Source organism: Bacillus sp. FJAT-29814 (assembly GCF_001510715.1).
Lineage (GTDB): Bacteria > Bacillota > Bacilli > Bacillales > Cytobacillaceae > Neobacillus.
Map to the genome: position 1 here is coordinate 1 of NZ_LMTJ01000013.1, position 57,671 is coordinate 57,671.

The 57,671-nt window shown below is 44.7% G+C and carries 46 protein-coding genes, 1 pseudogene and 1 riboswitch (1 of these 48 running past the window's edge); of the genes and pseudogenes, 37 read left to right on the plus strand and 10 right to left on the minus strand.

What is annotated here, in order from left to right:
• Nucleotides 1-422: 422 nt before the first annotated feature.
• The gene (locus tag AR334_RS30700) at nt 423-2,027 is read left to right on the plus strand and encodes a flagellin (RefSeq protein ID WP_066321042.1); all 1,605 of its coding nucleotides are present in this window, start codon (nt 423-425) and stop codon (nt 2,025-2,027) included.
• 87 nt (nt 2,028-2,114) lie between these two features.
• Complete coding sequence (locus AR334_RS26070) at nt 2,115-6,047, plus strand: hypothetical protein (protein ID WP_066321044.1); 3,933 nt, start codon at nt 2,115-2,117, stop codon at nt 6,045-6,047.
• A gap of 136 nt (nt 6,048-6,183) precedes the next feature.
• On the opposite strand, the gene AR334_RS26075 is transcribed toward AR334_RS26070, so the two are convergent.
• Nucleotides 6,184-6,855, minus strand: a complete 672-nt coding sequence (locus tag AR334_RS26075; protein ID WP_253701372.1) for a glucosaminidase domain-containing protein — start codon at nt 6,853-6,855, stop codon at nt 6,184-6,186.
• Between the two features lie 126 nt (nt 6,856-6,981).
• Between AR334_RS26075 and AR334_RS26080 the strand changes: the two genes are divergently transcribed.
• The 27 genes from AR334_RS26080 (at nt 6,982) to AR334_RS26210 (ending at nt 29,297) form a co-directional block, all read left to right on the plus strand.
• Nucleotides 6,982-8,088 (plus strand): flagellar hook-length control protein FliK, encoded by a 1,107-nt coding sequence (locus AR334_RS26080; RefSeq protein WP_066321048.1) that lies wholly within the window; start codon nt 6,982-6,984, stop codon nt 8,086-8,088.
• 15 nt (nt 8,089-8,103) lie between these two features.
• Nucleotides 8,104-8,547 (plus strand): flagellar hook capping FlgD N-terminal domain-containing protein, encoded by a 444-nt coding sequence (locus AR334_RS26085; RefSeq protein WP_066321053.1) that lies wholly within the window; start codon nt 8,104-8,106, stop codon nt 8,545-8,547.
• A gap of 72 nt (nt 8,548-8,619) precedes the next feature.
• Nucleotides 8,620-9,450: a flagellar hook-basal body complex protein gene (locus tag AR334_RS26090; RefSeq protein WP_066321054.1), complete on the plus strand. Its 831-nt coding sequence runs from the start codon at nt 8,620-8,622 to the stop codon at nt 9,448-9,450.
• 62 nt (nt 9,451-9,512) lie between these two features.
• Complete coding sequence (fliM, locus tag AR334_RS26095) at nt 9,513-10,439, plus strand: flagellar motor switch protein FliM (protein ID WP_082693117.1); 927 nt, start codon at nt 9,513-9,515, stop codon at nt 10,437-10,439.
• Nucleotides 10,432-10,800 (plus strand): flagellar motor switch protein FliN, encoded by a 369-nt coding sequence (gene fliN, locus AR334_RS26100; RefSeq protein ID WP_066321062.1) that lies wholly within the window; start codon nt 10,432-10,434, stop codon nt 10,798-10,800. Before fliM ends, fliN (AR334_RS26100) begins: the two co-directional genes overlap by 8 nt.
• Before the next feature lie 105 nt (nt 10,801-10,905).
• The gene (gene fliD / locus AR334_RS26105) at nt 10,906-12,465 is read left to right on the plus strand and encodes a flagellar filament capping protein FliD (protein WP_066321063.1); all 1,560 of its coding nucleotides are present in this window, start codon (nt 10,906-10,908) and stop codon (nt 12,463-12,465) included.
• Nucleotides 12,466-12,467: 2 nt separating this feature from the next.
• Entirely contained in the window at nt 12,468-12,818 is a 351-nt protein-coding gene (locus AR334_RS26110; RefSeq protein ID WP_066321068.1) for a hypothetical protein, read from the plus strand.
• Between the two features lie 12 nt (nt 12,819-12,830).
• Complete coding sequence (gene fliS, locus AR334_RS26115) at nt 12,831-13,211, plus strand: flagellar export chaperone FliS (RefSeq protein WP_367576378.1); 381 nt, start codon at nt 12,831-12,833, stop codon at nt 13,209-13,211.
• A 173-nt stretch (nt 13,212-13,384) separates the two neighbouring features.
• A riboswitch (cyclic di-GMP riboswitch) is annotated at nt 13,385-13,472 on the plus strand.
• Between the two features lie 99 nt (nt 13,473-13,571).
• Nucleotides 13,572-13,958 carry a flagellar basal body rod protein FlgB gene (gene flgB, locus AR334_RS26120; protein WP_253701373.1) on the plus strand — a complete coding sequence of 129 codons (387 nt, stop codon included), beginning with the start codon at nt 13,572-13,574 and terminating at the stop codon, nt 13,956-13,958.
• Between the two features lie 16 nt (nt 13,959-13,974).
• Complete coding sequence (flgC, locus tag AR334_RS26125; RefSeq protein WP_066321073.1) at nt 13,975-14,415, plus strand: flagellar basal body rod protein FlgC; 441 nt, start codon at nt 13,975-13,977, stop codon at nt 14,413-14,415.
• 12 nt (nt 14,416-14,427) lie between these two features.
• A complete protein-coding gene (gene fliE / locus AR334_RS26130) occupies nt 14,428-14,718 on the plus strand; it encodes a flagellar hook-basal body complex protein FliE (protein ID WP_066321075.1) in 291 nt (96 codons plus the stop codon).
• A gap of 4 nt (nt 14,719-14,722) precedes the next feature.
• Entirely contained in the window at nt 14,723-16,330 is a 1,608-nt protein-coding gene (gene fliF, locus AR334_RS26135; protein ID WP_066321076.1) for a flagellar basal-body MS-ring/collar protein FliF, read from the plus strand.
• 1 nt (nt 16,331) lies between these two features.
• Nucleotides 16,332-17,333 (plus strand): flagellar motor switch protein FliG, encoded by a 1,002-nt coding sequence (fliG, locus tag AR334_RS26140; RefSeq protein WP_066321078.1) that lies wholly within the window; start codon nt 16,332-16,334, stop codon nt 17,331-17,333.
• A complete protein-coding gene (locus AR334_RS26145) occupies nt 17,323-18,096 on the plus strand; it encodes a FliH/SctL family protein (RefSeq protein WP_066321080.1) in 774 nt (257 codons plus the stop codon). Before fliG ends, AR334_RS26145 begins: the two co-directional genes overlap by 11 nt.
• A 25-nt stretch (nt 18,097-18,121) precedes the next feature.
• Entirely contained in the window at nt 18,122-19,450 is a 1,329-nt protein-coding gene (gene fliI, locus AR334_RS26150) for a flagellar protein export ATPase FliI (protein ID WP_066321082.1), read from the plus strand.
• Nucleotides 19,447-19,890 (plus strand): flagellar export protein FliJ, encoded by a 444-nt coding sequence (gene fliJ / locus AR334_RS26155; protein WP_066321084.1) that lies wholly within the window; start codon nt 19,447-19,449, stop codon nt 19,888-19,890. Before fliI ends, fliJ begins: the two co-directional genes overlap by 4 nt.
• 32 nt (nt 19,891-19,922) lie before the next feature.
• The gene (gene fliN, locus AR334_RS26160) at nt 19,923-20,264 is read left to right on the plus strand and encodes a flagellar motor switch protein FliN (RefSeq protein WP_066321088.1); all 342 of its coding nucleotides are present in this window, start codon (nt 19,923-19,925) and stop codon (nt 20,262-20,264) included.
• Nucleotides 20,194-20,880 (plus strand): hypothetical protein, encoded by a 687-nt coding sequence (locus tag AR334_RS26165; RefSeq protein ID WP_156431402.1) that lies wholly within the window; start codon nt 20,194-20,196, stop codon nt 20,878-20,880. Before fliN (AR334_RS26160) ends, AR334_RS26165 begins: the two co-directional genes overlap by 71 nt.
• A gap of 59 nt (nt 20,881-20,939) precedes the next feature.
• The gene (gene fliP / locus AR334_RS26170) at nt 20,940-21,635 is read left to right on the plus strand and encodes a flagellar type III secretion system pore protein FliP (protein ID WP_066321191.1); all 696 of its coding nucleotides are present in this window, start codon (nt 20,940-20,942) and stop codon (nt 21,633-21,635) included.
• Nucleotides 21,636-21,713: 78 nt separating this feature from the next.
• Nucleotides 21,714-21,983, plus strand: a complete 270-nt coding sequence (gene fliQ, locus AR334_RS26175) for a flagellar biosynthesis protein FliQ (protein WP_066321090.1) — start codon at nt 21,714-21,716, stop codon at nt 21,981-21,983.
• A 9-nt stretch (nt 21,984-21,992) separates the two neighbouring features.
• The gene (gene fliR, locus AR334_RS26180) at nt 21,993-22,769 is read left to right on the plus strand and encodes a flagellar biosynthetic protein FliR (protein ID WP_066321091.1); all 777 of its coding nucleotides are present in this window, start codon (nt 21,993-21,995) and stop codon (nt 22,767-22,769) included.
• A complete protein-coding gene (gene flhB, locus AR334_RS26185) occupies nt 22,769-23,821 on the plus strand; it encodes a flagellar biosynthesis protein FlhB (protein ID WP_066321093.1) in 1,053 nt (350 codons plus the stop codon). Before fliR ends, flhB begins: the two co-directional genes overlap by 1 nt.
• Before the next feature lie 67 nt (nt 23,822-23,888).
• Nucleotides 23,889-25,937, plus strand: a complete 2,049-nt coding sequence (gene flhA / locus AR334_RS26190) for a flagellar biosynthesis protein FlhA (protein ID WP_066321094.1) — start codon at nt 23,889-23,891, stop codon at nt 25,935-25,937.
• A complete protein-coding gene (locus tag AR334_RS26195; protein ID WP_066321095.1) occupies nt 25,938-27,056 on the plus strand; it encodes a hypothetical protein in 1,119 nt (372 codons plus the stop codon). It begins immediately after the preceding gene.
• The gene (locus AR334_RS26200) at nt 27,010-27,960 is read left to right on the plus strand and encodes a MinD/ParA family protein (RefSeq protein WP_082693120.1); all 951 of its coding nucleotides are present in this window, start codon (nt 27,010-27,012) and stop codon (nt 27,958-27,960) included. Before AR334_RS26195 ends, AR334_RS26200 begins: the two co-directional genes overlap by 47 nt.
• Nucleotides 27,961-27,973: 13 nt before the next feature.
• Nucleotides 27,974-28,696: a FliA/WhiG family RNA polymerase sigma factor gene (locus tag AR334_RS26205; RefSeq protein ID WP_066321096.1), complete on the plus strand. Its 723-nt coding sequence runs from the start codon at nt 27,974-27,976 to the stop codon at nt 28,694-28,696.
• A gap of 160 nt (nt 28,697-28,856) precedes the next feature.
• On the plus strand, nt 28,857-29,297 hold the full coding sequence (locus tag AR334_RS26210) for a PilZ domain-containing protein (protein ID WP_066321098.1): 441 nt from the start codon (nt 28,857-28,859) through the stop codon (nt 29,295-29,297).
• A 50-nt stretch (nt 29,298-29,347) separates the two neighbouring features.
• Here the strand turns inward: AR334_RS26210 and AR334_RS26215 are convergent, their stop codons facing one another.
• Nucleotides 29,348-29,659 carry an LPXTG cell wall anchor domain-containing protein gene (locus AR334_RS26215; RefSeq protein WP_066321100.1) on the minus strand — a complete coding sequence of 104 codons (312 nt, stop codon included), beginning with the start codon at nt 29,657-29,659 and terminating at the stop codon, nt 29,348-29,350.
• Nucleotides 29,660-30,144: 485 nt separating this feature from the next.
• Here AR334_RS26215 and AR334_RS26220 point away from each other — a divergent pair, with 485 nt between their 5' ends.
• Nucleotides 30,145-31,389, plus strand: coding sequence for a C40 family peptidase (locus AR334_RS26220; RefSeq protein ID WP_066321102.1), 1,245 nt, complete (start codon nt 30,145-30,147; stop codon nt 31,387-31,389).
• Between the two features lie 403 nt (nt 31,390-31,792).
• Here the strand turns inward: AR334_RS26220 and AR334_RS26225 are convergent, their stop codons facing one another.
• From AR334_RS26225 to AR334_RS26235, 3 genes are all read right to left on the minus strand, one after another.
• Entirely contained in the window at nt 31,793-32,989 is a 1,197-nt protein-coding gene (locus AR334_RS26225; protein ID WP_066321104.1) for an aminotransferase, read from the minus strand.
• Entirely contained in the window at nt 32,986-33,489 is a 504-nt protein-coding gene (locus AR334_RS26230) for an Lrp/AsnC family transcriptional regulator (protein ID WP_066321106.1), read from the minus strand. The genes AR334_RS26225 and AR334_RS26230 overlap by 4 nt, the downstream gene beginning before the upstream one ends.
• Before the next feature lie 124 nt (nt 33,490-33,613).
• On the minus strand, nt 33,614-34,537 hold the full coding sequence (locus tag AR334_RS26235; RefSeq protein WP_066321108.1) for a LytR family transcriptional regulator: 924 nt from the start codon (nt 34,535-34,537) through the stop codon (nt 33,614-33,616).
• Between the two features lie 227 nt (nt 34,538-34,764).
• On the opposite strand from AR334_RS26235, the gene AR334_RS26240 reads away from it, so the two are divergent.
• Nucleotides 34,765-35,757, plus strand: a complete 993-nt coding sequence (locus AR334_RS26240; RefSeq protein WP_066321111.1) for a zinc-binding dehydrogenase — start codon at nt 34,765-34,767, stop codon at nt 35,755-35,757.
• Between the two features lie 299 nt (nt 35,758-36,056).
• On the opposite strand, the gene AR334_RS30485 is transcribed toward AR334_RS26240, so the two are convergent.
• On the minus strand, nt 36,057-37,691 hold the full coding sequence (locus tag AR334_RS30485) for an N-acetylmuramoyl-L-alanine amidase (protein WP_066321113.1): 1,635 nt from the start codon (nt 37,689-37,691) through the stop codon (nt 36,057-36,059).
• Between the two features lie 366 nt (nt 37,692-38,057).
• Here AR334_RS30485 and galE point away from each other — a divergent pair, with 366 nt between their 5' ends.
• On the plus strand, nt 38,058-39,029 hold the full coding sequence (gene galE, locus AR334_RS26250) for a UDP-glucose 4-epimerase GalE (RefSeq protein ID WP_066321115.1): 972 nt from the start codon (nt 38,058-38,060) through the stop codon (nt 39,027-39,029).
• 47 nt (nt 39,030-39,076) lie between these two features.
• Here the strand turns inward: galE and AR334_RS26255 are convergent, their stop codons facing one another.
• The gene (locus tag AR334_RS26255) at nt 39,077-40,378 is read right to left on the minus strand and encodes an NCS2 family permease (RefSeq protein ID WP_066321118.1); all 1,302 of its coding nucleotides are present in this window, start codon (nt 40,376-40,378) and stop codon (nt 39,077-39,079) included.
• Between the two features lie 277 nt (nt 40,379-40,655).
• On the opposite strand from AR334_RS26255, the gene AR334_RS26260 reads away from it, so the two are divergent.
• Nucleotides 40,656-41,120, plus strand: coding sequence for a hypothetical protein (locus AR334_RS26260; RefSeq protein WP_066321121.1), 465 nt, complete (start codon nt 40,656-40,658; stop codon nt 41,118-41,120).
• Between the two features lie 142 nt (nt 41,121-41,262).
• Here the strand turns inward: AR334_RS26260 and AR334_RS26265 are convergent, their stop codons facing one another.
• Entirely contained in the window at nt 41,263-42,456 is a 1,194-nt protein-coding gene (locus AR334_RS26265; RefSeq protein WP_066321124.1) for a HupE/UreJ family protein, read from the minus strand.
• Between the two features lie 236 nt (nt 42,457-42,692).
• On the opposite strand from AR334_RS26265, the gene AR334_RS26270 reads away from it, so the two are divergent.
• Entirely contained in the window at nt 42,693-48,800 is a 6,108-nt protein-coding gene (locus AR334_RS26270) for a DUF4350 domain-containing protein (RefSeq protein ID WP_066321125.1), read from the plus strand.
• A gap of 115 nt (nt 48,801-48,915) precedes the next feature.
• Here the strand turns inward: AR334_RS26270 and AR334_RS26275 are convergent, their stop codons facing one another.
• Nucleotides 48,916-49,332, minus strand: coding sequence for a VanZ family protein (locus AR334_RS26275; protein WP_066321126.1), 417 nt, complete (start codon nt 49,330-49,332; stop codon nt 48,916-48,918).
• A gap of 369 nt (nt 49,333-49,701) precedes the next feature.
• Here AR334_RS26275 and AR334_RS26280 point away from each other — a divergent pair, with 369 nt between their 5' ends.
• On the plus strand, nt 49,702-51,108 hold the full coding sequence (locus AR334_RS26280; RefSeq protein ID WP_066321129.1) for a M28 family peptidase: 1,407 nt from the start codon (nt 49,702-49,704) through the stop codon (nt 51,106-51,108).
• 192 nt (nt 51,109-51,300) lie between these two features.
• Nucleotides 51,301-53,160: pseudogene (locus AR334_RS26285) on the plus strand (bifunctional 2',3'-cyclic-nucleotide 2'-phosphodiesterase/3'-nucleotidase); the annotation flags it as partial.
• A gap of 49 nt (nt 53,161-53,209) precedes the next feature.
• Here AR334_RS26285 and AR334_RS26290 read toward each other — a convergent pair.
• Nucleotides 53,210-56,749, minus strand: coding sequence for a bifunctional 2',3'-cyclic-nucleotide 2'-phosphodiesterase/3'-nucleotidase (locus AR334_RS26290; RefSeq protein WP_066321193.1), 3,540 nt, complete (start codon nt 56,747-56,749; stop codon nt 53,210-53,212).
• Between the two features lie 312 nt (nt 56,750-57,061).
• Here AR334_RS26290 and AR334_RS26295 point away from each other — a divergent pair, with 312 nt between their 5' ends.
• Nucleotides 57,062-57,671, plus strand: the 5' portion of a protein-coding gene (locus AR334_RS26295) for a YitT family protein (protein WP_066321135.1). 224 nt of this gene lie beyond the right edge of the window; only the first 610 of its 834 coding nucleotides appear in the window; it begins with the start codon at nt 57,062-57,064; its stop codon lies beyond the right edge, outside the window.

The window sequence follows — 57,671 nt, forward strand, 5'->3', positions numbered from 1 at the left end:
ACTAACACCATTTATTAATAAATTTATTAATTGGTTGAAAAACATTATTGACACTTTTACACAAAAGAATGGACTTGACTCCAATAGAGGTTATATGCGACCGAGATGGAAGAAGGGAATCGGACCGGGTAGCCAATAGAGGTTATTGGCGACCAAGATGGAAGAAAGGAAGCCAAACGGGTAGTCAATAGGTACCATTGGATACCAAAATGGGAGAATAGCAGTGAAGTAAGTAGCTAATCAATTTTATTTGGGTTGAGTGACTCCTCCTGTTCCTTCTAGGCATACTAGTAGAAAATTCCTCCAAAGAAAAAATAATAAAAAATCCCTCACCACCCACTCTCCACTCCGCAAATAATGTCGTTACTTATTAGTAGCAAGGTAATAACAAAACTTTTGAAAAACTAGGAGGAAAGAAAGAGATGAGAATTAATCATAACATTTCCGCACTAAATGCTTACCACCAATTAAGTGCAAACTCAAATGCGGCATCAAAGAACTTAGAAAAATTATCTTCAGGTTTACGTATCAACCGAGCAGCTGACGATGCGACAGGTCTAGCAATCTCTGAAAAAATGAGAGCACAAATCCGCGGACTGGATCAGGCATCTCGCAACGCTCAAGACGGTATTTCCTTAATTCAAACAGCAGAGGGCGCAATGAACGAAACACACAGCATTCTTCAACGTGTTCGTGAGCTTGCTAACCAAGCTGCCAACGGAACTTCGACAACTCAAGACAAACAAAACATCCAGACAGAAGTGAACCAACTCATCGATGAAATCGACCGCGTTGCTAACGATACAGAATTCAACAGCTTCAAGATCCTAAACGGCGATATCTCTAAAACTGCTAAATTTGCTCAATCTACAGGAGGAGCAGTTGCAAATGTTGTTGCTTCTTCCACAGCAGCAGCTGGAACTACAACTGTAACGACTACTGGGCCTTTAGCTGCAGCGACTGCATCCATTTGGCAGACTGGCACATTAATGGATCACAATGGTACGACTCCGGCAGCTGTAAGCGGTACAACAAAACTAACTAATCTGGGCGATGGCACTAGCAACTATGGTCTTCAAGTAGGAGATGAAATTTCGCTATCCGCAGTTGTTGGCGGCGAGGTAAAGAATTCAGTTTATGTAGTAACAGCTGAAAGTACGCTAGATGACTTTATGGCATCGGTTAAAAACACATTAGGTGCAGCAGATGTTTCAGTAGATACAGCTGGCGGTGCTGCTACAGGAGACGTAGATGCATTGGGTCTTGATCAGCCAGCATCAGCGGCAAACTCCTTGGTAATTACCGGACAATCAGGGGCTGCAAATGATATTAGTACAATCACGATCACAGCATCTTCGTCAGAAGGTATTGCTCGTTCTTCATTCAATCAAGAAATGAACGGCGGAACGAATGAGGGGCTTGAACAAATCCAAGTAGCCGCTAACAAGGGTGACTTTATTGCTTCAGTTGATATCAATGGGGACGGTGCAGCAGGAAAAGGCGATGGCAAAATCGCAGTTCGTTCCAACTCTGTTGTTCAAGTTTCTAACCTGCAATTATCCTTTAACGACACTATTAATGCAGGCGATGTCTCTACGATAACAGTAGGTTCAGCCAACAACACAGTTTCCATCCATGTAGGTGCCAACTCCGGACAGACATTAGAAATCGGTATCAACTCAATGGATTCAGTGGCTCTTGGTCTTAAAAAAGATGGTGTAAATATCTCGCTAATGAGTGAAGTTGGAGCTGAAAAAGCTTTAAATGTTTTGGATAAAGCGATCAGCACTGTTTCGTCTGAGCGTTCTAAACTAGGGGCTATCCAAAACCGGTTGGAGCATACCATCAACAGCCTTGGAACTTCATCTGAAAACTTAACGGCTGCTGAATCCCGTTTAAGAGATGTTGATATGGCAAATGAAATGATGCAATTTACGAAAAATAACATTCTTTCTCAAGCAGCTCAATCAATGCTTGCGCAAGCTAACCAACAGCCTCAAGGTGTGTTACAGCTTCTTCGTGGTTAAGAACTAGTTTTTTAAAATTGAAAAGAAGTCTCTTGAAAGAAGGGACTTCTTTTTAGGCTATCTATGAAAGATCAAGGAGGATAGGGTATGCAAAAATTAAAGAAGAAGCTTTCTTGGTTGGTCCTGGCTGTTTTACTATTGCAGTTATTTTCGCCGATTACTTCCGCATTAGCCGCCAGTATCCCGACTGCACCAACAAATGTGCGCTTTACTCTCGATGGGATCGATAATGTGATTTTAAGATGGGACGCTGTTAGTGGAGCATCTGTTTATCGAGTATATGAGATAAAAGGTGAAGAAAAAGTTCAATTAAGTCAAACTTCGAATCTAAATCGCTATTTTCCAAGTGTTGCAGCAGGGACTCATACCTATGCTGTGACAGCAGTTAATAGTACAGGAGAATCCCAGTTATCCGCAACAATAGACTTTGTGATTAAATATCCTGAAATGCAGCCGCCTAATGGAATAACATCAACTATTTATAACGGGAATGATGTTTCGTTAAAATGGAATGCTGTTGAGTATGCGAATGGCTATAAAATTTACGAAGTGAAAAATGGACAAAGGGAACTACTTAGTACTTCGACCACGTTAAGCAAAACATTTTCCAATGTTTCAGAGGGGCAGCATGTATATGAATTAACCTCTTATAACGATAAGTATGGTGAATCAAATACAAGCTCACTTGTGGTAAATGTGGTATATCCGATTATGTACGGACCTGAAGGCTTAACGTCTTTTATTTATGACATTAATAATACTACGCTAAGCTGGAAAGAGGTTCCTTTTGCCGCATCCTATAATATTTATAAAATAGTTAATGGTGAAAGGACATTTGTTGCCACTACGGTTAATATAAGACAATATATTTCGAACCTTACTGAGGGAGAAAATGTTTTTGAAGTTACTTCCTATAGCTCCAAATTTGGAGAATCGAAGGAAGGCAGCAAAATCAGTGTGCAAGTCGATTATCCAGAGATCCTTCCACCAGATCAGATCAATTCCTATTTCTATAATGGAAATGATTTATTTCTGTCATGGTCTTCCGTAAAATACGCAACAAATTATAAGATTTATCAAATTAACGGTGATCAAAAGGAGCTCATTGCTACGACAACTAGTCGTTCCTACTATTTAAGTAATCTTCCTGAAGGGGATTATACGTATGAAATTGTTACAGTAAGCGACCGTTTTGGTGAATCGGCACCAAAGGCATATGATGTAACGGTTGATTTCCCTGAAATGCAGGCTCCTAGAGCTATCCTAAATATGGATACAGCAAATAGTGCGATTATTAGCTGGTCTTCTGTACCATATGCTTCTGAATACGAGATTTATAAATTATTAGATGGCGAACCAATATTAATTGGCACTACTACTAAAACTGGTTATTCCGTTAAAGATCTAGAACAGGGCAAACATGAGTATACAGTGGTAGCAAAATCCGACCGTTTCGGAAAATCATCCTACTCAAATGTTGTTGTGGCGGAGGTCGTGCCAGTATTACCAGCACCAGAAGCAAGTAAACCACAAGTAAAAGGCGACAAGATAAACCTCTCCTGGGAACCGGTGGAAAAAGCTGCTTCCTATAATGTCTATAAAGAAGTTAATGGCGAGCGAGTCCTTGTCGGAACAACAAAAGATCCAAACTACACAGTACCGACTCCAGAAGAAGAAGGCACTCACGAATATCTGATCGTCCCAGTCACTGAAGATGGCATCGAATCGATCGACTATGCAACTGTTACGGTTGATATCGAAAAAGCTTTCGATGTTACACCGCCTGTTACCGCTGCTGAGACCAACCTAGAATGGTCAAAAGATGACGTGACTGTTACTCTTTCAGCAACTGACGACTTAAGCGGCGTCAAGAGTACCTATCATTCTATTAACGGAAACGATTTTGTTGAAGGGACAAGTGTCACTCTTGATAAACAAGGCGTGCACACGGTTTCCTTCTACAGCGTGGATAACGCCGGAAACGTCGAAGAAGTGAAATCAGTCGATGTAAAGGTCGATAAGGAAGCACCGAAAACCGTTATTAATGCAAGTGCTTATTGGTATAACAAAGATGTGAATGTTGAATTAACCGCAACGGATAACCTGTCCGGAGTGAAAACAACCTATTATTCTGTAAATGGTTCAGGATTTATAGAAGGTACAAGCTTTGCTCTTGAAGAAGAAGGCGTGCACAGCGTTTCATTTTATAGCGTTGACAATGTTGGCAACGTAGAAGAAGTGAGAACGGTTGAAGTTAAAATCGACAAGGAAGCACCGAAAACGACTGCCAATACAACCGGTGACTGGTACAACCAGGATGTAGTTTTAGAACTTACTGCGGTAGATAATCTTTCTGGTGTCCATAGCACTTACTATTCAGTAAACGGTTCTGACTTCCAGGAAGGCACCAGCATTGTGCTTGATAAAAAAGGCGTCAACACGATTACTTTTTATAGTATTGACAATGCCGGAAATATTGAGGAAAAACAAACTGTTGAGTTTAAGGTTGATAAAACAGCCCCAACCACAGTTAGCAATGTTGAGGAAAAATGGTATAGTGATGCTGTAAATATCGAACTTACAGCAACTGACGATTTGAGCGGCGTCAAAGCCACTTATTACTCTATAAATGGCTCTGAGTTTGCCGAAGGCACCAGCTTTGTGCTCGATCAAGAAGGCGTAAATCAAGTTACTTATTATAGTGTCGACAATGCCGGAAATATTGAAGAAAAACAAACGGTTGAGGTAAAGGTGGACAAAACAGCTCCAACAACTGTTAGTAATATCGAGGAAAAATGGTATACGGATATAGTAAATGTCGAGCTTACTGCCACTGATGATTTAAGCGGCGTGAAAGCAACCTACTACTCTATCAATGGCTCTGAGTTTGCCGAAGGCACTGGCTTTGTGCTCGATCAAGAAGGTGTAAATCAAGTTGCTTTTTATAGTGTCGACAACGCAGGAAATATAGAGGAAAAGCAAACCGTTGAGGTTAAAGTTGATAAAACCGCTCCAACAACAGTAACCAATGTCGAGGGAGCAAATGTTGAGCTTACAGCAACTGATGAGCTAAGCGGTGTTAAGGCAACTTACTACTCGATTAATGGATCCGAGTTTGCCGAAGGTACAAGCATTGTGCTCGATAGCGAGGGTGTCAACACGATTACTTTCTATAGTGTCGATAATGCTGGAAACATTGAAGAAAAACATACAATTGAAGTGAAAACAGATAAAACTGCCCCAACAACCGTAAGCAATGTCGAGGACAAATGGTATACCGAAAAAGTGAATGTAGAGCTAACCGCAACCGATGATTTAAGCAACGTAGAAGCAACCTACTACTCTTTCAACGGTTCTGAGTTTGTCGAAGGCACAAGCTTTGTTGTTGAAACAGAAGGCATCCATACGGTTTCCTTCTACAGCGTTGATACAGCAGGTAATGTTGAAGAGACCAAAACTGTAACAGTTAAAATCGATAAAACTGCGCCGAAAATTACAGCTGATTTTGCAAAGGATTATGCCCTTGGAACTGTTTTGGACTTAAACTACCAAGCTTCTGACAATCTATCAGGCATCAAAGAGTCTTTTGTGGAAGTCAATGGCGTCGTTAACACTACTGGCAAAGTGACGCTTGATAAACCAGGCGTTTATACGATTAAAATAACTGCTATCGACAACGCTGGCTTAAAAACGACAATAACCAAAACGGTTTCCGTTTATATCAAAGCGACCATTGAAGTTTTACCAAAAGTAATCAATGGCAACAAAGGCGTGTTCACCGTTCAGGTATCGCTGCCTAAGTCAATTAGCTTTGCCAATGTCGATTTGTCAACAGCGGAAATAAATGGTGTTCAAGCGAACAACGATAGCAAAGGCTTAGAGAACCAAGCGAAAAAAGGCCAATTCAAATTCAACCGCGAAGATTTTGTTTGGGATGAGAAAGAAGAATATCTAGAGTTCCGCGCTATCGTTGACGGTTATCTTGTCGTCGGAAGCACGACTGTGAAAGTGATTAAGTAAAACTAATTCTTGAGGACAGATCCAGCCAAAGAGCTAAGAAACCTGTCCTCAACCCAGATAGAAACCTGTTTCACTAGAAAAAAATAAAGAGGTTGCCCCCAAGACGATGTCTTCAGAGGGGCAGCCTCTTCATAGATTATGACCTTAACGTATAGAAAAAGTTGTTTACGCCTTTCACCCAGTTGTTGTTCAATCCGGTTGGGTCGTTGGCAGCGCGTACGGGAGCATACTTGCCGCCAATTTTGGCGATGGTATCAAAGCCTTTGTCCAGGTAATTTTTTCGCAGATTCCTGGCCATATCAAAAATACTTTCGGCAACAGAATCATAGTTTCGCAGGCCATTTTTGCCCATCATCCCGGCGATATTATTTTTCTCATGAGCCGCTCGTGACGAGCCGTTTCCGGTCTCGTGCATCGCGATGGAGGCAAGCAGGTTCGGATTGATGTTATATTGCCGGCCGGCTTCGAGGAAACTCGCGCCCATGCCAGACAATTTACCTTTAAGAGTTGGGCCTAACTTATCAATCGAAACTTCGGAGAAATTCAAGGTCGCAGAAGTATTGCCATCCAGTAAATGCGTATAATCTTTTATCACGTTGGAAATCGTACTGTTTTTATCAACTAAATTTCCACTTCCGGAAGTCTCGGAAAAATTCATAGACTGCTGATCTAATATAGCCTGCAGCATACTCGTAAACATATCACCTGTTGGAATTTGAGAGGTATTAATGCCGGTCAGGCTCTTTGAAATCGAAAACAAGGCCATATTTCTAAACCAATCTGTAGAAATCGGATTATAAGTCATCATTCATACTCCTGTTAATTGAAATTATTCTTATATTACTTTATATCGGCTAAAATGAAAATTTGATTAGTTACTAGACTATTTTTATTTTGAAAAATAGGTACCTTTTGCTAGAAGGGAGCATCATTTGTGATTCCAGCTGCATCTATGAGCACGACCAACCAAAAACTATCGGAGACAAGCAGCGACAAAAAAACGGAACAACCCAATGCCGGTGCGTTTTTCGAGTTGTTGAATCAGTTGAAAAATGAGACAGGAACGAACACAGCCCAAGAGCTTTTATCAAACATAATGGCTGCTGAGCCGGACGCGAACATAGTAGACCAGGAAACCCTTCAGGAAGATGAACAGCAAACGCGAGAAGACCTGCTGGGTTTTATCTTCAGCCAACCTGATAACCTGACAGAGCTTCAAACCAAAGCAGCGGCAGCTGAGGGCCAAGTTACATTCATGCAAAAAGAAGACCCGAAAGTGGCTATGGAGGTTTTCAAGGTAAACGAAAAAATGGCACCGGAACAAGAAGCCCCGAATCAACAACCGGCCGTGGAAAGGTCCGGCGCCACCCATAAAGCTGTGACGGAACTTATAAAACCGGGGATGGAGACGCTAAACACGCAACCGCCAATCCAGGCGACGGAGTCGTTAAACGCACAGCAGCTAGACCCGAAAACCGAGCCAGAATTTGATTTTCAGAGGCAGTTCAACGGAAAAGAGGTTATTTTTCAATCATTACATACGCCCGGACAGGAACCGGAGCTAACTTCCACTTCCCAATCATCGAAAATTACAAGGGAACAGTTTGTTACAGAGGTCATCGGGCTGTTGAAACATCATACAAAGTCCACCGAGTTGATGGAGGCGAAATTCTCTCTCACCCCGGAACACCTCGGCGAAATTGACGTAAAAATCACGATTCAAAAAGGGCAGGTCTTCGCTCAAATCACAGCCGAAACGGCCCATGGGAAAGAGATGCTCGAGTCGCAGGTGTCATTATTAAGAACCGCGTTGCAGCAGCAAGGGCTCCAGGTCGATAAAATCGAGATTGCCCAAAGCCAAAGCAGCGGACAAATGCTTCAAAGCAGTTTTTCCCAGCCGGAAGGAAGGTCAGGACAAGAGCAGCACCAGCAGCGTTTTACCAAAAAGAAGCCCAGTCGTGACGAGTTTTATCATAGCCATACCACAATTGATACGTACCTTCACAAAGGGTCCGAGACCAGCATCAACATTCTTGCATAAAAGGAGATTAGCAACGTGCCAACCATCGATACTCAAACCCGCATGCAGACAGCTGCCGGCATGACAAGCAAACAAACGAAGCCAACGAGCGATCCGTTAGGCAAGGATGTGTTTCTTAAGCTCCTTACCACCCAATTGAAAAATCAGGATCCAACTCAGCCGATGGAGGACCGGGAATTTATTGTCCAGTTAGCGCAATTCAGTATGCTTGAACAAATGTCCAATCTGAATCAAGCCTTTAATCAATTCGCCCATTCGCAAACTGCCGACATCAGCCAGTATTCCCATATGATCAACAAGGAAGTGTCCTGGCTGAATTCCGATACCGGCCTGACAGAGGGTGGCCAGGTGAACGGGGTGATCAAGAAGGGGACTCAATTTTTCTACCAAATAAAAGACCAAGAGATTCCTGTAGAAACAATCGTTTCCGCAAAAGACACATCTTCGCAAAATGGATAAAGATAAAATATCGTTCCTGCAAAAAACAAAACAAAACTACTACCATAAAAATTTTACTCGGAGGTATGACAAATGCTGCGTTCATTAAATTCAAGTGTATCAGGAATGAAGGCGTTCCAAAATAAATTAGATGTGATTGGTAACAATATCGCCAACGTGAATACAGTCGGCTATAAGAAAAGCCGAATCATGTTTCAGGACGTGTTAAGCCAAACGGTCCGGGGCAGTTCTTCGCCGGTTGCCGGCGGTTCAGGCGGAACCAACCCGGTGCAAATTGGGCTCGGCGTGAAAACAGCGGCCATTGATACGATGCACACGCCTGGAAGCCCAATGACGACCAACCTTTCTTCCGATTTATATATTGATGGGGATGGATTTTTCGTTGTTCAAAACGACAGCAATGCGAAATACATGACGAGAGCAGGAAACTTCACTCTTGACGGAGCAGGCAACCTCGTCAATCCGCAAGGCTATAAAGTGCTCAACTTCGAAGGAAATCCAATCCAAATCGATACGGATGTTTATGTTTCTTACACAATTGATTATAATGGGGTTATCAAAGGGGTCACTCCTGCAGGCACTTCCGATGAGATTACAACTCTAGGCACGGTGGTTGTCTCTAATCCTGGCGGGTTGAAAAAAGTGGGCGGTTCCTTGTATGAATTAACAGGCAATGCGCAAATGAACAATGATTTTACCGCACCACTCATTGATGACCTGATTGACAAGAGAGAATTTAACCATGCCGGGCAAATCGTTTCAGGCCAATTGGAAATGTCGAATGTCGACCTTTCTGAAGAAATCACCGAAATGATTACCGCGCAACGCGGTTTTCAGGCAAATGCCAAAGTGATTACCGTATCCGATTCAATTTTAGAAGAACTAGTGAATTTAAAACGATAGAGTGTGAGGGAAGATAGCTATGCTTTCCCATTGCAGCTCTTTACGGCGGTGGAATCTATTCGATGAAAGAAAGAATTGTACAGAACAGCAATGATGTGAAAGTCTATGATTTTAAAAAGGCGCTGCGCTTATCGATGGAACAGGTGCGGGTATTAACGAGAATTCACGATAATTTCGCTTACCAGCTTGCGTCTGCGATTTCCACGCAATTACGGACCATTGTCCAGGTGGAAGTGGTGTCGGTCAATCAAATGCTTTATGAGGAATTCATCAAGCAATTGCCGGCTTACACGATTTTAAACGTGTTTGAAACCTCCGAAAAGGGCAGGATGATCATGGAATTAAAGTCGAAAATGGCTTTTGCGATTATCAATCGTCTTTTAGGAGGCCGGGAGCTCGCAGTTTCCTCTGAGGAAAAAGCCTCGTTAACACAAATTGAACAAAACATTCTTCATAAGCTCTTCGAAGGGTTTGTGGAAAATTTAAAGAAATCGTGGAAAGATCTCATGAATGTCGACATGAAGGTGATTGACATTGAAACCAATCCGCAGTTTTTGCAGGTTGCGATTCCCAATGAAACCGTGATTGTCATTGCGTTTACGATAAAAATCGGCGATATGACCGAGCAGATGCATATTTGCATTCCTTACATTATTCTCGAGCCGTTTTTGCCGAAGCTATCATCCTATCAATTGTTTTCACCCCGCAGTCATGCCAAGAACAAGCAGGAATCAAAGTTGTTAAAGTCTAAAATTGAAGGGCTTGAGATCCCGTTAAGCGTGGAATTGGGGCGCTCGAAGATTTCGATTGAGGAATTTTTATCGTTAAATGTCGGCGATGTCATCCAGCTCAACCAGCTTTATGATGAACCGTTAAAGGCGATGGTCGGAAAAGAAGTGAAATTCTTGGTCAAGCCAGGGGTTAAAAAGACGCGGCTGGCAGCGGAAATTGAAACTGTTGTAGAAAAAGAGGGAAAAAAACATGAGTAACGATGGGAAAATTTCACGAGAAGAGCTTGACGCTTTATTAGGAGAAAATCAATCGAAGACCAAGCCGTTTGTTTTTCAAGATTTGCCCGATGAACCCGAAAAGCGGGAAGAAGAATCGGTCAATTTGAATATGCTCATGGATATTTCATTAGAGCTAGTGGTGGAGCTTGGTCGGACGAAAAAGAAAATTAACGAAGTGCTCGAGCTTTCGCAGGGTTCGATTATCGAGCTGGACCGCGTATCCGGCGAGCCGGTCGACGTCCTGATTAACGGCAAAATTGTCGCCAAAGGCGAAGTCGTCGTCATCGACGATTATTTCGGCATCCGCGTGACCGAAATTTTAAATAAAACGATTAATTAACCGAAAAAAGGCCGATATAAGGCCTTTTTTTATTCCAAAAAAACTAAACACTACTGTCGAAAATGCCGTTAACCAATATAGATAAACGATCGGAGGCTTCGCTTTATGATTAGTAACGATCTGCGGTTTTCCGGATTGGCATCTGGAATGGATACCGAATCGCTCGTGGCCAAATTAATGAACGCGGAAAGAATCCCGTTAAATAAAGTCATCCAAAATAAGACGGTAACTCAGTGGAAAATGGATGCCTATCGCGATGTGAATACAAAATTCCTTGATTTGCGCTCCTCAATGGAGGCGCTCAGATTACAATCTACCTTTCAGCAGAGCAAGCTTACTTCATCGGATGGTAATAAGCTGGAGGTTTCTTTATCCGGTCAGCCGAGCAGAAGTGAGTACGTGATTTCCGCTGCCAAACCCTATCAGCCGGGAACTCCTTCCTCCGTTAAATTTGCCGCTGCTGGAGTGGAGAATGATAAAACTGAATTGGGAACTGGCAAGGGCTTCAGTTTTACCCTAAATAACGAAACGATTGAACTGACCGGCACGGACACGATTCAAAGTTCACTGACGAAAATCAATGCCCTGTCCGCAAAAACAGGAGTCACCGCCAGCTATTCTAGCGGCGACAACGCGATTATTTTTACGTCGAAGGATGCTGCAACGGCAATCAGCATCGCCAATCTGTCTAATGGGGCAAACCCATTAAACATCGCAGCCGGCACCATCAGCGGGTCACAGAATGATTTCGCAGCCGGAAACCCATTAGGCGCCATCGGGAACCTAGGCGTCAACGCCACACCCGGCGAGGTCGTTATTAACGGAACCCCGCTCACCATTACCAGCAACAAGTTTACGTACGATGGGATAACCTTTAACCTAAAGACGGAAATTCCAGCCGGGAGCACGGTGACAATCACGAAACAAGCCGATGTCGATTCTATTTTTGATAGCATTAAAGGCTTTGTCGATAAATACAACGACACGATTAAAGCGCTGCGCGACAAAACGACTGAAAAACGCGAAAAGGGTTTTGCCCCCTTGTTAGATGAGCAGAAGAAGGATATGAAGGATAAGGAAATCGAAATGTGGGAAGAGAAGGCCAAGAGCGGGATATTGGCTAGTGACCGGATCATCGCTTCCGCCCTTGATAAAATTCGGCAAACCTTATATGCCAAGGTTAGCGATAAAGACACTGCCATGATGAACAGCCAGTTTGATACGTTAGCGGAAATCGGTATCACCCCAAGCACCAATTACCGCGACAATGGCAAGTTGGTCATTGATGAAAAAAAATTAAAAGCTGCTCTTGAAAACAATATTGAGGATGTTGCTCGACTTTTTTCGAAAAAGCACGATACCGGCCCAGCTGCCAATAATACCGTGAACAACACAGAAGAGTATCAAAATAGCGGAGTTGCCTGGCGAATGTATGACCAGTTGAACGAGACGATGAAGGATATCACCAAGGCCGCTGGTTTTTCAAGTGATTCCTATTTATCAAAGGCCCTCAACCGGCTCGATCAGCAAATCGATTCCTGGGAGAAGCGGCTGCAAACGAAAGAAAGTTATTATTGGAAGCAGTTCACAGCAATGGAGCAGGCGATCCAAAAAGCGAATACCCAAAGCAGCTGGTTAATGCAGCAAATGGGCGGAGGAATGTAATCTTGCATCAACAAAAGCAGGCAGTGTTGACTAAGTACCATCAGCTGACATTAGGACTATTGGCGGAGGTAACAGCTGAACAGATTACACAGCTGCTGACAGAACGCCAACAATGCATCGAAACAATAAATGAACTTGACCAGTGCCATGGGAGCATTCTGATGAACGGCAACATCCAAGAAATGCTCCGGCAAATCAAGCCTTTAGAGCAAAAGCTCTTGGAGAAATTAACCAAAGAACAGCAAATTGCACTTTCGGCGATTCAGGCGGTCAAAAAAGAGAAAAACATCAAACAGCAGTACGGGGAGCTGGCGGTTGCTCCAAGTGGAGTGTTTTATGACAAAAGAAAATAAAAGGGTGAAAAGATGATGGCAGTAAACAATCCATATCAATCCTACGAAAACAATCAGGTGTTATTTGCCAAAAAGGAAGAGCTGCCGCTATTACTGTATACCGGGGCCATTAAATTTATCCTTCAGGCAAGAATGGCAATGGAGAAAAAGGATTGGGAAAGAACCAATGACCGGATTATCCGGGCGCAGAAGATTGTCAGTGAACTGATGGTGACGCTCGACATGGATATAGAAGTATCCAAGTCATTAATTCTCCTCTATGATTACATGAAGCAAAGATTGATAGAGGCAAACACCAAAAAGGATGAGCAGCTGTTGGGAGAGGTGCAGAATATGTTGACAGAATTGCAGGAAACATGGAAGGAAGCGATGAAAATAGTAAGACCTACCTAACAATTTATTTGTTAAGTAGGTCTTTTTGATTATTTTTCAAAATCAAATGTGTAAATTTTTTGTGAAGTAGTTCTTTTTGGTTATTTTCCATTGTAATAAAAGTTAAATCATTGTAATATTAATTTCATAGGCAAAATTCGACATTTTTTATGCATTCCAAAGCGACAAACACAATCCGATAAAGGCAAACCTGGGGAAATCCAGCGACGCAAAGCTATAGGGGCTACAATCAATTATTGATCACGCCAGCCAGCTACCGAAGAAGTCATAATCTACCCTATTAGACTATTCTTCGGAGTGGTCTTTTTTTTGTCGGTCAAATGAGTAGAAAAATATTCCAGTGACGAAAAGGGGGAACACATGATGTTGCAAAACATTGATATCCTGAAGCGTGCTTTAGATGCTAGTGCCTTACGAAACAATGCGATTTCTAACAATCTCGCAAATGTAAACACTCCTAACTACAAACCTCAACAAGTCATCTTTGAAGAAATTTTAAAACAGGAGCTTTCGGGTTCTGGATTTGCCGGAACTAGAACGAACCAAAAGCATATTCCAATCGGTACATCTGTACTTAGTCAGCCTATGATTACCACCCAGCCGTACATTATGCAAAATAGCGGCAATGGAGTGGATGTTGATAGCGAAATGACGGAATTAACCAAAAACTCCATCTGGTACCAAACCTTATCAACCCAAGCATCAGAACAATTAAATTTACTTAAAACAGCCATTAGAAGCAGGTAGGTGAGTCGTCGTGTCAATGTTTCAATCGTTAAACAATAGTGCCTCTGCCTTAACGACGCAGCGTTTGAAAATGGATACCATTTCCTCTAACATCGCCAATGCCACAACAACGAGAGGGCAGTTGGTGGATGGGGTATGGACACCTTATCGCAGAAAGATGGTCGAGGTGCAGGCAAACGGGACTGGGGGATCCCCGTTCAGTCAATTTTTAAAGGATGAAATGAATGCGGGTGGTGTCAAGGTTTCAAAAATCGTAGATGACAAGACTCCGTTCCGTCCAGTCTATGACCCGACCCACCCGGATGCCGGTGAAGACGGCTATGTGCTGATGCCAAATGTCGATATCACAAAGGAAATGGTCGACATGATGAGTGCAACGCGCGCCTATGAAGCAAACATCACGGCCTTTAATGTAGGAAAAAATATGGCATTGAAGGCTTTAGAGATTGGTAAATAAGGAGATTAACCAATGAGAATTGATCAGCTGTTTTCGAATCCAACTGCATTTATAGGAAAAAATCAACCGACACAGACTGCTTCGGCCTCTTTTTCTGCGACCTTGAGTGAGGCACTCCAGAAAGCTAATGAAACGATTGTCCAGTCGGAGAACATGTCGGAAAAAGTGGCCACAGGGGAAATTAAAAATATACATGATGTCACGATTGCTGCGCAAAAAGCACAAATCGCGCTGCAGATGACTACTCAGGTAAGGGACAAAGTCGTTGAAGCCTATCAGGAAATCATGAGAATGCAGGTATAGGCTAATGAATCAAAAAATCATCGATTCCAAGGAAAAATTCTCGCAGTTTTGGAAGAATGCGAGTAAAAAAAATAAAACATTGTATATTGGGACGTTTATCCTGTTGGTCGCCATCCTAAGTTTAACGATTTTCTTTATGGCCAAACCCAACCTGGTGCCACTTTATGCCAATCCTTTAACCCAAAAGGAAATCGGCGAAATTAAGGGAGTTTTGGAGAAGCAAGGCGTCACCGATTACAAAATCACAAACAATGGCACGCAAATCCTCGTGCCAAGTGAGGTAGCAACCGACTTGGTGGTCAATCTGGCTGCTGCGGGTTATCCGAAAGGCGGCCCGATCAGTTTTTCCGAGCAGACGAAGGATTTGAAGTTCGGAGTCACCGACCGTGAACTAGACGCCATTGAGCGGGAAGTCATTCAAGGGCAATTAGCCAATTTAATGACGAAAATAAGCGGCGTGAAACATGCCGAGGTGATGATTACTCTTCCAAAGGAAAGTGTATTTATCAGGCCGGCGGAGGAAGGAAAGGCGAGCGCCTCCATTATCGTCGACCTCGAACCAGGCTATGAATTGGAAAAAAAACAAATTAAGGCACTCTACCATTTGGCGTCAAAGAGTATTCCCGATTTGCCGGAAGAAAATATCGTGATTACTGACCAAAACGGCCAGCTCCTAGGTTTGACCAATTCCGAGGATGCTGCCCTTGAAGGCGTGGAAAGCTATGAAACCCAGCGGGATATCAAGCAGAAGATCGAAGCGGATATTCAGCGTAGCATCCAACAATTGCTTGGCACCATGCTTGGACAAGATAAGGTGCTGGTTCAAACATTTGTGAAGCTGAACTTCGATAAAGTGAAGACCCAGCAAAACTTGGTAGAACCGTTAAATGAGGATAAAGGGATTGCCGTCAGTGTCGAAGAGGTAACAAAAAGCTATAGCGGCGAGGGTGCCGTCCCAGGGGGGGTTGGTGAAACCGGGGAAGGAGATGTTCCGGCTTACGCCGCTAGCGGCAGCACCGGTAAGAATGATTATGAGGAAAAAGTAAACCGTGTCAATTATGAGGTGAACCGGATTACAAAGGAAATGGTTGAAAGCCCGTATTCCATCGAGGATTTGACCATTAACGTCGGCGTCGAGCCGCCGAATCCGAAAAATCCAGCGTCCTTAACACCGGAAACTGAGGAAAATATCCGGAACATCCTTGCGAATGTGGTTCGAACGGCTATCAAAGACAATAATAACTTAACAGAAGCCGACCTTAATAACCGAATCACCGTGTTTCCTCGCGAGTTTGCCGGTAAGAAGGATTTGGTACCTGCTCAAGCGGACGAGCCAACAATCGATTCTTATCTCAATTATATATGGATTGGCGCAGCGGCCCTGGCGTTGCTGTTAGGGGGCCTTGTGACCGCGGCATTAGTAAGACGGAAAAAGAAAAATGAGCTTGAACTGGCATCGGAATTTTTAGAAGTGAAAAAGCTTGAGGAATTCGAGTCCGGTTCAAATAAAAAAGAATCAGTCAAAAAGGAATTAACCGAGCTTGCCGGAAAAAATACCGAGGAATTCGTGGACCTTTTGCGGTACTGGTTAAAGGAAGAAAAGGAGGGATAACATGCGAAAGTTAACGGGAATTCAAAAAGTCGCCATTCTATTGGTTGCTTTAGGAAAAGCGGAGTCCTCCGCGATTTTGAAACAGTTAAATGAGGATGAAGTGGAATTAATTACAAAGGAGATTGCCCATCTCCAATGGATTGACACTAAGGTCAAGGAAGATGTGTTAAATGAATTTTTCAATCTTGCCTCGGAACGGCAGGTGGTTTCCACCGGCGGTGAACATTTTGCCAAGGATGTGCTCGCTCTTTCCTTTGGCGAGGAGAAGGCCAAGGAGATGCTGGACCGATCTTCGGAACGAAATCAAAAGAAGCCATTTTCCTTTGCGCAACGGGCTGAGCCCGTACAGATTTTAAACCTGCTGCAATATGAAAATTCCCAAACAATCGCTCTTGTCCTTTCTTATTTGGAACCGAAAAAGGCTTCAGCTATCCTTGCCGCCTTTTCACCGGAAAAACAAGCGGAAATCGCCACCAAAATTGCCTTGATGGATACCGTTTCCCCTGAGGTGGTACGGCAGGTTGAGGAGGTGCTACGGGAAAAGCTGTCGACGACAACGTCTCAGGATTATTCCGTGAACAACGGCATCGACAATATAGTCAATATCCTTACCGGCGTCGACCGCAGCACCGAAAAGCATATTTTAGAGGCTTTATCGCAGCGGAATTCCAGTCTTGCTGAAGAAATCAAAGGAAAAATGTTTGTGTTTGAGGACATTGCCTTTCTTGATAACCATTCGATTCAGCGGATCTTGCGCGATGTTGACGGGGAGGACTTGTACCTAGCGTTGAAAATGGCCAGCGATGACCTCAAGGATGCAATATTTAAAAATATCTCGAAACGCCGCGTGGAAATGCTTGAGGAGCAAAGTCAATTCGATCGTCCTGTCCGCATAAAGGAAGTAGAAGAAGCACAAGGCCGGATTGTTAGAATCATCCGCAGGCTTGAAGAGGAAGGCTCGATCATTATCGAACGGCGAGGGGTAGAAGAAGTTGTCATCTAATCTTTTTAAAGCAACGTCGATATCGCCGGTTGTCGAAACAAAGTACTTGGCAATAAAAAAAGAAATTGAATCATTAAACTCCGGCCCTTTTGCAGAGGAACTTTTACAAGATGCAGAAGAACGGGCAGCTGAAATCATCCATGAGGCGCAAGAATTAGCTGCCGCGGAAAAAGCAAAAACCGAACAGGAGCTGGCAGCATGGAAGCTTCTTGAACAGGAAAAGGTCATGCAGGAGCTTGAGGAAATCAAACGCCAGGGCTTCAATGAGGGGTATGCCGAAGGGCTGCAGCGATCCCAACTCGACTATGCCGGCCGAATCGGGCTGGCGCAGGAAGTATTGGACAAAGCGTATGAAGAGAAAAAGAGCATTATTAAAGAATCCGAACCGTTTGTCATTGAATTGGCGGTAAACATGGCGTCAAAGGTGATTCAAAAGGAATTGGCAGCGAATCCGGAAACCCTCATTCACCTCATTAAGCAAAGCTTACTGTACTCCAATGAACGGAGCATGATTTCGATTTGCGTCAGCCCGGAGGATTACGAGTTCGTGCAAAATCAGCGCCAGCAATTGCTGGAATCGGTCGAAGGCCAGGTCGAGGTGAAAATCTTACCGGAGCATTCGATTGAGCAAGGAGGCTGCGTGATTCGAACCTCCTACGGCAGCATCGACGCCAGAATCGATGTCCAGTTGAAAGAAATCAAGCAGGCGTTATTGAAAACATTACGGGATGATGCCTATGAACAAGCTGTTGAAAGCGAATAGTCAAATGCGAGTGGGATGATTTTGGATGAACAAGTTATTAAAAATTGAGCGATACTTACAAACGCTTCAGACGATCAACCCGATTAAGTTTAACGGGAAGGTCACGCAGGTTATCGGCCTTACAATCGAATCGCAGGGGCCTGACGTAAAGCTTGGGGATGTTTGCCTTATCTATCCCTCCTCCTCGGAACAGCCGTTAGAGGCAGAGGTGGTCGGCTTTAAGGGGAATCGGGTGTTATTGATGCCGTTAGGTGAGCTAGTTTCGATTGGTCCGGGCTGTGAGGTAGTGTCAACCGGAAAGCCGCTGACCGTCAAGGTAGGCATGGAATTATTGGGCAAGGTACTCGATGGCTTAGGTAAACCGATGGATGACAGTCCCTTGCCGTCAGGGTTAATCGAAGTGGACACCAACAACTACCCGCCCAACCCATTGAAGCGGCCGAGAATCCGTACTCCTTTGAGTGTCGGGGTGCGAGCTCTGGATGGGCTGCTCACCATCGGAAAAGGACAGCGGGTTGGCATTTTCGCTGGGAGCGGTGTGGGAAAAAGCACGCTGCTAGGCATGATTGCCAGAAACACCAGCGCCGATGTCAATGTCATCGGTCTCATCGGCGAACGTGGCCGCGAGGTGCTGGACTTTATCGAGCGTGACCTAGGTAAAGAAGGCTTGGAACGCTCAGTCGTTGTTGTGGCTACGAGCGATCAACCGGCATTAGTCCGGATTAAGGGTGCCATCATTGCGACGACCATCGCGGAATTTTTCCGCGATCAGGGCTTAAGCGTGAACCTGATGCTTGATTCGGTTACCCGCTACGCGATGGCACAGCGAGAGATTGGCCTGGCGATTGGCGAGCCTCCGACAACGAAAGGCTATACGCCGTCCGTATTCGCGATGCTGCCGAAGCTGTTAGAACGGGCCGGAACCGGACCAAAGGGGGAAATTACCGCTTTTTATACCGTTTTGGTCGACGGCGATGATATGAATGAGCCGATTGCTGACACCGCAAGAGGCATTTTGGATGGACATATCGTGTTGGACCGCAAGCTGGCACAGCTCGGGCATTTCCCGTCCATCAACGTGCTAAACAGCGTAAGCCGGGTGATGAAGGATATCGGAACTCCAGAGCATCTTCACGCCGCAGAAAAAATAAAACAGTATATGGCCGTTTACCAGGAGGCAGAAGATTTAATAAAAATCGGTGCCTATAAACAAGGAACGAATGCCGAAATTGATTTGTCCATTAAGTACAAAATTTGGATAGACCGATTTTTAAAGCAAGGGGTCAATGAAACGTCCAATTTAGATGACGCAATAATGACAATGATTCAACAATTTGGAGTGATGGCTGAATGAGTTTCCAATTTCGATTTGAAAAAATTTTAACGATGAAGGAAAAAGAAAAGGAATCGGCTTTAAACGAGATGAATGTGGCGAGGAAAACGAAGGAACTTGCCGAACAACAGCTGCTGCAGCTTGTGAATAGAAAAGAGAGTTATTTGCGAGATTACCAGACTTCTATGCGAACGTCGTTGACGGTCACGGAAATTCAGGAACGCGAACAATATCTGCTTTTTCTTAACAAGCAAATCGAGAGGGAGCGAACAAAGGTCGAAAATTTGACGCGAGAGCTTGCTTTGAAGAATCAATTGCTGCTGGCAAAAAATCAAGAGGAAAAAATGTGGTCGACGTGGCGGGACAAATCCTATGATGCCTACGCCGAGAATCTTAAGCGTGAAGAGCAAAGCGTGTTGGATGAGATGGCGGTCATTCGGTATTTTCATAATAAAAACTAGTTTACAAGAAAGCAGAGAGGGAGTACATGTTTATGAGTGAAAAACAAATAAAACAAATTAAAGCGGTCCAATTTGCCCCTCTATTTGAAGAAACGAAATCAACAACCAGCGGAAATGAACTGCATTCGATTGAAGATGTAAACCTTCAATTAATTGTCGAGCTAGGTAAGACCCAGCTGCGGGTGAAGGAGATTTTAAAAATGAAGCCAGGTGTGATTATTCCAGTCGACAAGCTTGCCGGCGAACACGTCGATGTCGTCATCAACGGTTCCGGGATTGCCGAGGCCGAGGTGGTCGTCGTCGATGAAAAGTTTGCGATTCGGATCACCGATATCGTTTCCAAGCAGGAACGCGAAGAAAGAATGCACGATTAAATTAGAGGTGAGTCACTTGCAACCAGTAGTAAAAAAAGTCATCCTGGCCTTTGTCATAGTGCTGTCCTTCTCATCGCTTTCCAACGAGAAAGTGGCGTTTGGAAAGGAAGGCAATACGGTATATGATGCATATTCCAACGACAAAACAAATCCGGACGCCGTTCAGGGGACTTCTCCGACAACTGTGACACAGCCATCACTTGTCCCATCTTTTCTAAAATTCATTTTTTCATTTGCGGCGATTATCATTCTTTTGCTGCTCTGTTTGAAATTTTTAAAAGCAAAATCGAAGAATATCCCGTCACAAGGCCCTTTTCATTCAATGGGAGGATATCCGTTGGGCTCGAATCGCTCGTTGCAAATGCTGATGATCGGGAAAACCTTATATATTTTAGGAATTGGAAATGAGGTCCGCCTACTGCGGACAGTTGAACCTGGACAGGAACAAGACCTGATCTTGCAGTCGCTTGTGGAGGAAACGGAAGGTAAACAAAAGCTAAGCCTGCCTTCTTTTTTTAAAAAAAAATCACACAACGAGGACTGGGAACAGACCTTCATCTCCCAAATGAATCAAGTGAAACAATCGAGTATTCCGATCAACAAACTAAAAGACTAACAATGGCGGAGATTCAGTTGGTAAAAAAAATCGTAATTCTTATACCTTTCATGTTTTTCATGTTTTATGATGTCGGCTTTGCTGCGCTCAACTCACCAATACCCGGTTTGAATACATCCTCTGAGCCGCAGGCAGTAGCCTCGTCAGTCAAAATAATCTTATTATTAACCGTTCTTTCGGTGGCGCCAGCGGTTTTGCTGCTGATGACCTCGTTTACGAGAATTGTTATAGTGCTGTCGTTTGTCCGGACATCGTTAGGCACCCAGCAAATGCCGCCCAATCAAGTCATTATTGGTCTGGCGTTGTTTCTGACGATGTTTATCATGGGACCGGTTTATTCGGACATCAACCAAAACGCATTCCAACCGTTTATCGATGGGAAAATCTCGCAGGAGCAGGCCTTTGACACTGCCAGCAAGCCGCTTAAGGAATTTATGGCAAAGCAGACAAGGGAAAAGGACCTAAATTTATTTTTAGATTATACAAAAAGCGAAAAACCGAAAACGATTCAAGATATCCCGATTACCGTTCTTGTGCCAGCATTCGCGATTAGCGAACTAAAAACGGCCTTTCAAATGGGGTTTATGATCTTTTTGCCGTTTCTCATCATCGATATGATTGTAGCCAGTATTTTGATGGCGATGGGGATGATGATGCTCCCGCCGGTGATTATCTCTCTCCCATTTAAAATTCTATTATTTATTTTAGTAGACGGCTGGCATTTAATCGTCAAATCACTGCTAATCAGTTTTTAGGGGGTCAGACCCCCGCGGGTTTAACGCATTAACGCACTGGGGGTCAGACCCCAATAGAGAAGGAAGGTTTTCAACATCATGACACCGGAAATGGTATTTGAAGTAGCGAAGCAGAGCGTGTTTGTCACGATCCTGGTGGCAGCACCTATCTTGGGAATCGCGTTGATTGTCGGCCTGGTCATCAGTATTTTTCAAGCCGTAACCCAAATTCAGGAGCAAACGCTTGTGTTTGTCCCGAAAATCATTGCCGTGTTTGCTGGATTATTGTTATTTGGGCCGTGGATGCTGCGGCATCTATTAAACTTTACTCAAAACATCTTGGCCAATCTGTCGCAATATGCCGGGTAGGGGAGCAAAATGGAATGGCTCAATCAAATTCCGTCCTTTTTACTTATCTTTGTGCGTATCAGCTGTTTTTTTATCACTGTTCCAGTCTTCATGATGAGGACGATTCCTGCACCGTTTAAAATCGGCCTGTCCTTTTTTCTCGCCGTTCTCGTAGCAGTCGCTATTGCCCCGGCCTCGGTTCCGGCCTTCTCAGGTAACTTTATTGTGTTGCTAATCAAGGAAGGTATGATCGGCTTAGGCTTGGGATTCATCGCTTCTGTTCTATTTTATGCCGTTCAATTGGCGGGAACGTTCATCGATCTCCAGGCAGGTTTTGCGATGGGTGCCGTTTACGACCCACAATCGGGTACAAATGTGAATTTAACAGGGCGATTTAAAAATGTATTGGCGACCTTGTTTCTTCTAGCGGTGGATGGGCATCATTTGTTGCTTCAGGGAGTTCTCTACAGCTATCAATGGATTCCCGTCGACTCGCTAGTTCCGGCCTTGCTGGACGGGAGAATCTCCACACTTATGCTGGAAACATTTAAGAACTCCTTTGTGATTGCCTTCTTAATGGCGGCCCCGATCGTTTTTACGTTATTTTTGGTTGATTTAGTGCTGGGCATCATCGGGAAAACGTCACCGCAAATCAACCTGATGGTTGTCGGATTTTCCGTGAAAATCGGTGTCCATTTTATTGTTTTGCTGTTGGCACTTCCGAGTTTCTTCCTATTATTAAATACCTTGGTTTCACAAATGAGCGAATCACTCAGCCAAATGATTCGGATTATGGGGGCGTCTTGATGAGTGGAGAAAAAACAGAAAAAGCCACCCCCCAGAAACGGAAGGAAGCCAGGAACAAGGGCCAGGTTGCCAAAAGTATAGAATTTTCTTCTTCACTCATGTTGCTGGCGTTTTTTTCGTTTCTCCTTGCTTATGGAAAAACGCTTGGCGCCAATTTGTTGCTATTGTTTCATGACCTTTTTTCTTCCTATTTAACGGTCAGCTTATCACCTGAAAATATCCAGCAGCTATTCACTGACTTGAGTCTGCTTTCGCTAAAAACAGTGTTGCCGGTTTTATTGGTGTCATTTATAGCGGCGTTATTTTCGAATTATATTCAAATCGGTTTCTTGTTTACAGCCGAAAACTTTAAATTTGACCTGAAAAAATTGAACCCAATCGAAGGGGCAAAGCGGATTTTTTCGATGCGTTCTGTTGTGGAGCTGTTGAAAAACATCATCAAAATCACAGTGATGGCGCTGGTTTCCTATTTTCTTTTAAAAAAGGAAATCATGGCAATCCTGCATTTCCCTCAAATGAAGGTGGCACAGGTTGTCGGATACCTTTTTAACTTAATTGTGAAACTTGGGATCGTAACTTCGATTGTATATGTGGTCATTGGAATTGCCGATTTTATTTTTCAAAAATATGACCATGAAAAGAAGCTGAGAATGTCGATTCAGGATATCAAGGATGAGCACAAAAAGAGCGAAGGGGACCCGCTCGTGAAAGGGAAAATTCGTGAGCTGCAGCGGCAAATGTCTATGAACGGGATGATTCAGGACGTGCCAAAGGCTGATGTGGTCATCACAAACCCAACCCACTACGCCATCGCCATTTCCTATGATGCAAATGCCGGGAAAGCGCCGGTTGTTATCGCTAAGGGTGTTGACTTCATGGCGCAGAAGATTAAAGAAATTGCCAAAGAAAACGGCGTCATCATTTCAGAAAACAAACCGTTGGCCCGTGCTCTCTATTCATCCGTAGAAGTCGGGCAGGAAATCCCAGAGGATTTATTTAAAGCGGTTGCCGAAATTCTCGCCTATGTGTATCGGTTGAAGGGCAGGTTTTAGGGGAAGGCCACGCTGGTTTATCGTATTAACACAACGGGGTTCTGACCCCGAGAAAGAAGGTGAACAGATGAAATTTAAAGATATTTCCGTATTACTCGGCGTGCTGCTGATTGTTGTGATGATGGTTATCCCCTTGCCTACGATTTTATTAGATATTCTGTTGATTATAAATATCTCGCTGTCGATTACCATTCTATTAGTGGGAATGAATACGAAGGAACCTTTAGATTTCTCTATTTTTCCTTCGCTGCTGTTATTAACGACGCTGTTTCGGCTGGCGTTGAATGTATCGACAACGCGTTCGATTCTTTCGCATGGGGATGCTGGAACGGTGGTTGCAACGTTTGGAGAATTTGTCATCGGCGGGAATCCCGTCATTGGCTTTATCATCTTTTTAATCTTAGTCATTATTCAATTTTTGGTCATTACGAAAGGATCAGAACGTGTCGCTGAAGTAGCAGCTCGTTTCACCCTGGATGCGATGCCGGGGAAGCAGATGAGCATTGATGCCGATTTGAACGCCGGACTGATCAGTGAAAAAGATGCCCGTGCGCGGCGGGAAAAAGTCGGCCATGAGGCAGACTTCTACGGGGCCATGGATGGGGCCAGCAAATTTGTCAAAGGGGACGCAATTGCCGGGATCATCATCCTGTTTATTAACGTTATTGGCGGATTTATCATTGGGATGACGATGATGGGGATGGATTTTGCCCAAGCAGCGAGTACGTTCACCCTGCTTTCGGTCGGTGATGGGCTTGTCAGCCAAATTCCGGCACTGTTAATTTCAACGGCCACCGGGATCATTGTCACGCGCGCTGCATCTGACGGCAACCTTAGCGATGACTTGACCCGTCAGCTATTCAACTATCCAAAGCTGATTTATGTTGTGGCCGGTTGTATCGCGTTATTCGGCTTGGTTACCCCGATTGGCATCTTTTTAACATGGAGTATTGCCGGCTTGCTTGTGCTTGCGGCCTATAAAATGCAAAAGGCGAAGGAGAAAGAGGCTGAAGAATTAGATGAGGTCGCTGAGGTGCCGATGGAGGAGGAGAACAGTCCGGAAAATGTCCTCAATCTGCTTCATGTCGATTCGCTCGAGTTCGAATTTGGCTTAGGGCTGATTCCGTTAGCGGATGTATCCCAAGGCGGAGATATTTTAGACCGGGTGATTGCCATCCGCAAACAGGTTGCCTTGGAACTCGGGTTGGTCATTCCGATTATCCGGATCCGCGATAATGTCAATCTCGAATCCAATCAGTATGTCATCAAATTAAAAGGAAACGAGATTGCCAGTGGGGAGATTTTTCTCAACCACTACTTAATGCTGGCGCCAGAGGATGAGGACCACGGCATCAGTGGAATCGAAACAACCGAGCCAACATTTGGACTACCGGCGCTATGGATTAGTGAGGAAATGAGGCAGAAGGCTGAAATGTTCGGCTTTACCGTTGTTGACGCCTCTTCGGTGATTACGACCCATCTCGCGGAGACAATTAAACGCTATGCGCATGAGATTTTAGGCAGGGAAGAAACGAAGCAACTCATCGATAAGGCGAAGGAGCATTACCCTTCATTGGTGGAGGAATTGGTGCCACAGCTGTTATCAATCGGACAAATTCAAAAGGTTTTTCAAAAACTGTTGAAGGAAAAAATTTCAATCCGAAACCTCCCGACCATCTTAGAAACACTAGCCGATTGGGCCGTTTTTACAAAAAATCCGGATTACTTGACCGAATATGCCAGACAGGGCTTATCTCGGCAAATTACCGGCCAATTAGCGGTCAATAAAATGATTCAAGTGATTACAGTAAGTGCCAGTGTGGAAAAGGTGATTACCGAAAGTATCCAGGAAACCGAGCAAGGCATTTATTTATCACTCGATCCGCAAACGATTCAGCAGCTCGTTTCTTCCTTAAATGACATGATCCAACAGGTGGTGCGCGCGGGAATTCAGCCGGTTATCATGACGTCACCGACTATTCGGATGTACCTTAAGCAAATAGTCGAGCGCATCAATGCCGATATTCCGGTGATTTCATTCAACGAGCTCGAATCCGATGTCGAGGTGCAAAATATTGGCGTTGTCCAATTTCAACAGGTTGAGGTGGTTGCCTAAATGAAAATTAAACGATATATCGTCGATTCACTGCCGCAGGCCGTCCAGCAGATTCGCCTGGAGCTAGGAGAAAACGCAGTGATCTTGAATACAAAAGAGATTAAAATAGGCGGATTTTTTGGCTTTTTCCAGCGGAAGCAATTAGAAGTGATTGCCGCTTCTGAGGTGTCGGAAAAAAAGGCCCTGGAAAAAGAAGAACCAACGGAAACGGAAGTGCTAAAGCGGCTTTCCAATATGGAGAAGCTGTTGGAGAATTTTTCAAAAGACAGCAGCGATGCTCCAGCTCAGGGAAAGCTCGCGAAATGGCTTCAACGGTTAAAGGACCAAGAGGTTGACCTGGAAGTGATCCGATTTATTGAGAAAAAAGTGCTCACGCAAATGCCTGCGGTGGAGGATTTTTCCGAACAAGAGGTTCGGGATATCGTTCTCCTGACAATCACGAAGCTATTTCAGGATGGCATCGCTGCCGATGGACTCGACCCAAATGTGAATATGATCACGCTGCTTGGCCCTACTGGAGTCGGAAAAACAACAACGATTGCCAAGCTTGCTTCCCGGCAGGTGCTCTATCAGCGCAAGAAGGTCGGCTTCTTAACCGCCGATACTTTCCGGATTGCTGCGGTGGAGCAGCTAAAGACGTATGCCAACATTTTGAATATCCCGATTGAGGTGGTCGAAAGCCCGGATCAGGTGGCGCTGGCCATAAGCCGTCTGCACAACTGCCAGCTGATTTTTATGGACTCGGCAGGTCGGAATTATCTTGAAGAGGTATATGTCGAGGACATGAATAAGCTGTTATCCCAGCCTGTTCAGCAGGAAAATCACCTAGTGCTCAGTATGACCTCGAGGTGGAAGGACATGAAGCAAATTATTGAAAAGATGAAATCGGTTCAAATTGATAAAGTGATCCTGACAAAGTGGGATGAAAGCACCTGTTATGGCGCTGCATTAAATTTAGTGTATCACTATCCCTATCCGTTATCGTTTCTATCTTTAGGACAAGGTGTTCCGGAAGACATCATGCTGGCCGAACCTGAGTATATGGCGAAAAAGATAATGGGAGTCGATGAGGATGCAGGATCAAGCACAAAGGCTGCGAGAATTGTATCAGCGTTTTAATAGTGGCAACGAGGGAAAAGCAACAACAGCTGTTTCGGATTTGAGCCAGGGAAGTAATAGCACGACCATATCAACACAAAAAAAGGAAAAATCCACAAAGGTCGTTTCGATCACAAGCGGCAAGGGCGGTGTCGGCAAATCAAATTTTGCATTAAACTTTGCCCTCAGCCTAAGTGAGTCAGGAAAGAAGGTTGTCCTGATCGACTTCGATATTGGTATGGCGAACCAAGAAGTTTTGCTGGGGATGACGCCGAAATATCATCTGATTGATCTGGTGAAGTCGCGGAAGTGTATTTGGGACGTACTGGAGACGGGCCCAAATGGCCTGGAGTTGATTTCTGGAGGGAACGGGTTTGAGGAAATCCTAGATTTAAGGGATGGCGAAACCAATTATTTGTTTGGGGAATTGGAAAAACTCCAGGGATACGCCGATATTGTTTTGTTCGATACCGGTGCAGGACTATCAAAGGAATCGCAGCGCTGCCACTTGGCCGCGGATGAAATTATCCTTGTCACCACACCGGAACCGACGGCGATTACCGATGCTTACTCGGTGATAAAAATATTGCATCACCAGAATTCAAGCTTGGATGTACGGTTAGTGGTCAACCGTGTCGCCAATTCTAAGGAAGGAATGGCGATAGCCGACCGAATGCGGACAGTAACCAAACGATTTTTAGATAAAGAGATTGATATTCTTGGATTTTTGCCGAATGATGGGCTCGTGTTTCAATCTGTCCTGGATCAAAAGCCGTTTTACTTAAACTATCCGAAGTCCCATGCCGCCAAATGGATGAAGGATTTGACGGGGATTTATTTAAATGGGAATAGCGGTCAGCGCCCAGTTGCAGCAGGCGGCATAAAAGGGTTTATCCAAAAGATGTCTCAATTCGTCAGAATCTAGGGGAGGGAAAGGAATGTTGAATCTGCAGCTTGAAGAAGAGTTATTTGACCGTTATCTGCCATTAGTTCACAAAATCGTTAAGCATACAAAGAGAAGCCTTCCTCTCCATGTCGAGGAGGATGAACTGCTTTCGTTTGGGATGATGGGTTTATTGGACGCCTTCCGAAAATACGATAAGCGTGAAAATGTAAAGTTTGAAACCTATGCGACCCAACGGATTCGCGGTGAAATATATGACGGGCTTCGCCGCAACGATCCACTCTCACGAACGTTAAGGAAAAAAGAAAAGGAAGTCATGAAGGCGTTCGAATATTTAGAGCAAAAGTTTTTCAGGCAGCCTTCCCTTAAGGAAGTGAGTGATTATTTACAAATCAGTGAAAAGGAATGCAAAGACATCCTCATGAAGGCTTCCTTTGAAAAACAAACCTCGTTAGACGAGCCGGTGGATAACGGGGATGAAAACCCATTAAAGATTCATTTGCTTTCTGATGATTCTGTTGTCGAACAGTCAATATTAATAGAAGAAAAAGAGCGGAGCGAGCTTCTAGCGTCGCTCATCGACGAATTGCCGGAGAAGGAAAGAATCATTCTTTCGCTCATATATTACGAGAATTTAAGTATGAGTGAGGTCGGACAAATTCTCGGACTGCACAAATCGCGAATATCCCAGCTTCATATGAAAATCATCAAACGGTTAAAGCAAGCCTTTGAAAAAGAATATCTTGAAAAAGAATGAGAGTGCCCAAAAAACTAGGTTTGGGGCACTTTTTTTTGTGGTAATCTATGACTAAAGGACTATTCATCTGCCCGAAAACTGCCGTTACTAATATTAAATAATTACTTAGATTACCTATCTATTTCGATTCTTCACAAAAAGATTAAGGGGATTAACTAGAATGGCTTTAAAGGTGTTTGAACATGTAGAATATGCCTCGAATAGGGTGGAAGAACATGATCAAGAGTGTGTAAGTCCTCCAAAAAAGGAAATGACCAGTCACGATCACGCAAATTCGTTCCGAATAAAGATTCCATCTCCAATAGAATCAGAGCTGACGCTGCTAAATGTAGATGCAGACTTGGAAGATATTGAGGTCATCATTGAAAATCTAGGATCTGGCGGATTAAGGTTTTTATCTAACTTGCATTTAGAGCTCAATCAGGAAATTATTTTTTCATTTGATTCAGAGTTCTTGGGAGAAAAAATCCATATTCCCGGTCTGATCATCTGGACGGAAGTGATATCTGATGGATTGTATCAGTATGGCGCCCATTTTGAAACTCCAGAACAAACCCGGTCGTTTTTAAACAAACTGCTTGGTTATGAAGAGAGCCCCTAATCCTTGGACTAGGGGCTCAAAATATCTCAATAGATTAATAATGGTTTTACTTATACTCTGCGTATTTTTAGGAATAACATTCCCCCGCCAGCTGCCACCAACAGCAGTCCGAATAGAAGAAGATTAAACATATTTGTTGAAGTGTTTGGAAGTTTATTGCTTTGTGCAGGTACACTTCGGGTATTTTGGCTGCCGTTTGAACCTAATGCAGTGCCGGCATCCTTAGCAGGTGTTCCCGAATCTTTGGCAGGTGTTTGGTCACCTGGAGTACCCGGGTTTTGCGGTTGGTCCGCACTAGCAAATACTAGTTGATAAGTTTCATAGCCATCTGCTTCTTGATTAAGAGCCTTAATATTGGTCACTTCATTAAGATACTGTTTCCCGCCGTTAGAAGCAGTAAAGGTAACGGTAACTTTTTCGTTCAGCGGCGCAATCGACCAAGGTAACTAGATAAAGGATGACAGACAGTTTTCCGGCTTCTTTAGGAGGCGCTGGGAACTGTTTTTTTGATTTTTAATTACTTGCAGAGGTGTTATAATGGTAATGAATGACAGAAAAAAGAAGGCATTAAAAAAATTTGCCGCCCTGTTCCTTACAGGAAGTTTATTGTTTATGGAACTGACCCATCCTATTATATTATCTCCACTAAGGCTCTCGAATTAAATCGTGGGCAGGCATTCGAAAAAAATAGTTTTCGAGATTCTAAGAAAGTGAAGTTCCTTGCGGGGCGTTCGTGCCCATCAGGACGCACAAACGCCCCAGCTATCACATTCCCTATTTTACTATTCTATCTTAGGTGATCAGATAAGATTATAGCAGGTATGACTGCAGGAAGAGGAAAGTAGAAATGGTTAAAAAAATAATTACAACGGCCATATCAGCTGTTGCTCTGGCAGCTGCCATTCAGGCAGTCCCTGCATGGGCGGAGCCTGATCCAACCAATCCACCCAATGAGACTCAGGAGCAAGCTCCGCCTGCAGCAGCTGACCCGACCGCGCCTGAACAAAACACTGAGGCTCAAGGTCAAATTGTACCTCCATCAGTTGTCCCAGTTGTCCCAGTTGTCCCAGTTGTCCCAATTGAAATTATCGAGATACAAAAACAAATAGAGGAGTTTGAAACAAAGATCCAGCAGCTGGACAACGCCATCGTACTGTCAATGGAAAAATCGAATAAATTAAACGAACAAATTGACGCCCAGCAGAGGCGAATTGACGAGCTAAAGATTCAAATTGAACAGGCCAAACAGGATTTGGAAAACCGGAAAAAAAGGTATTCCGAGCGGTTAAAAAGTATTCAGGCACAGGGCAAGGTTCCCATTGCCTCTTACGCGGAAATTCTGCTCTCGTCCAAAAACTTCTCCCAGTTTCTCACCCGCTTTACGGCCATTTCAACGATTATTCAAAATGACAATGACATGCTGAAAAGCCTGCATGAAAAACAAGGGGCGTTAGCAGAAGCAGAGGTAAAATTACATACAGAATTAACTAGCTTGAACCACACTAAAGAAGAATTGACCTCGGAACAACGCAAGATTGAAGCAGATAAACAAGATATTGCCACCGCCTTAGCGGCCGCCCAAACCCACCTGCAAAACCTGGGGCAGGAATTTGCGGCACAGCTGGCAGAGTACCAAACCCAATTAGCCCAGCAGGTGATCGGCAAAATTGGTTTAGACCAAAAGCTATTGTCTTCGTTAACTGATCAGCCGAACTCTGAAGCGGTCAACCAGATTATCACCTATGCCATCAAGTTTTTAGGTGTTCCTTACGTTTGGGGGGGGACCACACCAGAGGGATTTGATTGTTCAGGATTTACTTCCTATGTTTATCGTTCTATTGGCATTCAACTTCCAAGAGTTTCGCGGGACCAGCAAAATTTCGGGACAAAAATACCTCTAAGCCAAATTGAAGCGGGAGACTTAGTGTTTAAAGGAAGCCCTGCCTACCATGTCGGCATTTATTTAGGCAGTGGACTATATATTCACGCTCCGCAAACGGGCGATGTTGTTAAAATTGCTCCATTCTATTCGGAAAAATTTACAGATGCGGTGAGGGTACTGCCTTCCATAACATTTATGATATTTCCTTAATCAACTCAAACAGCCGCAGGTCGTTAACTTTAGTGATGATGTCTTTCGTGCTGTTTTTTTCGAATTTTTCCACGGAGTTCGGATGTATTTTAATTAAAGGCGCTGTTATGATTCATTGTTGATTTTTAGTGTAGATATGAGAATTTATAAGCGGAAAATTCCGGCTAATATAAATAATCGAGGCTAAAGAAGCAGAAATAAGCGGAGTATTCCGATTAACTGCTCTAAATAAGACAAAATCCAAAGAATTTTATAAAATAGACGGAAAAACTCCCCTATTTTTGGGGAAATATGGTTATTTTCCAATTTAAACGGAATTTTCCGTTTATCTTTCAAAAATCAACATTCAGTTCAGCTATAACAGTGCCTAATTAAAAAAGCGAACAGTGGCACTGTTCGCTTTTTAATAATCCGCACGGACGGCGAAGTTTCTCGCTTCCACAAACCGCGCCATCCGCTTCAGCGCCTCCTGCAGCTGTTGCATCGAGGTCGCGTAGCTGCAGCGGACGTAACCTTCGCCGCTTTCCCCGAATACACTTCCTGGTACGACGGCAACTTTTTCCTGCATCAGCAGTTCCTCAGCGAATTGTTCTGAGGTGAGCCCGGTCGATTTGATAGACGGGAACACGTAGAATGCCCCGCCCGGCATGTGACAATCCAGGCCGATTTGGTTCAGCGTCTGGACGACATAGTTGCGGCGGCGGCGGTAGCTCGCCCGCATCGCTTCAACTTCATGATAGCCGTTGCGGAGTGCTTCAAGGGCACCGTGCTGCATCATATGTGGCGCGCACATGGTGGTATATTGAAAAATTTTCAGCATCACTTCGACAAATTCCTTCGGCGCAGCCAGAAAGCCAAGGCGCCAGCCGGTCATCGCAAAACCTTTGGAAAAACCGTTGATCAATATAGTCCGTTTATACATGCCTTCAACAGAGGCGAAGCTTGTATACGGTTCATCGGTGTAGAGCAGCTCCGCGTATATTTCATCCGACACGACGATGAGGTCGTGTTTTTCAACGATTTTTGCAATCGCCGAAAGCTCCGCTTTGTTCAATGTTGTCCCGGTTGGATTATTCGGTGAACACAAGAGAATCGCTTTTGTGCGGTTAGTAATCGCAGACTCGAGTTGCTCCGGTGTTACCTTAAAACCGTTCTCGGCAATGGTGGACACGGGCACAGGGGTTCCCCCGGCAATGGCCACTAATGGCCCGTACGACACAAACGCTGGTTCAACAATCAACACCTCGTCGCCTTGGTTTAAAATCGCGCGGAAGGCGAGGTCAATAGCCTGACTCGCACCAATGGTGACAATGATTTGATTTTTCGGATCATACTGAACGCCGAACCGTGCATCTAGGTAGTTCGTAATTTCCTGTCGCAGTTCGAAAAGCCCGGGGTTGGCGGTGTAGGACGTATAGCCTTGCTCCAACGACAGGATGGCGGCCTCACGAGTGCCCCAAGGGGTGATAAAATCCGGTTCACCGACCCCAAGGGAAATCACGCCCTCCATTTGAGCGGCAAGGTCGAAAAACCTGCGAATCCCCGACGGCTTCAGGTCTTTTGCGGTATCGGAAATATAACTGGCGTAATCGTGTTTCATAGTGTAACCACCATTCTCCGGTCTTTTTCGTCGTCGTCGTCAAAAATCACGCCGTCATGCTTGTATTTTTTCAGCATGAAATGAGTCGTCGTCGACACGACGTTTTCGATCGGCGATAATTTTTCCGAGACGAAGCTGGCAATTTGCTGCATCGTTTTGCCTTCAACGGTGATGGAAAGGTCGTAGGCGCCAGACATCAGATAGAGGGAGGAAACCTCAGGGAAGCGGGCAATCCTTCCTGCAACTTCATCAAAGCCAACACCACGCTTGGGCGTCACCTTGACATCAATCATCGCGACAACGCCTTCCTGGCCTTCGACCTTGCTCCAATCGATTAACGTTGGATAGCTAATGATGATTTTTACGTCTTCCAATTTCTTAATCGTGCGTTGTACTTCCTCTTCGCTAGTCATGGCCATCATCGCAATCGTCTCAATTGGTAGGCGGTGGTTCTCTTCAATAATTTTTAAAATCTCAAGTTCCTCACTTGTTAACTTCATAGCTACGCACCCCTTATAATGTTCGAATTTTTTCATATTGTTGATTTTACTACCGCTTCGCGTCAATGTCACCCATGGAACGAAAAAAAAGCGGATTGGGTTGACCAATCCGCTCTCTCTTTGCTTATTGAAGCTCTAATTGCGCTTTTAACTCATTTTGAATTCTTTGCTGCTCTTCCTTGGCGACCAAACCATAATAAATACCGTTGATCTTTGTGCCGGTTTCTTTGATTTCCATTTGTTGAATGTTTCCTGCGGCCGATTTGTAGTTCTTTTGAATGTCCATCATTTGCCCGAAGGTGAGGTTGGTCTTGACGTTTTTACCCAAAGCATTGAAGATATCTGAGAAATTGGCCAAGCTTGAAACGCTTGCCCCTTCATTGATTACTGCTTGAATGATCTGCCGCTGTCTTAACTGCCGGCCAAAATCACCTCTAGGGTCGTTATATCTCATTCTTGAAAAAATTAACGCCTGTTCGCCGTTAAGGGTAATTTCACCTTTGGCAAAATGGACCCCGCCGTCGATAAAATCAAGGTCATTTTGAACAGTTACCCCGCCAACAGCATCGACGATATCTTTAAATCCTTCCATATTAATCTGGACGTAATAATCGATTGGGATATCAAGGAAGTTTTCAACCGTATCCATGGCCATTGGAACGCCGCCAAACGCATAGGCATGGTTGATTTTATCGTCTTTCCCTTTGCCGACGATTTCAGTCCGGGTATCACGCGGAATGCTTAGCATTTTGACGGAATTGTTATTCGGGTTAACTGTCAGAACAATCAACGAGTCGGAACGTCCTTTGTCGCCTTCACGTTCATCGACCCCCAGTAATAAAACAGAAAAAGGATCCTTTTCGTGGAAAGCAACGGGTTCTTCGCGTTTTTCCGATTGCTTCCGTTCAATTGGCTGATGCATCGTATCAACAGCAGTTTTTAACGATTTATAGACAGAAAAAGCATAAGCTCCACCGGCAATAATTAATAATAATAGAATAATCCCCGTGACCTTCAGCCACTTGCGGTTCTTTTTGTTGCTTCTCATTTTTTGTCCTCCAATAAAATACAGACTTTCATTGAATAGAATAGCAGAAAACTGGGAAAATGGATACAGAAAATGGATGGTAATTTAGTATTGGTGAAATCGAGAGCTATTAATCGAAGGTTCTTGAGAGTTAGATTAAGGGTTTAAAAAACCTATTTTTCAGAGTATTATGGAATTATTACATAGTTTTTGAAGAATTTTTATGGAAAACAGGGGTGACTTTTATTATGAAAGCAGTAGTTCATGCAGGACAAGCCGGCCTCCATGGGGTGGAGGTCCGGGAAATCGAGGAGTTCCAGCCTGGAGCAGGTGAGGTACGGGTTAAACTAAAAACAGCAGGGCTTAACCATCGGGATTTGTTCGTGCTTGTGCGGCATAAGCCGACCGACCCGCCGCTAGTGATAGGTTCCGATGGCGCTGGTATCGTCGATGCCGTTGGAGCAGGTGTTACGGGTATTGGGATTGGTGATGAGGTGCTGGTGAATCCGAGCCTTGGCTGGGGAGAAAAATCGGATGCGCCGCCGCAGGGGTTTGAAATCTTAGGTTTGCCGTTCCACGGGACGTTTGCAGAGCATGTCGTCGTGCCCGCGGAAAATGTGGCACCGAAGCCTGCGTATTTGACGTGGGAAGAGGCCGGGGTGTTGTCGTTGGCAGCGCTGACCGCCTATCGGGCCTTGTTTACGCAGGGGCAGGTACGCGAAGGGATGAAAGTGCTGATCCCGGGAATCGGCAGCGGTGTAGCGACGCTGCTATTGCAGTTCGCCAAAGCGGCCGGTGCAACTGTTTATGTGACATCCCGTTCTGCAGAAAAGTGTCAAAAGGCGCTTCAACTAGGGGCTGACCGGGCGTTTGACAGTAATGAAGACTGGGAAGTGGCGCTTGACGGCGAGAAGATGGACCTTGTGATTGAGTGTGTAGGGGCGGCAACGTTTAACAAGTCGCTGAAGCAGCTGCGCCCGGGCGGCACGATGGTGACGTTCGGCGCCTCGGCGGGCGATGTGGTCGAATTCAACCTGCGTGACTTTTTCTATGGCCAATACCGCCTGTTTGGCTCGACACTGGGCAGCGGCGAGGAATACCGCGAGATGCTGGAATTTGTTGAGAAGCATCAAATCAGGCCGGTAGTAGACCGGATGTATTCATTAGAGGAGTTTGGCGAGGCATTCAAACGGATGGAAAACGCCGAGCAGCTCGGAAAAATAGGGTTTTACATTGGCTAAATAACGAAAGCCGTCATTCATTGTGAGTGGCGGCTTTGCTGTGTTTGATATATATATATATTCTATACGACTTTCCCATAGCCCCGACTTCACCTACAAACACAAAATATGTACCAAGCCCGCCCCCCCGTCCGGGCGTGACACCACTCAGAAAAAATTTCGGTGCCAGGCATAAAAATTTGGCATTTGTCCGTGTGAGGTGGACAAATTGGGAGATTTGTCTTTTTGTGGTGCCTGACACCATTTCCCTATTAATGGGAATTGGAGGGCGGAAGGGGAAATTTACCGTACCGAACTGGTTATCGGGTCGCTTCCCCGCGGATTGTCTCGAGTGTTTGGATCGAGAATTGGACCATTCTTTTGTAGAGGTCTAGAATGGATTGGCCGTAGGTTGTGCCGGGGACTGCCCATTTTCCGTTTAGTCCAGTCCAAGTAGGCGCTGAGCCTCGTGCAACCAGATGGAATCGAGGGTCGACGACCGGGTATTGGTTTGGTAGCGGGCTTGTTGTGGCATATGCGTATAAATGCTGCATGTGGGCAAGAACGCCTTCTTCTGGTGTTTGGAAGCTTGCTCCAGGATTATCAGGCCCGGTGGCACCGATGCCAGCAAAATTATCCTGTCCCGGTTTGACGACTGCGGTAAAACGGAAAAAGTTTGTTTCATGGATGGCCTGGGCAAAGGCAATATCACCCCTGATTCCGTAGTATTCGCCGTAGGTTAAATAATAGTTAGCGAGTTTTGGTGCATCAGGGTTAACGGTTCTAACAAAACGGTCCATTAATTCCGGTGACAGAAGGGTTGGTCCGAAAATGGAATTGACTGGTGGATTCTGCTGTACGGGGATGCTTCCTGATGCTACACCGCGGTTAGTGACGGCATCGCCATTCGATCCTACCGTAGACCCTACCGTTGGTCCATTCCCGCCGCTAGTGCCAGTGCTAGTGCCAGTGCCGGTGCCGGCATTTGGAGAACTTCCGCTCGAGCCGCTGTTTGTACCGGTCCCTGCTACCGGTGCAGAACTTCCGCCTCCTCCACTGCTTCCACTGCTAGCGGCACCGCCTCCTACACTGCTGCCACTATTTTCTACAATAATAAACGCATCTGTAAAGCCCGCAATCTCCATGATCTTGAGGCGCTGTTCGGCGTTTTCCCTGTCTGTAAAAGCCCCCACCTGGACACGGTACCAAGTTGCACCGGAAATGGTAGTTGTCACTACAAAGGCATCATGCCCTAATGAACGAAGCCGCGCGACACGCTCGTCTGCATTTTCCCTGGAGTGGAATGAACCTACCATCACTCTGTATAGGGTACCGGAAACCGTATTTGCAGGAGTCGGTGTAGAAGTCGGCACTGGTGCTGGAGCTGGCGCGGTTGATGGGTTAGCTTTTCGCTGCAGGTTAAAGGCGCGCGCCAATCCATTCGCATGTCCTCTAGCCACCTTTTGAAGCCATGCTTCCTGTTTCATTAATGCCGAATCATGGGCATTGCTGATAAAACCATTTTCCGACAGCATCGCAGGCATTTTAGACTCACGGAGCACATGGAAGTTGGCCTTTTTCCTGCCGCGATCTGCTAGTTCATTCACTTTGATTACCTCTTCATGAATGATCGCTTGGTATCTCGCCGCAGACGATGAATCCGAAAGTCCGTTATAAATGAAATCCTCATAACCATTAGCCGCAGGGCTTGCCGAATTGATGTGGATGGACAGGTAGTAGTCGGCGCCCCAGGCATTGGCATCGCTTGTCCTCTGGCCCAGGCTTTTGGTGGTGTCGCCGGTACGGCTCATCCTGACCTCGACATTATGGTATTCATTGATCAAAATATCACGTAGCTTTAGCGCAATACTCAACGTAACATCTTTCTCATTCAGACCATTACCTTGGGCACCAGGGTCAGTGCCGCCATGGCCTGGATCCAAATAAATCTTCATTTCATCTCCTCCATTTCTAATATACATATTATCGTATGGCTAAAACCGGTAACAGGTTCGGGCCGATTGGGCTTCGCGGTGTCAGGCGCCCTTTGTTATCATACTGACAATGCCAAGAGTGGCAAGGGTGTCAGGCACCATGGCATGTATTGCCACTGTAAAAACAGGAATTAATACCCAACAGGACCTCCTACTTTTTATTTACCTTTATAGTAGGAAAATGGACAGGGTGCTGGGGAAATTATGTTACGGACTATGGTAATTATATGATTGGAGGATATTGTTAAATTCCCAATTAGGGAAGCGGCGAATTGAAAATGATATAATATTGAAGGGAAATGAATCTGGTTTAAGGAGAAATGCAATATGATTCTCGTGATTGGCGGGGCTGGTTACATCGGCAGCCACCTTGTGAAGGAATTAGTTGAAAAGGAAGATGTCGTGATTCTGGATAATCTGTCAACTGGCCATCGTGAAGCCATTGACAGCCGGTCGATTTTTGTAAAAGGCGATTTAGGTAGCGAAGACGATTTGGAAATGATTTTTAAAAGCTATCCGATTAAAGCGGTGATGCATTTTGCCGCGAATAGCCTGGTGGGCGAGTCAGTGGTCGACCCATTGAAATATTACGAAAATAATGTCGCATCGACTTTAACTCTATTAAAAGTTATGATGAAATTCGATGTGAAAAACTTTATATTCTCATCTACTGCTGCTACATATGGGATTCCGACTGTAGATATCATTGATGAAACGACGCCAACAGCGCCAATCAATCCTTATGGCCATTCGAAGTTGATGGTGGAGCGAATGCTGGCTGATTTTTCAAAGGCTTATGACTTAAATTATGTAATCCTGCGTTACTTTAATGCAGCAGGGGCTCATGAATCCGCGGCGATTGGCGAAAGCCACGACCCGGAGACGCATCTAATTCCGATTGTTCTTCAGCAGTTGTTGGGCCAGCGGGAGAAGGTTTCGGTTTTCGGCTCGGATTACAACACGGAGGACGGTACCTGTATCCGTGATTATATCCATGTTACCGATTTGGCATCCGCACACATCCTTGCCCTTGAGGCGCTCCTTTCTGGGAAAAAGTCTGCCGAGGTGTACAACTTGGGTAACGGGCTTGGCTATTCCGTGAAGGAAGTCATCGAAACTTGTGAGAAGGTGACCGGGCTGAAGGCTAACGTCGAATTGGCCGACCGCCGTGCCGGCGACCCGGCAAGACTCGTCGCCTCCTCCGCCAAAATCTACACAGAGCTTGGATGGAAGGCTGAACGAGATCTTGAGAAAGTCATCTCCGACGCCTGGAACTGGCATCAGAAACAGAAATATTAAAGAAAAAGTCCAATTCACTTTCCGTCGTGAATTGGACTTTTATTTTTTTAATGCTGTAAAAATGCCAATTGAATAAAGAACAACACCGCAAAAACATATACTAGTGGGTGGACCTCACTCCATTTTCTCCTGACGAGCTTGAGCAGCGGATAGGTGATAAAACCAAGAGCAATTCCGGTTGAAATGCTTGAAGTCAGCGGCATCGCCAGGATGGTCAAAAACGCTGGAAACGCTTCGTCGAGATCATGCCAGCGGATGTTGGAGATGCTGCCCATCATCAAACTCCCAACAATAATCAGCGCTGGTGCGGTGATGGCTGAAATGCCGGAAACAGCGCTGACAAGAGGCCCAAAGAAAGCGGAAAGAATAAATAGACCAGCAACGGTTAAGGTGGTCAATCCTGTCCGGCCGCCTGCCGCAACCCCGGACGTAGATTCAATATAAGCCGTTGTAGGGCTTGTCCCGAACATCGCTCCGATTGCGGTTGCAATCGAATCCGACAGCAGTGCATGACGTGCGCGCGGCAGCTTGCCGTTTTTCATGAGCTTGGCTTGGTTGGCCACGCCAATCATCGTTCCCGTTGTGTCAAAAATCGTTACCAGGATAAATGAAAATACCACGGCATACAGGCTGTACTGAACGACATCGCCAAGGGCTGTAATAGGATTGGCGATAATTAGCCCCTCAGGGAGGGAGGGAAACGACAGGAAGCCTTTATCGAAAGATAGCTGACCGGTGAAAAAGGCGATCAGCCCGGTAATAATCATTCCGAAAAATATCGCTCCGTTAAGCCGCAGCATCATCAGAATCAAGGTGATGGCCAGTCCGACGATGGTAAGCAGGGCAGATGGCGCATGGAGATCGCCAAGTTTGACCAGATTGACAGGGTCAGCGACAATCACTTTTGTCAGGCGCAGGCCGATAAAGGCAACGAATAAACCAATTCCTGCAGTAATCCCGTGCTTCAGGTTATCAGGGATGGCATCTATTAATTTTTCCCTTAGTGGAGTGAGCGACAAGATCACAAAGATCAATCCGGCGACAAATACAGCGGCAAATGCAGTGTGGTAGCTGATATTTTGCCCGCCGCCTACAACGGAATAGGCAAAAAAGGCATTAAGTCCCATTCCTGGCGCGATGGCAATCGGATAATTGGCGAACAGTGCCATCCATAGCGTACCGATCACTGTGGCTAAGATTGTTGCAGTAAAGACTTGCTCAAACGGGACGCCGGCATCGGCAAGAATCACCGGGTTAACCACGACAATATACACCATCGTAAAAAACGTCGTAATCCCCGCCATAACCTCCGTTCTCGCATTCGTTTGGTTTTCCTTCAATTTAAACATAATAGCTCCTCCAAAACACGAACAATATATAAAAGACTTTATAATAATATTCGTTTTCTGTTCGAATTTCAATATCTAAATTTATTTTTCCCATTTTCTACGATGTATACCGTTCCATGGGTGTCAGGCACCGCGCGTGGACAATTTTTCGATTTTGTCCATGTGGGGCGGACACCATCCCAGCACGCATTTAGAACCGCAAGTTGAAATGGAGACTATTTGGACATGAGGTTTCATATTGTTTGTAATAAGTGATTATCGGTAAAGGGGATTTGTTATGCGCAAAAGAAGGTCTATTCCATTAAAGGGGATTATTTTAGGGGCTTTGGTGTTTGCTGCTGTGGCCATGCTGGTTCGCTGTGTCTTTGTTTCTTCTGAAGGGGAGGCGGTGGATGTGGTGAATGAGTTTTATCGTTATGAACAGGAGGGGGATTTCTCCAATTCTTGGGATTTATTTCATTCCGCCATGAGGAAGAAATTCACAAAAGGTGACTACATACAGGACCGCGCTCACGTATTTATGAATCATTTCGGGGTCGAAACTTTCACTTATACATTGGGCGAGGCAGAAAAACTGGACAAGTGGAAAATCTCCAAGGATGGTCCTGCGATGAAAAATGTCTACAAGATCCCGGTCACGCAAACGTATAAAGGCAAATATGGGAACTTTGATCTCATGCAGGAGGTTTTTGTTGTCGAAGAAAAAGACGAATGGAAAATTATGTGGGATTATAATCAGTAGACTTTCGTTTCAAATGATAGGGGAAATCGCCGCTTATCCCGACTTTAACAAACAAGAACTCCAGGAAATAAGCGCCAGTCAGCTATAAGGAAAGCAGCCTGCCAACCCTGTAATGTAACGGGAAGGCAGGCTGCTTTTTTTATTAAAGAAATAGCCGTTCCACCAGCCAAATCAGTCCTAATGCAAAAATCGCATACGAACCGTAGCGGATGATTTTATCTGAGAATTTCAGCTTGAACATATAGGTCAAGAGCGGCAACAATAGCAGGACAATCATCAACTGGACCACTTCGATGCCAATGTTGAAATTAAACAGCGCCACTGCGAGGTTACTTTTTGGAATATTCATTTCCTTTAAAATGGAAGCGAACCCTAGTCCATGAATCAACCCGAACAGAAACGTGATTCCCCAGCGATGCTTCAGATTCTTGCGGAAGACATTTTCCAGCGCCACATAGCAAATACTGAAGGCGATGACCGCCTCAACAAAACGTGACGGCAGTGTAACCAACCCCAATACCGCCAAACTGATGGTAATGCTGTGAGCTACGGTAAAAGATGTGACAACCGCTGCGTATTGTTTAAAGGTCTGTTTTCTTAAAAGCAAGGCAAACAGAAATAATAAATGATCATACCCAGTCAAGATATGGAGCATGCCAAGTTTGAAAAATGAAAACCAGCCAGAAGATGATGAAGTTTGGGCATGCCCTTGCTGTGTTTGGCTATCACCTGGGGTCTGTCCTCCATCGGGAACCGTTGTACCGCCATCAGAGGATTGTTCTTCCTGGTTTTCGGTAACTAAAATCGTCCATGTTCGCTCTTTTCCCTGTAGGACGGCTTGGCCGGACGCTCCCGGGTACTCAAAGGAAATCAGATTGACATAGTTTGTGTCCGGGTCATTCGTATAAAGGCCATCAGTAAACGAGACTGTATCGCCAGGTGTAAAGGCAGAAAAACGGAGATAAAAGGTTAGATAATTTTTATCCTCTTTTTTCTCAAGCTTCATTTTTTCCAGTTCTGGTTCTTGCTGACGGTTATTCAGGTCGAGAGATAAGCGATGATGAATTAATTCCTCCAATTCCACACTGGCTTTTTTTATTTCTGATTTATCAACATCATTGTTGTTATTTTTATCGATATCCTCAATTAGTTCAATAATAGATAATGTATCAAGAGAAAAGATAAGTTCAGTTTTATTGGTATCCATTTTGACTTTAGTAAAGCTGGCACTGTAGGTATGAGCCTGAGCCCAAGAAGGGAATCCTGTAAGCAGGATTAAAAAGATACATAGACACCACAAGTAATGTTGTCTATATTTGTCGAAAAAGAAAAGCACTGTTACGCCTCCTGATTGTTTTTGTAAAAAAATTATCCTACTATATATAATCACATTTCATAAGGCTTTGTATACGAAAATTAAAAAATATTCCTTTTTATTCCATAATATTAGTTATTTCTTTAATAATGAAAATTTTGTAGAATATTAGAGTAATAGATAAAATTTTGAAAGAGAGGGAGAAATTTTATTAGCTTCATAGACAAAACAATAATACTAAAAGGGACGGAAAAAAGATGAAATTTAATAAAAGGAAGTATAAGCGCTCGATTAGCATGCTTACGGCTATTCTCCTCTTGGTCAGCACGTTTTTGCCGAGCAGTTTGATTGGCAAAGTTAGCGCCTCTCCGTCGGGAGACAATGTTGTCATTTCCCAAGTTTATGGCGGCGGTGGTAATGGTACAGCTGGTACAAGTAATGCGGCAACCTATAATAAAGATTTTGTCGAACTTTACAACCCTACGGATCAGCCGATTAATATGGAAAATTGGCAAATTCAATACGGTTCTAGTACTGGAGCGTTTTCGAGTTCCTCAAATGCGGCTGCTATTAATGGAACGATTCCAGCACACGGCTATTATTTAATCGTGATGAGCGGCGGTGCTACTGGTGCTGAAATTCCTGTAGCGGCGGACATGACGGCTGGAATTAACATGAGCGGTACTAATGGTAAAGTCAGAATTGTAGACGGAAACAATACCGTAGTTGATTTGGTAGGTTTCGGTAGTTCAAGTGAGTTTGAAGGCTCACCTGCTTATACAAAAGGCACCAATGCTCTTTCAAATACAACCAGCGCACAACGTCGTCCTTATGCAAAGGTAAACCCTGCGCCTGGCAAAGGGAATGCTTGGGACACAGATGTAAATGCAGAAGACTTCTATGTAGGGCCAATTGCTGCTCCTAGAAACACAGCAAGCCCAACAGAGGCTCCAATGGTTCCGGTAATTAGCCTGGATCCAAATGGATTGAATATTCAATATCTAAAACAGGCAAACACAGTAAAGCTGATCGGGTTACCTGGAGCAGCTGTTGCAAATTCAACTATTAAAGTATTTGAAAGCGCGACTAACAGAGCTGAAATTGGTACCGGCACTGCCGCTGATAACGGCGCATTTGAAATCAGCCTGCCAGCAGATTTAACTCTGACTACTGTCTATGTTTCTGCCATTCAAGACGGAATGGATGAGAGCGCAGGAATTCCAATTAATGTAGCTGTTCCAAGCACAAGTGTGGACGCAACGAAACTGAGCTACATGGTTAACGCGGGAGCAGGAACATTAATAGGGGATAGTAAAGCAGCTGTCGCAAGCTCCACCATAAATGTTTACCCAAATGAAACCGTAAATCAGACTGAAATCCTGGCGACAGAAACTGTTGGGGCTACTGGCGGTTTCACGATTAAAATTAACAGCAACGCACCGGATAAAGTATACGTGACACAGCAATCCAGCAGCAAAACTGGAATTATGCTGGAGAGTACACCGGTAGCAGTTGAAAAAGCAGCTTTAGAACAAATTACGCCGATTAAAGATGTCGATGTAACGAATGCAACTGGTCTTTTAACAAACGTTAATAATTTCTTTACTATTGAAGGAATTGTAACCGTCCAAAATGGTATCATGGGTACTCAGAAGAATAACTTCTACATCCAGGATGCAACGGGCGGTATTAACATATTCGGAAGCTATGACTCTGGTCTGACGATTCAACGCGGCGACCAAGTTAAGGTCACTGGTAAGCTCATTGATTATTACGGCCTTGCAGAGTTTGAGCCTACCAATATTGTAAAAATTAGTGAAGGTAATAATCTGCCAACAACAAAGGATATTACAATTCTGGACTTAAACACATTTTCAACAATAGAGCCTCTTGAAGGATCGCTTGTAAAAGTAACCGGAAAAGTAACAACGGTGGCGGCATCTGGCGCCAATTACAACGTGACATTCGCAGATGATGCCGGAAAAACAACAACAGTGCGGGTAATGTCCGGAACCGACATTAAACCTGACACCGATCTGATTGTCGGAAACAGCTATTCCATTACAGGTATTGTTGGACAATATACATCTAATACCACACAGAAAACAAACGGATACCAAGTGTTCCCGCGTGACGTAAAAGACATTACGTCAATGTTAAACTTAAGCCACACCGCAATGACTGAAGTCTATCGCGATGTAAATATTGAATTTGTGGCGGTTGCCAGCGGTGCAGATTCCGTTAAAGCCTATTATCGTGCAACAGGTGCTGCAGACTATACAGCCCTGCCAATGAATGCGACCAGCGAAGGGCGTTATACTGCAATTTTACTAGCGGCTGACGTACCAGCAGCAGGTTTTGAGTATTACATTGAAGCAAAAGCTGGAGAAAAGGCAAAAACTTCAGGAACAAAAGAAGCACCACATTCAGTAGCGTTAATTTTAGACAAGGCTGCACCAACATTTACAGGAGAAACGCCTGTAGACAAAACCAGAGTGGAAACGCCGCGTCCGGAAATTGCAGTGGTCATCGACGACCCTAGCGGTGTTGACCCCGAGTCCGTGAAGGTTTGGTTTGATAATCAAGAAATTGATTACACGAAGGCTACGGTTAATGCAAAACAAGTAAAATTCACGCCGAATGCAGACCTTGCACTAGGATCTCACACAGTGAAAGTAGTAGCTACCGACCTTAAAGGTAACAGCGGTGAGAAAACATGGACATTTGAAGTTGTTCCACGTTTCACTGGCGGTAATCATTATCGTGGTACTACCCACAACCATACCAATATTTCACATGATGGTGCGGGTACGCCGGAAGCTGCCGTCAATGCCGGTAAAAAGTATGGCTATGACTGGTTCGCATTCTCTGACCACTCACATGATATTGACCCTGACCTGCTTGGTAAGGATACCGTAGAACGAGGCAACACACCTGAACGTTCAGGCGGTGCCGACTGGCAGTTAACAAAGGACTTGGCCAAGCAATATACGAAAAATGGTGATTATGTTGTATTCCCGGCATTTGAAATGACTTCAACATCTTGGGGACATTCGAACATTTTCGGTTCTCAGAATTTCATTGACCGGAATATTAACGGTAAAATGTACAATACTGATGTAACTAAATATTATGCATGGGTACTGACATACGAAGATATTGTGGGACAATTCAACCACCCTGATATGTCTGCTAACTCATTCAACAATTTCAAACCATACAACAAAGATGTAGACAAGCTGTTTACTATGTTTGAAGTAGGTAACGGTTCAGGGCACTATGGATATGCGAACGCCGAGAAGAAATACTTCTCTACCCTTGATTTGGGTTGGCATATTGCTCCTACGTATGGAGAGGACAACCATGAAGGAACATGGGGCCAGACAAAAGCGCGTACCGTTATCGTCGCAGATGACCTGTCAGAAGCATCATTGTTACATTCGATGAAAAATATGCGCGTCTACATGGTTGAAGATCCGAACTTCACCATGGATGTGTTGGCAAATGGTTACTACATGGGCTCAACAGTTGACAGCAAATCGCTTCAATTTAAGATTTCAGGAAGCGACTTAGTGGCGGAAAACCGGAGCATGCCGGAATATGACTATCTGGCAAAGGATTATAAATCAGATGACAGAGTCCAAAAGGTTGAGTTAATTTCCAATGGCGGTGTGGTCGTTGATTCTTATTCACCAATGGAAAAAGAATTCACATGGGAGCCATCTTATACAGTTAAAGGCGGCCAGCAATGGTTTGTAGTCCGTGTAACCCAAATGGACGGAGACAGGATGTATTCCTCACCAATCTGGTCGAAAGAAGAAGCAGTTGATGTAAAGGTAAACGGCATTACTGTTGACGGCGATGTCATCGTTGCAGGTAACCCGGCTACCCTAAAAGCTGATGTTGCCAATAACGGAACACAAGAGGTTAAAAATGTAAAAGTCGACCTATACTTCGATGTGGTGAAAGATGCGAACAAGATTGGTATGCAAACTCTATCATCCATTGTTTCCAAGGGAGTCGGCACAGCAACATTTACATGGAACAGCCCAATTAAAGGAGAACACACGCTGATTGCTGTTGTGACCTCGCTTGACGGTCTTGACCTTAGCGACGCCAAGTATACACAAACAGTTAATGTGAAGGAACCGCTAGGTATTAAAATCATGATTGATGCAAATCATGGCAATGAAAATACTAGTGGCGACAGCGGCTCCTATGCTAACAATCTGAAGGCATTTACTAAAATGCTGCAAATTGAAGGCTATACAGTCGTTGAAAACAAGACAACGATTACTGATGCAGTATTGGCAGGGGTCAAAGTCTTGGTTCTGACCCATCCGAAAACGGCACTGACAGCTGAAGAAAAAACAGCAGTGGCAAACTTCGTGAAAAACGGCGGTTCCCTATTGATGGCTGGAAAGTCCAATAAGAGTAGCGACCCGACGATTAATAACTCTCTCCTTGCGGAAATGGGATCTGCTATCCGTATGGGTAATGATGGTGTCTTCGATGACAGTAAAACAGGAAACTTCTGGAGCGATCCTGCTGTAGCACCATGGGCAGTAAGGTCATTCCCTGGATTAGTATCCAACTATATTACGGACCGTGTATCGTTTATTGAATACTTTAGCGGTACAAGCTTAGCAGGGGCAAATAACCAGCCGTTAACAGAAGGCGGCAAGGTTACAATCCTAGCCAAGGGAAATGAAACCACTTATCAAGGAAATATCTTAGGCGGTTATACCTATGATGCCGTTTCCGATGATAAGGGAGGATCTGCAATTCCGTTGATTGCCTCTGAGGAAATCGGTGAAAAGGGACGGATTGTAGTTTCCGGCATGAATATTTTTAACGATAAGCAGATGGATGAATCATTCGAGCCTTTAGGAAATGATGAATTTACTCTAAACGCGATCAACTGGCTTGCAGACCGCGGAACAAAAATAACGAAGATCGGCGATGCCCGCAACCTTGCTGACGACACAAATGTTGTCGTTGAAGGAACGGTTACGACTGGTGCCGGTGTATTCTTCGATGCCTTCTACGTCCAGGATGAAACTGGAGGAATCATGGCCTTCCAAGAAGTAACGGCTAGTTCCATAAAGCCTGGAGATAAGGTTCGGATTTACGGCCATATGAAAACATTTGATAACAATAAAGAGCTTGAGTTCGTCAAGTTTGACCAGGATGTCATAAAAATTGGCACTGGTGAACCAATACAGCCAAAAGCAGTTCAGACAGGGGATGCAACTTCGGAAGCATACCAAGGCTTACTTGTTAAAGTAAAGGGTAAAGTAACATCCAAGTTCGATGATAATTCCTATTACATCAACGATGGTTCTGGGAACGTGTTAGTATTCACTGATGGATATATTGTCAACCAAAGCGGCCCGGTTCCGGTGCTCAAGGTTGGCGACACGCTTGAAGCAGTCGGTCTTTCCGGTGCATTTGCCCAAGGGGAACGGATTCGTGTCCGTGATACGAAGGAACTAATCGGAACGCCAAACACTGATACAGGAACCCAGCCTGGCGATGGCAGTGGCGGAACGCAGCAGCCAGGTGAAAACGGCGGAGCACCGCAACCAGGGGATAACACTGGCGGAGAGCAACAGCCTGGCACACCTGGCGACACCCAGCAGCCTGGAACTAACAATGGTGGTACGCAACAGCCTGTAGTTACAGTTAAGCCAACTGTTGATGGCGGCAAGGCGACCATTCCTGCCAAGCAATTTGAAGATGCTGTGAAGGAAGCAGTGGCAACGAAAGGTGTTCTTACTGTCGACCTTGGAAGCAAGCAATCAAGCCGGGTGGAACTGTCCAAAGAGCAGGTTGCAGAGTTAAAGGCAGCAGGCATTTCATTGGCAGTGTCAAATGATTATGTAACAGTAAACATCCCTACAAGCATTCTTAAAGATGGCAAAGATTTCAACGTTGCCCTTAAAGAATTAGCAAAGATTGACCAAGCAAAGAGCCCGGTATATGATTTCACCATCATTATTAACGGCCAAGTCATTCATGAATTTGCCGAGCCAATTACATTGACATTCGATGTGGATGTGAGCAAGGTGAAAAACACGAATAACTTGAAAGTGTTCTACTTTAATGAAAAAACAAAAGGATGGGAACTGGTTCCAGGTGCAGTTTATCGAAATGGCAAGGTCGAAGTACAGACAAAACACTTCAGCATCTTCACCGTATTTGAAACAGAGGGAACCAAAGTCAATGCCGACGCTCCAACGCAATTAAATGGCGACAAGCTGCCAGATACAGCGACAAATTCTTACAACCTATTATTCGCAGGGTTGCTGCTGTTGGCACTTGGCTTCTCCTTAGTCCTGATTAAAAGACGTAAACAAGCATAAATGTTAAACCAAAAACAGGCCAAAATCTATTAGATGATTTTGGCCTGTTTTTTAGTTAATTCAACCGCGCCTCTGTCTTTATCCTAACGGATTGTCCAATCGGCTTAAGTTCATTTTAATAGGACGATTGTTTCGGAATTGCTCTCCCGATGTAATTGCCTATTCCCAAGGCCAGCAGGATTCCAACTGCATTAAATCCAATATCAAACAGCCTTCCGTTGCGAGTGAAATATAGTTGGAGCAACTCGGTCAGGGCAGCATAAGCGGCCGCCATTACTAGTATCTTCCAACTTGTTTTTAGCTTTGTTTGCAGTAGGATGGTAAGAATAAAAAATGCGGTAATATGCCCGAGCTTTTGCATCAGGAAGTCTGAGCTCATCCGTTCAGGCAATGGATCAAGCAACTGGCCAAACAACGGCTGCGGGTCCCACTCAAACCGAACCATCCCCGACTCAAAGAGGCCACGGAAACTGGCATTACACGTCATAACAAAAATCGCCCCCGCCCAAACCAAAACCAACAACCAACGCATTCCAACACCACCTCACCCACATTCTAAACCCGGAAAAGCAGGTTTATACCTTGGAAAGATGAGTATTGGTGTCAGGCACCATTCGTGGACAAATGTCCTCCACAGACGGACAGTCCCGATTAGGGCTCCTATCAATGGCCTGGGGGTGTATCGTTTTGTACTCTTTTATATAGGAATAAATACCTATTCCTTATTAATGTTTCCACGTTAACCAACATGGTTTGACGAAGGTCGCCTATCATTCTAGGACTTTAGTATTATTTATTCTGGAATTCTATCATTTTTTGTAAAACTATTAATGTTTACGATGTGATAAAAATCATTGATAATCTAGTGGTAGCGCTTACATTTACTAAAAGGAGGAGTTTTATGAAAAAGAAAAAAATAATGTCAGCTTTATTAACGGCTGGGCTGGTGCTAAGCGTCAATGGCGCTTATGCTGCCGGACCGACAGGAGCACCGAATGCTCAGTCCGCAACCGCGTTTGATAACAAGATTATCAAAAAAATCAGTGCGGACAACATGTATAACACCATTGCCAAATTATCGGCACAGCCGCGAGCGGCCGGGACAGAAGGGGAATGGATTGGCGTCCAGTACATAGCGAGCCAGTTTAAGCAGTATGGCTACGAGACAGAAATCCAGCCATTTAAATTCTATGAGGCGATTAGAACTAATGTGTCAGGTACTCTTATGATCAATGGCCAGGATTTAAAACCGTATGTATTCTCCGGTTCATATAGTGCTGAGGTAACAGCCGAAGTTATGCATGTAGGCAAGGCCATTGCTGGCACCGTACCTGATTCCGTTAGAGGCAAAATCGCTCTGATTGAACGCGGCGATATCACCTTTGTGGAAAAAATTCAAAATGTGTTGGATAAAGGTGCTGTCGGTGTCATTATGTACAATAACACTGGCACTTCCAATGCATTCGGTCAAGCCACATATGGGCAAAATATTCCTGCAATAGGCATCACCAGGGCTCAGGGGTTGGCGTTGGTTGAACAGTTGAAGGCAGGAACGTTTACAGCGACAATCAAGGTATCCGGTTCAGGTATTGCTGAAAAAACTTCCTACAACGTCATTGCCAAAATGAAACCGAATAAAAACAAAGATAACGGCCAAATCGTTATGGTCGGCGCCCATCATGATTCAGTTCCAAACGGACCGGGAGCGAATGATGACGCCTCCGGAACCTCGGCGGTATTGGAGTTGGCACGGGTAATGGCGAACGCCCCGATTGATACAGAGCTGCGCTTTGTCACATTTGGAGCCGAAGAAAAAGGATTGCTGGGCTCTTATCATTATGCCGGCACGTTAAGTGAAAATGAAGTGAATAACATTGTTGCCCACTTCCAAATGGATATGATTGGTAGCAAGGATGCTGGCGGTACAGGAAACCCGGCAGGCGGATTAATCATGTACACGATTGATGGTAAGAAGAACTTGGTAACCGACCTTGCCTCTGCTGCAGGTGCAAGAACAGCAGCCGGAGAGCCGATTCCAGCTGGCCAGTTGGGACGTAGTGACCACGAGCCATTCCATCTGCTCGGCATCCCGGCGGCATTATTCATCCACTCGCCACTGGAGCCATGGTACCACACACCTCAAGATACTCTTGAGCACATCGACAAAAACAAACTGCAGCAAGTGGCTGAAATCGTAGGCGCCTCCGTCTATCAAATCGCCCGTCCGGACACTCCGGCACTACAGAATGCAAGAGTCGCACCTGGTCCGGTAGACTACGAAGTCGTAAACCGCCCGCCTGGAGCATAACAATAGTAAAAGTTCCTCCCTTTCGTCATATTCTTGCTCAGACTACAAATAATAAATGTGGTTTGAGTGATTTTATGACCTGAAAAGGAGGATTTTTTTTGAGCAAGTTCAGTTTTTTGCCATGGTGCTGTTCATGATTGCCGGACAGCTGACGGCACAGCTCTTTCCCACGCACACACTTGCACAAAAGGAGGATTGACAGTTCAACTTCGCATACTTGAAACAACCGACCTTCATTTACACTTGGCAAATTATGATTATTACCAAACAAAGCAGGATGACAAGGTGGGTCTCGTCAAAACTGCAACCCTCATTAAACAGGCTCGTGACGAAGTGAAAAATTCGCTGTTATTTGATAACGGAGACAATATCCAGGGTAACCCGCTAGGCGATTACATCGCCAAGGTAAAGGGCCTGAAGAATGGGGAAATCCACCCAGTCACAAGGGCCTTCAACCATCTCAAATATGACGCCGCCACAGTCGGAAACCACGAATTCAATTACGGCCTCGACTTTTTGGAGCGGGCACTGAAAGGCGCTGAGATGCCGGTGGTCAATGCCAATGTCTTTGACGCAAAAACCGGCAAGCCATATTTTGAGCCGTATCTTATTTTTAATAAAAAATTCAAGGATGAACAGGGCAAAAATCATGTGATTAAGGTAGGCGTTATCGGGTTTGTCCCGCCGCAAATCATGGAATGGGACAAAGAAAATCTCGAGGGGAAGGTTGTCGTCAACTCAATTGTCGAGTCGGCGAAAAAATACATTCCGGAAATGAAAAAGAAGGGGGCCGATGTGATTGTCGCCCTCGCCCACACCGGAATCAGCGCCGAGCCGTACAAGCCTGACATGGAAAACGCCGCCTACTACCTGACTGAAATCAAAGACATTGATGCCGTCCTGACCGGGCATTCGCATAACCTGTTTCCAGGCCCAATGTATGCCAATTTGCCAAACACAAATCTTGAAAAAGGGACCATCAACGGCAAACCGGTCGTGATGTCCGGGTCGCTTGGCAGCCATTTGGGCGTGATTGATCTGACATTCCAAAAGACACGCGGAAAATGGAACATTTTGAACGGCACTGCAGAGATTCGGCCGATTGCCGATGCTGCCGGGAAGACCATTGTTGCCACTGATGAGGCAGTAATAAAGGAAATCCAACCGGAGCATCAAGGCACGATTAACTACGTTAACCAGCCAATCGGCGAAACGACCGCACCAATCTTCAGCTATTTTGCACTCGTGCAGGATGATCCGTCCGTGCAAATCGTCAACAACGCCCAAACCGAATACTTAGTTGAAAAATTGAAGGACCTGACATACAGCAAATTTGCTGGGATTCCCGTGCTATCGGCGGCAGCGCCGTTTAAAGCAGGTGGACGCGGGGGCCCAGATTACTACACTGATATTCCGGCGGGCACACTGGCAATCAAAAACATCGCCGACCTTTATTTGTATCCGAATTCGCTACATGCTGTGTTGATAAACGGGGCACAGCTCAAAGAGTGGCTCGAGATGAGTGCCGGCCAATTTAACCAGCTCAATCCAGCCCAAAGCGGTGACCAGCAGTTAATAAACCCTAATTTTCCATCCTATAATTTCGATATAATAGATGGGGTCCAATACCAAATCAATGTCACAAGGCCGGCAAAATACGATAAAAACGGCAATGCTGTTAATCCAAATTCAAGCCGAATCGAGAACCTGACATATCAGGGCAAACCGGTTACGCAGGAGCAGCAGTTTATTGTTGCGACGAACCACTACCGTGCCTCCAGCAATACATTCCCTGGGGTCAGTGCGGGGCAAGTGATTCTCGCATCGCCTGATGAAAACCGGCAGATCCTCACCAATTACATTCAGGCGAACAAAACAATCAACCCATCCGCGGATAGCAATTGGGCACTGGCGAAGTTCCAGGGAACCGTAACGCCAGTGTTCGACTCGTCTCCAAAGGCACAGTCCTTTGCGGAAAAATTGGAAAACATCCGCTACATCGGCCCATCAGCGGGCGGATTCGCGAAATACTCAATCGATTTAACTCGATAAAAAAAGGGAACTAAGGCAGTTCAATCTACCTTAGTTCCCTTTTTGTTAGTTATGGTGTTACTTTTTGAATCCGGCCCTCCGCTTTGTATTCGAAAGGTTTTGGAAGTGACTTTACAAAATCCACAGTTGCCTGTAAATCTTCAGGCCCAATTTCGAGCCCCGTTGAAAGTGCACCAATTCCATATTTGGCATTTCCGTACATATAATTGTTCACAACGACTGAATACTCTTTGTTCGGATCAATTTTACTACCGTCCGGAAGGAAGATGTCAACGACTTTGCCGGTTTTCGTAGCATCATCAAAGGTGAACGTGTACTTAAACCCAGCAATATGGAAGTCAAGGCCGCGATCAGTAATTTGGTTGTTTAATACCTGTTCCAGATCGGCACCGCTAAGGTTCACCTTATTCAGCACATTCCCAAATGGCTGGATCGAGAATAAATCCCCAAATGTAACTTCTCCAGCGTCAAGGTTGGCACGGACGCCGCCGCCATTCATTAAGGCAAAGTCGGAATTCATCGCAGCTTTCATGCCATCAGCAATTAAGTTTCCTAGTCCATTGTCACCAACCGCTTCAGTTGAAGGGTAAGCTTTTACTAAAGAGGTAAGGGAGCTGCCTACTAACTCGGCCTTGATTGGAGCTACCTGGTCCTCGTATTTTTTCATTATCGCCGAAACAGCAGGGTCTGGGGTGTAGTCAGACTGAAAAACTGTTACAATTTCAGCTTCTTTTTTAACAATATCACCTGTTTTCGGGTTTATCAAAAGGTCAACATCAGAAAAAGCAGAACCGTAGGAATAGGCTTGGACAATTAACTTGTTATCGACCACTTTATTATTATAGACATGGTTATGTCCTGCAAAAATAACATCTACCTCATCATCGATTGTTTCAGCAATCCTAGAAGCATCGAACGAATCCGTATAACCGTCTTGAGCTGCAGGGTTATGGGCAAGAACGACAATGGCTTCAATGCCCTGCGCCTTTAATTCGGACGTATACTTGTTAATCGCTGCTGACTCATCGGTAATCTGTAAATTTTCATTTCCTTTTGTGACAATCATATTTGGGGTCTCCTGCGTAATCACACCGATAAAGCCAATCTTTACACCGCCTACTTCTTTTACCACATATGGAGCCGTGATTAATTGGCCAGTCGATTTGTCAAAAGCATTGGCGGCAACGATTGGAAAGTTCATGCCGTCGTAGCCAGCAGTTCCCTTTGGATGCTCGCCGCCATCCATCATCCGGTGCAGCTCGGCAATGCCCTCGTCAAATTCATGGTTTCCAAGGGTACCGACATCAAAGCCCAAAGATTCCATGACTTCCACTGTAGGCTCGTCCTGAAAAAGCGCCGAAATGAGCGGGCTGCCGCCAATCATGTCGCCAGCGTGGACAAGTAACGTGTTTGGGTTTGTAGCTTCACGCTCACGAAGGGCAGCGGCAGTGTATTCCATGCTTCCGGCAAGTCGTCCGCCCACATTTGTATCTGTATCAAGCTGACCATGCAAATCATTCATCCCAAGCAGCTGGACTTTTACCGGCTCAAACCCGATGTCCAATTTAAAAATGCCAAAGCCGCCTGCGTCAGTTTTTCCAGTATAAGAAATATTGCCGCCAGCATACTTTTCTGCTGCAGGTGATGAAGTAAACGTGACATTCACATTCCCCGGAATTGGTGCAATTGACCAGTTATTATCAGCAGTTGGAGTGATTTCCTTCATTTCCGTAATATAATCCATTAAGATCTGTCGGTTTTCATCCGCGGAGTCAACAACCATCTCGCTTCCTTTGACACCAGGGAAGTTACCGCCGCCTCCAGCGCGATAGTTGTTGGTTACCACGATAAAGTCTTGGTCAGGGTCTACTGGTTGACCATTGTAAGTAAGATTCAAGACACGGCTGGAATTCGGGTTAAGGATGGTTCCGTCCGGCTTATATTTTGCAGGCTGTGTTACATCAATTTGGTATTGAACGCCATCGATCACATCAAAGTTAAATACTTGGAAATCAGGGTTTAATAATGCCTGCTCTCCGGTTTTATTCGGGTCAATCGTATTATACTTGCCAGCTGTCATTTCAATCCATTCTTTCACGACAGAGCCTTTTACTTTAATGGCCTTTAACGTGTTGTCGTATAAGTACAGGTCGCCGGCACTGCGGATTGTTAAATCGCCTTTCTGGATTTCTGTGTACTCCGATACTCCGTTACGTCCAGCTTTGAATGGAGCTCCAACAGACAGGATTGGTAGATCCTTGTATTCGGGTTTGCTTAAGGCAATGTAATTTTCTACATACCATTTTTGTGCATCGGTGACAACTTGGATAGATGGGTCATCCTGAACTAGAGCAAAATAGCTGTAAATGTCATCGGTTGTTTTGCCGATAGGGGTATTCACGTATTTGATTGTTGCTTCGTGGTCTGGTGTAACAGCCTTTACGATAGATGCAACTGGCTCTACTGTCTTTTTCGTCACTGTTTTTCCAGCGGAATCTTTCACATCTTCATAGATTTCCCGAGTCGAAGACTGCGAATCTGCCACCGACCATTTTCCTCGAACTTTTTCCAGCTTAAGGTCGATGATTCCTAAAGACCCGCCGCCATAGCCAGCTTGTACCGCAGGGACTCCGTTGATGGTGCCTTTTTCATTATCTACTCCCGGAAGCGGCTTTCCGTTAGCACCCTTAAACAGACCATCAAGGGCGGCTACGGTTTTTGCCGGAAATAGTTTATGAGTATGCGAGAAGGTAATCGCATCAATACCATCCACTTCACTCAGCGCATAAATGACATCTTCCGTGTTCGCCTTATTGCCGCTGAAGCCGGAGTGCGTCATCGCAACAACCAAATCGGCGCCTTCCTCACGCATTTGCGGAATATATTTCTTAGCCGTCTCAACGATTCCCTTTGTAATCACTTTTCCATCCAAATGGGCCTTGTCCCATTCGTTAATTTGCGGCGGCACGAAGCCGATGAAACCAACCTTGATCACGTGCTTTTTGCCTTGCTCATCCACCACTTTTTTATTCAAAATTTTATAAGGGGTGAATTTGTTTATATCGTTATTCGGATTGTTGTCATGGTCATCGACATAAACGTTGGCGTTGACAAACGGGAATTTCGCATCATCGTATGCCTCTTCCAAAAACTCAAGCCCGTAGTTAAATTCGTGATTTCCGAGGGTTGCGATATCATAGCCCATTTGGTTCATTGCTTTAAAAACCGGATGTACCTCGCCGTCCTGTAAAGGATCGATTTTTGCTACATACGTTCCAAGTGGGGTTCCCTGAATCAAGTCGCCATTGTCGACCAACATGCTGTTTTCTGCTTCTGTCCGTGCCTGTTTTACTAGTGAGGCTGTGCTGGCCATACCGACCTTTAAGTATTCAGCATTTTTGTAATAATCGTAGTTTAAAACATTTGTATGTAGGTCCGTTGTTTCCATCAACCGGAGCTCTACTACAGAATCTTTCTTACCCGCATTTGGGTTCTTGGCTGCTGCGTCGACCTGTGTCCCCGAAAAGAATGGAGCCCCGAGAAGTGTTACGGCCAGTGATGTGGACAACAGTTTCTTTATACCGCTCATTTTCAACCTTTTTCACCATCCTATTAATCTAGTTTTTTTTCCTGAAAAAATAGTCGAATAATCCCCCCTAAAAAAATCCTCGAAAAAAGGCTGCTTCCTACCTATCAAAAAGCAGCCATTATAATATTTCGTTCTTAATATAGAATTTAAGGGGATATCCTTCATAATAATAAAAAATTTTCTACTATTCTGTAAGGGAAAGAAGTCATGGGTCAAAAAGCAGGGATATTCTAGCAACGCGTTAAAGCAAGTGGGAGGTGTAGACAATTTTAAGTATTGTTATAGAATAATAATTAAAAAAGGAAGTCAAATATGAATAAAACAGTAAAAGACTTGTTATATATTTTGACCGGTGCGTTCATTTTTGCGTTGGGTGTAAATTATTTTACAATACCAAATCAACTCTCCGAAGGCGGCATTTTAGGGATCACCATCATCACCTATTATTTGTTCCAATGGTCCCCGGGGGTCGTGAATTTCGTCATTAACGCGCTGCTCATTGTAGTTGGCTACAAATTTTTTGAAAAAAGAGCATTTATCTACACCATCATTTCCATTGCATCCAGTTCCGGGTTTTTATTTTTAACAGAGGACATCGGAAAAAAGTTGACCGACGATATGCTGCTAGCATCGCTGTTTGCCGGGTTGTTGGTCGGTGTGGGATTAGGTTTGATATTCCGGGCCGGGGGCTCTTCAGGGGGAACGACAATCCTTGCCAAGCTCGCCAACCAGTATTTTGGCTGGAGCATCGGCAAGGCGATGCTGCTTCTCGACATCATTGTTGTCGCCGGATCGATTTTTATCATCGGCTTGGAAAAAACGATGTACACCTTGCTGGTGGTTTATGTCGGGGCGAAGGCCATCGATTTTATTGTCGAGGGGCTGGATGAACGGGTCGCGGTATTAATTATTTCGAATTCGC

Coding starts and splice junctions, on each gene's coding strand:
- AR334_RS30700 (WP_066321042.1), top strand. CDS start 423: ATGAGAATTAATCATAACATTTCCGCACTAAATGCTTACCACCAATTA.
- AR334_RS26070 (WP_066321044.1), top strand. CDS start 2,115: ATGCAAAAATTAAAGAAGAAGCTTTCTTGGTTGGTCCTGGCTGTTTTA.
- AR334_RS26075 (WP_253701372.1), bottom strand. CDS start 6,855: ATGATGACTTATAATCCGATTTCTACAGATTGGTTTAGAAATATGGCC.
- AR334_RS26090 (WP_066321054.1), top strand. CDS start 8,620: ATGCTGCGTTCATTAAATTCAAGTGTATCAGGAATGAAGGCGTTCCAA.
- fliM (WP_082693117.1), top strand. CDS start 9,513: ATGAAAGAAAGAATTGTACAGAACAGCAATGATGTGAAAGTCTATGAT.
- fliN (WP_066321062.1), top strand. CDS start 10,432: ATGAGTAACGATGGGAAAATTTCACGAGAAGAGCTTGACGCTTTATTA.
- fliD (WP_066321063.1), top strand. CDS start 10,906: ATGATTAGTAACGATCTGCGGTTTTCCGGATTGGCATCTGGAATGGAT.
- fliS (WP_367576378.1), top strand. CDS start 12,831: ATGATGGCAGTAAACAATCCATATCAATCCTACGAAAACAATCAGGTG.
- flgB (WP_253701373.1), top strand. CDS start 13,572: ATGATGTTGCAAAACATTGATATCCTGAAGCGTGCTTTAGATGCTAGT.
- flgC (WP_066321073.1), top strand. CDS start 13,975: ATGTTTCAATCGTTAAACAATAGTGCCTCTGCCTTAACGACGCAGCGT.
- fliE (WP_066321075.1), top strand. CDS start 14,428: ATGAGAATTGATCAGCTGTTTTCGAATCCAACTGCATTTATAGGAAAA.
- fliF (WP_066321076.1), top strand. CDS start 14,723: ATGAATCAAAAAATCATCGATTCCAAGGAAAAATTCTCGCAGTTTTGG.
- fliG (WP_066321078.1), top strand. CDS start 16,332: ATGCGAAAGTTAACGGGAATTCAAAAAGTCGCCATTCTATTGGTTGCT.
- fliI (WP_066321082.1), top strand. CDS start 18,122: ATGAACAAGTTATTAAAAATTGAGCGATACTTACAAACGCTTCAGACG.
- fliJ (WP_066321084.1), top strand. CDS start 19,447: ATGAGTTTCCAATTTCGATTTGAAAAAATTTTAACGATGAAGGAAAAA.
- fliN (WP_066321088.1), top strand. CDS start 19,923: ATGAGTGAAAAACAAATAAAACAAATTAAAGCGGTCCAATTTGCCCCT.
- AR334_RS26165 (WP_156431402.1), top strand. CDS start 20,194: ATGAAAAGTTTGCGATTCGGATCACCGATATCGTTTCCAAGCAGGAAC.
- fliP (WP_066321191.1), top strand. CDS start 20,940: ATGTTTTATGATGTCGGCTTTGCTGCGCTCAACTCACCAATACCCGGT.
- fliQ (WP_066321090.1), top strand. CDS start 21,714: ATGACACCGGAAATGGTATTTGAAGTAGCGAAGCAGAGCGTGTTTGTC.
- fliR (WP_066321091.1), top strand. CDS start 21,993: ATGGAATGGCTCAATCAAATTCCGTCCTTTTTACTTATCTTTGTGCGT.
- flhB (WP_066321093.1), top strand. CDS start 22,769: ATGAGTGGAGAAAAAACAGAAAAAGCCACCCCCCAGAAACGGAAGGAA.
- flhA (WP_066321094.1), top strand. CDS start 23,889: ATGAAATTTAAAGATATTTCCGTATTACTCGGCGTGCTGCTGATTGTT.
- AR334_RS26195 (WP_066321095.1), top strand. CDS start 25,938: ATGAAAATTAAACGATATATCGTCGATTCACTGCCGCAGGCCGTCCAG.
- AR334_RS26200 (WP_082693120.1), top strand. CDS start 27,010: ATGCAGGATCAAGCACAAAGGCTGCGAGAATTGTATCAGCGTTTTAAT.
- AR334_RS26205 (WP_066321096.1), top strand. CDS start 27,974: ATGTTGAATCTGCAGCTTGAAGAAGAGTTATTTGACCGTTATCTGCCA.
- AR334_RS26210 (WP_066321098.1), top strand. CDS start 28,857: ATGGCTTTAAAGGTGTTTGAACATGTAGAATATGCCTCGAATAGGGTG.
- AR334_RS26220 (WP_066321102.1), top strand. CDS start 30,145: ATGGTTAAAAAAATAATTACAACGGCCATATCAGCTGTTGCTCTGGCA.
- AR334_RS26225 (WP_066321104.1), bottom strand. CDS start 32,989: ATGAAACACGATTACGCCAGTTATATTTCCGATACCGCAAAAGACCTG.
- AR334_RS26230 (WP_066321106.1), bottom strand. CDS start 33,489: ATGAAGTTAACAAGTGAGGAACTTGAGATTTTAAAAATTATTGAAGAG.
- AR334_RS26235 (WP_066321108.1), bottom strand. CDS start 34,537: ATGAGAAGCAACAAAAAGAACCGCAAGTGGCTGAAGGTCACGGGGATT.
- AR334_RS26240 (WP_066321111.1), top strand. CDS start 34,765: ATGAAAGCAGTAGTTCATGCAGGACAAGCCGGCCTCCATGGGGTGGAG.
- AR334_RS30485 (WP_066321113.1), bottom strand. CDS start 37,691: ATGAAGATTTATTTGGATCCAGGCCATGGCGGCACTGACCCTGGTGCC.
- galE (WP_066321115.1), top strand. CDS start 38,058: ATGATTCTCGTGATTGGCGGGGCTGGTTACATCGGCAGCCACCTTGTG.
- AR334_RS26255 (WP_066321118.1), bottom strand. CDS start 40,378: ATGTTTAAATTGAAGGAAAACCAAACGAATGCGAGAACGGAGGTTATG.
- AR334_RS26260 (WP_066321121.1), top strand. CDS start 40,656: ATGCGCAAAAGAAGGTCTATTCCATTAAAGGGGATTATTTTAGGGGCT.
- AR334_RS26270 (WP_066321125.1), top strand. CDS start 42,693: ATGAAATTTAATAAAAGGAAGTATAAGCGCTCGATTAGCATGCTTACG.
- AR334_RS26275 (WP_066321126.1), bottom strand. CDS start 49,332: ATGCGTTGGTTGTTGGTTTTGGTTTGGGCGGGGGCGATTTTTGTTATG.
- AR334_RS26280 (WP_066321129.1), top strand. CDS start 49,702: ATGAAAAAGAAAAAAATAATGTCAGCTTTATTAACGGCTGGGCTGGTG.
- AR334_RS26290 (WP_066321193.1), bottom strand. CDS start 56,749: ATGAGCGGTATAAAGAAACTGTTGTCCACATCACTGGCCGTAACACTT.